Genomic DNA, 57,671 nt, shown 5'->3' with positions numbered 1-57,671 from the left:
TGCGCACCCGTGAAAAACTGGCGTTACTGGAACAGCGTCTGACTGAGCTTGAGAATCGTAGCGTTCAGGCACCAGAAGTGGTTCCGCCGACCGAACCGCAGATGTAAAAAACGCCCCGAATTTGGGGCGTTTTCAATTATTCACAACAGATTATGCCTCGTGGCTTTGAATCTTCTTAATGATGTTCGTCGTCGAACAACCATCTTCAAAATTCAGCACCATCACTTCACCACCGTTGGCCCAGACCTCTTTACTCCCGGCAATATCATCCGGTTTGTAATCGCCACCTTTGACCAACAAATCAGGCAAGATCTCGCCGATCAAGCGTTGTGGCGTGTCTTCTTCAAACAGCACCACCCAGTCCACGGCTTCCAGCGCAGCCAGCACGATCATGCGTTGATCCTGCGGGTTTACCGGGCGAGTTTCGCCTTTAAGGCGTTTGGTGGAGGCGTCGCTGTTAGCGGCCACAATTAAACGGTCGCCAAGCTTACGCGCATTCGCCAGATACGAAACGTGTCCCGCATGGAGAATGTCGAATACGCCATTGGTCATCACGACTTTCTCACCGCGCTTACGGGCGTTTGCAACAGCTACTTTCAACTCAGCTTCGGTCATAACGCCAAAGCCTGAGTCAGCACGGCCACGTACAGCGTTTTCCAGCTCAATTGGCGAAACGGTGGAAGTACCCAGTTTACCAACAACCACGCCTGCCGCCGCATTGGCAAAGTAGCACGCTTCCTCCAGTGAATTACCCGCAGCAAGCGTTGCAGCTAACACACCAATTACCGTATCACCCGCACCAGTCACATCGTAAACTTCCTGTGCCTGAGTAGGCAGATGGAATGGCTCGATACCAGGCTGAAGCAGTGTCATACCGTGTTCGGAACGGGTAATCAGCAATGCGGAAAGATCGTATTCAGCGATAAGCTTCATACCACGTTCCACCAGCTCTTCGTCGTTCTTACACTTGCCAACAACCGCTTCAAATTCTGAGAGGTTTGGCGTCAACAACGTAGCACCGCGATAACGATTGAAGTCCGTGCCTTTCGGATCAATCAGCACTGGCACATTTGCCGCCCGTGCAAGGCTAATCATGTGCTGAACAGTTGCTAATGCACCTTTTGCGTAGTCAGAAAGTACTAACGCGCCAATATGTGGCAGCGCCTGGCTAATACGCTCATGCAAAGGTTCCGGATCAACGCCTTCAAAACCTTCTTCAAAGTCGAGGCGAATCAACTGCTGGTTGCGGGAAAGTACACGTAGTTTGGTGATTGTCGGATGAGTCGGGACCGAAACGAAATCGCACTTAACGTTAACTCCCGCCAGCGTCTGGCTGAGTGCCCGCGCAGCATCGTCGATGCCCGTCAGACCCACCAGGCGAGAATTTGCCCCCAGCGAAGCAATATTCATTGCCACGTTAGCCGCGCCGCCAGGGCGTTCTTCAATATTATCGACTTTCACCACTGGCACCGGAGCTTCCGGGGAGATGCGGCTCGTAGGGCCATACCAGTAGCGATCCAGCATCACATCACCAACTACCATGACGCCTGCACGGCTGTATTCGGGCAGCGTTACTTTCATTCCTGACTCTCCAGAGAGGGATAAAATTTTGTCGCGGATAATATCACAATTAATCTTATACGCGTGTTTGCGGCTCACTCAGCCACGTTTGCCAGCTTTTCAATACCTGCTCGCGCTCTTGGGTAAATGTATCCATTGCCACGTTTCCAGGCAGTTCTTGCAATGCCAGGTGATGAAGTTCATCGCGCAACGTGACATAAGCATGCGTCAGCGCTTTCGCTTCGTCATCACTCATGATGTCGTTTTGCGCCATTAATTCCAGAATGCGCACATTGTCAGACCAACGCGTCAATTTTGGGGCCTGTGGCGCATAACGTAACACCAGATATTGCGTGATAAATTCGATATCGGTGATACCACCTTCATCGGCTTTAATATCAAAGCGTTCACGCGTTTTTCCACCCATGTGTGCGCGCATTTTCTCACGCATTTCACGCACTTCGGTCTGGAGTTTTTCACCTTCACGCGGCACAAATAAAATATTGCGACGAATCGCATCGAACTCCTGCTTAAGCAGCGGATCGCCATAGACAATACGCGCACGTACCAGGGCCTGATGTTCCCAGGTCCAGGCTTCGTTTTGTTGATAATCCGCGAAAGCTTCGGTGGTGGTCACCAGCATTCCAGCTGCTCCAGAAGGACGTAAACGCGCATCGACTTCATATAAAATGCCCGATGACGTTCGGGTACTGAACAAGTGCATGATGCGTTGTGCGAGGCGCAAGTAGAACTGGCGACCGTCGATTTCACGTTCGCCATCTGTCATCACATCCGACGGGCAATCGTGCAGGAAGACGAGATCCAAATCGGAACTGTAGCCCAGTTCCCAGCCGCCGAGTTTGCCATAACCAACGACAGCAAACCCACGTCCTTCACGGCTCTGCAAGTGTTTTGGCTGGCCGTATCGCAAGACCATTTGCGCCCAGGCTTGCTGTACGACCGCATCGATCATCGCTTCGGCAAGCCAGGTCAAATGGTCACTGACTTTCATTACCGGCAATGTGCCTGTAATGTCAGCCGCCGCCACGCGTAACAGCTGCGCTTGTTTAAACTGGCGCAACGCTTCCAGCTGTTGTTCTTCATCATCATCAGGAACGCGCAGCAAATACTGGCGCAGTTCATCACGATAGGCATCGGTGGCGGTCGGTTGGTAAAGGGTATTTGGGTCGAGCAGTTCATCAAGCAACAGCGGATAACGTGCCAGTTGGCTGGCAATCATCGGAGACGCGGCACATAGCGTTATCAGGTGCTTAAGTGCTCCCGGATATTCCGTCAGCAGCTCAAGATAGGTGGTGCGTGTGACAATGCCGAGCAGCAGCGGCGTTAAGCGGGACAATGGTAATGGCGCATCGTTGCGGGAACAGGCCTCGCACAGCAAACGCGGCATCAGTTGATCTAACACCTGGCGGCCACGCGGCCCGATAGTGCGCTTGTCGGTATCCTGGCGGAAATCACTCACCAGACGGAGTACTTCACCACGCGCTTGCGGCGTTAAATGCTCCAGCACAGGTGTATTCGCATCAGCGTCCAGCGCGTCCTGCCACAGCTCACGCCACGCTTGCGCGAGTGTATCTTCACCCGGTTCCGGTTCATCGTCGCCAATGAGCTCGTTAAATACCTGGCGCACAGCATTCATATGTTGTTGCAGCGTTTCTTGCAGTTCATCCCAGCTTTGCGCGTTCATGCCCCATGCCAGGCGAGCACGGTTCAGCTCATCGCCCGGCAGAGTCTGAGTTTGTTCGTCATTGATGCTTTGCAGCAGGTTTTCGAGGCGGCGAAGATATAAATAGGCCTCATTCAATTTGACGGCATCGCCTTCTGGCAGCAGGTGCAAATGCTGAATAGCTTCAAGGGTCGGCAGCAACGATCGTGACTGCAAAGAGGGCTCGCGCCCACCACGAATCAGCTGGAATACCTGGACAATAAACTCGGTTTCACGAATGCCGCCTGCGCCGAGTTTGATGTTATCGGTCAGCCCACGCCGGCGCACTTCGCGGGCGATCATCCCTTTCATATTTCGCAGCGATTGGATCACACTGAAATCGATATAACGGCGGAAGACAAAAGGACGCAGCATGTTGCGTAGCTCCTGGCTCCACACATCGTCGTTATCGCCCATGATACGAGCTTTAACCATCGCGTAGCGTTCCCAGTCACGCCCTTGTTCCTGGTAATAATCTTCTAATGCGGCGTAGCTCACCACCAACGGGCCACTATCCCCGAACGGGCGCAGACGCATATCGACGCGATAAACAAAGCCGTCTTGCGTCGGTTGATCGAGGACTTTGATCAGGCGCTGGCCAAGGCGGGTGAAGAATTGGGCGTTATCCAGTTCACGGCGCCCACCCTGGGTTGAACCGTTTTCCGGCCAGGCAAAAATCAGGTCGATGTCGGATGAGAAATTCAACTCACCACCACCAAGCTTACCCATACCGAGAATCATCAGCGGTTGTGCGACACCCGCCTGGTTACACGGCGTGCCCCACTCGCGGCAGCATGCCGCATAGAGCCAGTCACGGGCGGCGATAATCAACGTTTCTGCAAGCACACTCAGTTGCTGGAGAGAGCTTTCTGTTGGCACCTGCTGCAATGCCTGCGACCAGGCAATTCTCACCATCACGCGACGGCGGAACAGGCGCAGCGCGGTCATCAACGCGGGCTCACTATCAACCCCCTGCAACTCTTGCTGTAGCCAGACCGCGTAGTGCTGCCATTCGTCGGCAAGCGGCGCTGAGTGCTGTAATTCCTCGAGCCATGCGGGATGAGCCGCCATGCTGTCGCAAACAAAATCACTAAACACCAGAACAGCCTGGGCCTCAGGGCTTAGCGTCTGGCGGTCAATCTCTTGTGGCAGACGCGCCAGCGCCGCCTGCAAATGCTGCTGTAATAGTGGCGCTTGCGACATCATGGTCGTGTCCCTTAGAAACGGTGGTTACTACTTACCGCTATGCAGCCAGAAAGGGGCCTGCGAAATAGCTTCATTACGATAATGTTCGATTTCTACCTGCTGACGCGTTGCGATGGCGTGACGCAGCCCTTGCCAGTTATCCAACCACGGTTGCGTTTTCGCATCTTCATAAACGCCAGCCAGCAGACGGATAGAGCCCGTTTCACGCGCCAGGCGCGGCAGTTGGTCAGCATAGCTGTCACCCAACGGGCGCTGGAAAGTTTCCTTCAGTTCTGCGGCGTGGCGCGAAAGATGGGTATCCGCAAAACGCTTAAACGAACCCGCCAGTTTGACGTTAGCTTTTTCGTCGGTGAATTTCTGCCATTGACGCCCTACCAACCACTCGGTCAGCGCCAGTTTGGCCTGGCTACTTTCCGCACTAAAAGCTAGTTCCTGCGCTTTGAGATCGGAAGCCAGCATCGTTTCGTAGGTTGCGGCCAGTTCACGGACTTGCGTGCTCGCCTTGCGTGGAATAATGCCGCCGAACAACGCCAGTGCATAGCGCACAAGGCCAACGGCTTCCAGAACTTGTGCTTTCGCTTTGCCGTTGCCACGCAACCACAGCTCTTCGTGGTATTGCCAGTGGCTAAGCGCCAGTTCCAGTGAACCTTCAAGCCCTTGTTCAACCGTCGCTTTCGGGGGAACGAGTAATACCGTTAACGGCTTAATTTCTCTTTCCATATTTCCGTGCACCAAATGGTATCCGCGCGCGGCTTTGCTCAGGCTACCCTGGCGTAAACCCGGTTGAGCAACCAGCTGCTTTGCTAAAGCTAAAACGTCTGCCGTTTCGCCTTCGAGTAATTCCAGTTCCAGCTCACACAGCGGCTCAGCCAGATCACCCGCTTTCACTTCTCCGAGATCCAGCGCCAGTTCGATACGGCTTTTGCCTTGGGTCACCACCCATTTTTCGCGGGCAAAATCAGTGCTGAAAAGTGGGTTTAACCGGGATTGCAAATCGTCCGGGGAAAGACCTTCAGGCCAGACTTCTTTTGGCAGCAGCGACAGGTCAAGTTCAGCCTTGCTGAGCTCAACATTATATTCCGGGCGCTGGTGCAGCCCGCCAGTGACACGGCCTGCGATTTTCATCGTCATTTCATAGCGACCATTATCGCCACGGATACGTAAGCCCATATCATGACGGCGCAACTGGTTGTCGGCAGTTTCATAATAGATGTTGAGCAACTGGCGGGGTTCACTATGCTGGCTTTCCAGCGAATTTAATGTGTTACGAATAGAATCCAGCTCAGCTGGATTAACAATAAATTTGAGTTCGATTTCCTGAGTCATCGTCTTTTTACTTTTAGTTGGGTTGCACCCGGTATATATACCTAAATAAATAGGATTGCAGGTGAGTGAGTGCAGCCAACACACCTGCAACTTAAGTATGACGGGTATATCCGGCGAACTTAGTCTCTTAATAGTGGTCAGTAGATAATATTTTTCGCCAAATTACCATGAGTGGCGCGCATTTTGACGTGCCATAAGCTGTGAGCAATTGGTCAAATTCACACCAGGATGATTCTCATTCAGGTTTACGGATTGCACCGTCAGACTGATGCCACTACTATCGTTCCACTATTTATGACAATAACGACGAAATCATGCACAAATTCCGCCTAATTTGCCTTACTTTGCTCTCCCTTAGCGTTTCTGTAGTGGCTCATGCCGATGAAAAACGTTATGTATCTGACGAATTGAACACCTGGGTGCGTAGTGGTCCTGGGGATAATTATCGCTTGCTTGGCACCGTAAATGCGGGCGAAGAAGTGACCTTGCTGCAAAGCAACGAAGAAACTAAATATGGCCAGGTGCGCGACAGTAATGGTCGTACCTCCTGGATCCCATTGGCGCAACTGAGCACCAATCCAAGCCTGCGTACGCGTGTGCCGGACCTTGAAAACCAGGTTAAAACGCTGACTGACAAGCTCACAAATATCGATACCACCTGGAATCAACGCACGGCTGAAATGCAGCAGAAAGTCGCGCAAAGCGACAGTGTAATTACCGGTCTTAAAGAAGAAAATCAACAACTTAAAAATCAATTGATTGTCGCGAAGAAGAAAGTTGATGCCGCGAATGTTCAGTTGGATGACAAACAACGCGCCATTATCATGCAGTGGTTTATGTACGGCGGTGGTGTCGCTGGTTTCGGTCTGCTACTCGGCCTGTTGCTGCCTCACATGATCCCAAGCCGCAAGAAGAAAGATCGCTGGATGAACTAATCTGCAACCCTGTATCCTACACTTACGTATTATCGTAATTGGATGCAGGGGCATTAAAGCGTGAAGATTTATCTGGTCGGTGGTGCAGTACGTGATGGGTTGTTGAAATTACCGGTCAAAGATAAAGATTGGGTGGTTGTTGGTGCAACACCGCATGAGATGCTTGATGCGGGTTACCAGCAGGTTGGGAAAGATTTCCCAGTGTTTCTGCACCCTGAATCACGTGAAGAGTATGCACTGGCGCGCACTGAGCGTAAATCAGGCCAGGGATATACAGGTTTTACCTGTTATGCCGCGCCTGATGTCACGCTTGAGCAGGACTTGCTACGCCGCGATTTAACCATCAACGCGATTGCCCAGGACGAACACGGCGAATTTATCGACCCGTATAACGGGCGTGCCGATATCGAAAAACGCCTGCTTCGCCATGTATCGCCAGCTTTCAATGAAGACCCGCTACGCGTTTTACGCGTAGCGCGTTTTGCTGCACGTTATGCCCATCTTAATTTCCAGATTGCCCCGGAAACTCAGGCGTTGATGTCTGCGATGGCGGCGAACGGTGAACTTGAGCACCTCACACCAGAGCGCGTCTGGAAAGAGACTGAAAATGCCCTCACCAGCCGTAACCCGCAGGTTTATTTCGATGTGCTTCGCAAATGCGGCGCACTGAAAGTATTGTTCCCGGAAATCGACGCGCTGTTTGGTGTGCCCGCACCAGAAAAATGGCACCCGGAAATCGACACCGGCATTCACGTTCTGATGACACTGGCGATTGCCGCTCAACTTAGCCCGGACATTGACGTGCGCTTTGCGACACTATGCCACGATCTCGGTAAGGGCTTAACACCAAAAGAGTTCTGGCCTCGTCACCATGGGCATGGCCCAGCAGGGGTTAAACTTGTCGAGCGGTTATGCCAGCGCATGCGTGTACCGAATGAAATTCGCGATCTCGCTAAACTGGTTGCCGAATATCACGATCTGATTCATACGATTTCTATTCTACAACCGAAAACCATCGTCAAATTATTCGATGCCATTGACGCCTGGCGCAAACCGCAGCGCGTTGAACAAGTCGCGCTAACCAGTGAAGCCGATGCTCGAGGGCGAACAGGTTTTGAAGCCAGTGATTACCCTCAAGGCAGGTTGCTGCGTGCGGCATGGGCTGCGGCGCAAAGCGTCAGTAACAAAGAAGTGATTGATGATGGTTTCAGCGGACCAGCGATTCGTGATGAATTAACACGTCGTCGCATTGCCGCCGTGGAAGCATGGAAAAAAGAAGCGGGGTTGGTCACGCCATTACCATCTGCCAGCTGATGGCTATCTGCTACAAACAATAAAGCCACTCAATATGAGTGGCTTTATTGTTATTCAGTGACGAACTTTAGAAGAATACGAAATAAACCACTGCTGCGACCGCAAAGCGATAAATTGCAAACGGGATAAAGGAGATGCGTTTAATAATTTGCAGGAAGGTTTTAATGGCAATCAGCGCAACGATAAATGCGGTAATAAAACCGACGGCAAACATTGGCAAATCAGCAATGCTCAGGAAACCGATGCTCTTATACACATCCAGCACCGTGGCACCCATCATCATCGGCACCGCCAGTAAGAACGAGAACTCAGATGCTGCATAACGGCTAACGCCCATTAACATTCCACCTGAAATTGTCGCACCAGAGCGTGAAAAACCAGGCCATAACGCTAAGCACTGGAAGCAACCGATAGCAAACGCCTGACGATAGGTGATGTCATCGACTCCTTCAGCACGCGGGACTTTTGGTTTTAACAATTCGGCTGCAATCAGAAGTACACCGCCTACTACCAGTGCATACATGACGTTTACCGGATTAAATAACGATTTAATCATGTCATGGAAAACCAGGCCCAGAACAACCGCAGGCACCATTCCCAATAAGATATGAATCAGCGATAAACGCCCAGTCCCAGTTCCTTCATGAGGCTGACGACCGAAATGAATACCGATAAGCCCGAACAAACGACGCCAGAACATCACCACCACGGCTAAGATCGATCCTAGCTGGATAACCACTTCAAATGTTTTCGCGGTGTCACCTTCAAATCCCAGAAGATGGCCGACAATAATCATATGACCGGTAGACGAGACGGGTAAAAACTCCGTTAACCCCTCAACGACACCAAGAATCGCAGCAATAATCAACGAGTGCAGATCGCCCATTAATAAATCCTCTAACCCCTAAAACAAACATTAAAAAAGCGGCGTCTGCCGCGAAAAGATGACAGTTATGACCAGGTTACACGCACTTGGTTTAACAAATATGAATTTATTTATTGGCTTTCAGATTACTGCCACGCTCGATGATGACCCCAACATTCGTCGCCTGTGCAACAGCACCAGGCTTGCTGACTTTTAAACGCACCCAGGGTGAGTTAAAGCGGCTTAACAAAAGCTGTGCAACCTCCTCAGCAACACGTTCTACCAATGCAAAACGGCCGCCAGATACGTGGCTGATTACCGCTTCGCTGACATCCGCATAGCTTAAACAATGAGTTACATCATCACTGCTGGCGGCCAGGCTATTATCCCACGCCATCTCGATATCAAACACCAGCTTCTGGGAGATGGTTTGTTCCCAGTCATAAACACCAATAGTGGTGATTACAGTAAGTTGCTCTATAAATACAATATCCATCACGCCCTGCCCGGTTTTTAGTCACGCCAGATACCACTTCTGGCGAAATATGCGTATTATCCACAGATGCAGAGAATACAACGACACTTTCAAAATGGAACAGCGTTATGAGTGCAATCGCGCCTGGCATGATCCTGCTTGCGTATCTTTGCGGCTCGATTTCTAGCGCCATCCTGGTCTGCCGAATCGCCGGTCTCCCTGACCCGCGAGAGAATGGTTCAGGCAACCCAGGTGCGACCAATGTTTTGCGAATTGGCGGTAAAGGTGCAGCCGTAGCGGTACTCATTTTTGATGTTCTCAAAGGAATGTTACCCGTCTGGGCGGCTTACGCGCTGGGTGTGACACCTTTCTGGCTTGGGCTTATCGCCATCGCTGCCTGTCTTGGCCATATCTGGCCCGTTTTCTTCAATTTCCATGGTGGCAAAGGGGTTGCTACAGCCTTTGGTGCTATTGCCCCTATTGGCTGGGACTTAACCGGCGTGATGGCTGGAACCTGGCTGTTGAGCGTATTACTCAGCGGTTATTCCTCACTAGGTGCCATCATTAGCGCACTGATTGCCCCGTTCTATGTCTGGTGGTTCAAACCGCAGTTCACCTTCCCGGTCGCCATGCTCTCCTGCCTGATTTTAATGCGCCATCACGACAATATTCAGCGTTTATGGCGTGGGCAAGAAACCAAAATCTGGAAGAAACTGCGCAAAAATAAAGACAAAAAAAAGGAGTGATACTTCACTCCTTTTCAAAAACTTAGTTATCTTTAGGCCGCTGGTAACTCCGCCAATGGCCAGCGTGGGCGGACTGTTACACTTAATTCACCCACCGTTCCTGCTTTCAAACGAATCATACCCGCGTAGGCAATCATCGCACCGTTATCGGTACAAAACTCAGGACGAGCGTAAAAGACTTCGCCACGGCGCTTAGTCATCATCTCTGCCATACGTGCACGCAGAGTGCGGTTGGCGCTCACACCACCAGCCATCACAAGACGTTTAAATCCTGTTTGCTCCAGTGCACGTTTGCACTTGATTGCCAGGGTATCAACAACTGCATCTTCAAAAGCACGAGCGATATCGGCACGCGTTTGCGGGTCTGCTTCGTTGCCGCGAATAGTGTTAGCAGCAAATGTTTTCAGACCAGAGAAACTGAAATCAAGACCAGGGCGATCGGTCATCGGGCGTGGGAAAGTAAACCGCCCTTCAGTGCCTTCAGAAGCCATTTTTGACAACATTGGGCCACCAGGATAATCCAGACCCAATAGTTTGGCTGTTTTATCAAAGGCTTCACCTGCGGCGTCGTCAATTGACTCACCCAGAAGCTCATATTGGCCAATGCCTGTCACACTAATCAGCTGCGTATGGCCGCCGGAAACCAGCAGTGCCACAAACGGGAACTCTGGCGGATTGTCTTCCAGCATCGGGGCTAATAAATGCCCTTCCATGTGATGCACCGGCACAGCAGGTACATCCCAGGCGAACGCCAGAGAACGGCCAATTGTTGCACCTACAAGCAGTGCTCCTACAAGCCCTGGTCCGACGGTATAGGCAACACCATCAATATCTTTTGCTGTTAATCCAGCCTCTTTAAGAGCCGCCTGAATCAATGGCACGGTTTTGCGTACATGGTCACGGGAAGCAAGCTCCGGCACCACGCCGCCATAGTCAGCATGCAATTTCACCTGACTATACAATTGATTGGCTAACAAACCCTTTTCATCGTCGTAAATGGCGATGCCGGTTTCATCACAGGATGTTTCTATACCCAGTACACGCATGGCGTTCTCTACCTCAAAGTCTTGCGGCGAAGTTTAAGCCCCTGAGCGCTTATTGTAAAACTTTGCTCACATCCTGGGCGCAGGTGGTGTATAATCCGCACCCCTGGAAGATTCCGGCCTTAAAAGCCAGGTTTCTGGTTGTCCGGTGCTTTACAAAGCAGCAGTAGTTGCAGTAAAATTCCGCACCATTTTGAAATAGCTGACGCCTCAGTCAGCGGCAAACCGAATTTATCAAAGGTGAGAGTTAATGCCGGTAATTAAAGTACGTGAAAACGAGCCATTCGACGTAGCACTGCGTCGCTTCAAGCGTTCTTGTGAGAAAGCAGGTGTTCTGGCGGAAGTTCGTCGTCGCGAGTTTTATGAAAAACCAACGACTGAACGTAAACGCGCTAAAGCTTCTGCTGTGAAACGTCACGCTAAGAAACTGGCTCGCGAAAACGCACGCCGCACTCGTCTGTACTAATATCCTGGAGGTTTACACCTCCGGAACAGACTTGTAGTAGTTGTAAAGGCCGTGCTTCCGAAAGGAATGCGCGGCTTATTTTCGTTCATGAACTGACATACTTCCTGCTCTTTCGCACTGCTGCAATACCGCATGTCTGAAGGAAAGCGAGTACCAAACGGGGCCTATGGCTGGACGAATTCCACGTGTTTTCATCAATGACTTGCTGGCTCGCACCGACATCATCGATCTGATCGATGCCCGTGTTAAGCTCAAAAAGCAGGGCAAGAACTATCATGCGTGCTGTCCGTTCCATAACGAAAAAACCCCCTCTTTCACCGTAAACGGTGAAAAACAGTTTTACCATTGCTTCGGCTGTGGGGCACACGGCAACGCCATCGATTTTTTAATGAACTATGACAAGCTTGAGTTTGTCGAAAGCGTTGAAGAATTATCAGCGATGCACAATCTTGAAGTGCCTTACGAAGTCGGTAGCGGACCAAGCCAGATTGAGCGTCATCAACGGCAAAGTCTTTATCAATTGATGGATGGCCTTAACGCCTTTTATCAGCAATCCCTGACTCAACAATCGGCTGAATCTGCGCGCCAGTATCTGGAACGACGTGGTTTAAGTAACGAAGTTATTCAACACTTCGCCATTGGCTATGCTCCTCCCGGCTGGGATAACGTATTAAAGCGTTTTGGTGGCAATAGCGAAAACCGTCAAGCTCTGACGGATGCAGGCATGTTGGTAACTAACGATCAGGGTCGTAGTTACGATCGTTTCCGCGAAAGGGTGATGTTCCCCATCCGCGACAAACGGGGTCGGGTAATTGGTTTTGGTGGACGTGTGCTGGGCGATGGCCAACCTAAATACCTTAACTCCCCAGAAACCGATATTTTCCATAAAGGCCGCCAGCTCTATGGCCTGTATGAAGCACAGCAAAGCCAGCCTGAACCAGCACGTTTATTGGTTGTGGAAGGCTACATGGATGTGGTGGCATTGGCGCAATACGGCATATCGTACGCCGTTGCTTCATTGGGCACCTCAACCACCGCTGACCATATCCAGTTGTTGTTCCGGGTGACGGATACCGTTGTCTGTTGTTATGACGGGGATCGCGCAGGGCGTGACGCTGCATGGCGTGCTCTGGAAACTGCGCTACCTTATATGACGGATGGACGTCAGTTGCGCTTTATGTTCCTGCCTGACGGTGAAGATCCCGACACGCTGGTGCGTAAAGAAGGAAAAGAAGCATTTGAAGCGCGCATGGAACATGCTCAACCGCTTTCGACGTTTCTTTTTAACAGCCTGATGCCTCAGGTTGATTTGAGTTCACCTGATGGTCGTGCGCGGCTGAGTACTCTTGCATTACCCCTGATTAGTCAGGTACCTGGTGAAACACTACGCATTTATTTGCGTCAAGAACTGGGAAACAAACTGGGCATTCTGGACGATAACCAGCTTGAAAAGCTGATGCCAAAGCTTGCGGAAAGCAGCGCCCCGCGCCCGGCCCCACAGCTAAAACGCACAACCATGCGTATACTGATAGGATTGCTGGTCCAGAATCCGGAGTTGGCCCCGAGTGTGCCACCGCTTAGCGGTCTGGAGCAGGCGAAGTTGCCAGGGTTACAACTCTTTATTGATTTGGTGAATACCTGTCTGGCACAACCTGGTTTAACCACCGGGCAGCTTTTAGAGCTATATCGCGGCACAAATGAAGCTGCCACCCTTGAAAAACTCTCTTCATGGGACGATATAGCAGATAAGGACATTGCAGAAAAAACGTTCAACGATGCACTCGAACATATGTTTGATTCCGTGCTGGAGTTGAGGTTTGAAGAATTGATGGCACGTTCCAGAACAACCGGGCTTACCCCTGCGGAACGTGAGGAAGTCCGTGTGATAACAGAATCACGCGCGAAAAAGTAAATTTTATCGGCTTAAGTGCCGAACATTAATCGGGTCAAACCCGAACGCCGCAAGGATGGGCAGCGGCAATAAAATAAGTCAGCCCTCGTTACGTTATTGTTGGCGGTTTCGCCGACCGACACCAACCCTAATACTGAAGTGTGGATACCGTCTTATGGAGCAAAACCCGCAGTCACAGCTTAAACTTCTTGTTACCAAGGGCAAGGAGCAAGGCTATCTGACCTATGCCGAGGTCAATGACCATCTGCCGGAAGATATCGTCGACTCTGATCAGATCGAAGACATCATCCAAATGATCAATGACATGGGCATTCAGGTGATGGAAGAAGCACCTGACGCCGATGACCTGTTGCTTGCTGAAAATTCAAACAACACAGACGAAGACGCGGAAGAAGCTGCCGCTCAAGTACTGTCCAGCGTAGAATCCGAAATCGGGCGTACTACCGACCCGGTTCGCATGTACATGCGTGAAATGGGTACCGTTGAGCTGTTAACCCGTGAGGGTGAAATCGATATCGCTAAGCGTATCGAAGACGGCATCAACCAGGTGCAGTGCTCCGTTGCCGAATATCCGGAAGCGATCACTTATCTGCTTGAGCAATACGACCGCGTTGAAGCAGAAGAAGCTCGTCTGTCTGATTTGATCACTGGTTTTGTTGACCCGAATGCAGAAGAAGATCTTGCCCCTACCGCCACTCACATTGGTTCTGAGTTAACAACCGAAGAAAACAGTGACAGTGACGATGAGGAAGATGAAGACGACGATGCTGACGATGACAACAGCATCGACCCGGAACTCGCTCGTGAGAAATTCGGTGAGCTGCGTACGCAGTACGAAAGAACTCGCGACACAATCAAAGCGAAGGGCCGTGCTCATGCCGATTCTGCCGCTGAGATTCAACAACTGTCTGAAGTCTTCAAACAGTTCCGCCTGGTACCGAAGCAGTTCGACTACCTGGTAAACAGCATGCGCGTCATGATGGACCGCGTTCGTACTCAAGAACGTCTCATCATGAGATTGTGTGTTGAACAGTGCAAAATGCCGAAGAAAAACTTCATCACACTGTTCACTGGCAACGAAACCAGCGAAACCTGGTTCAACGCAGCCATCGCAATGAACAAGCCATGGTCTGAGAAACTGCATGACGTTGCTGACGACGTGCATCGTAGCTTGCAGAAACTGCAACAAATTGAAGAAGAAACCGGCCTGACCATCGAGCAGGTTAAAGATATCAACCGTCGTATGTCCATCGGTGAAGCGAAAGCTCGTCGTGCGAAGAAAGAGATGGTTGAAGCAAACTTACGTCTGGTTATCTCGATCGCTAAGAAATATACCAACCGTGGTCTGCAATTCCTCGACTTGATCCAGGAAGGCAACATCGGCCTGATGAAAGCAGTTGATAAGTTTGAATACCGCCGCGGTTATAAGTTCTCTACTTATGCAACATGGTGGATTCGTCAGGCTATCACGCGTTCTATCGCTGACCAGGCACGTACCATCCGTATTCCGGTGCATATGATTGAGACAATCAACAAACTCAACCGTATTTCACGCCAGATGCTGCAAGAGATGGGCCGTGAGCCGACGCCGGAAGAATTGGCAGAACGTATGCTGATGCCGGAAGACAAAATCCGTAAAGTGCTGAAAATCGCTAAAGAGCCTATCTCCATGGAAACGCCAATCGGCGACGATGAAGATTCGCATCTGGGTGATTTCATCGAGGATACCACCCTCGAGCTGCCACTGGACTCTGCAACGTCTGAGAGCCTGCGTAACGCAACTCACGACGTTCTGGCAGGCCTGACAGCACGTGAAGCGAAAGTTCTGCGTATGCGTTTCGGTATCGACATGAATACCGACCACACGCTGGAAGAAGTGGGTAAACAGTTCGACGTTACCCGTGAACGTATCCGTCAGATTGAAGCGAAGGCCCTGCGCAAACTGCGCCACCCGAGCCGTTCTGAAGTACTGCGTAGCTTCCTGGACGATTAATCTTATCGCCCTTCTAAAAGCCCTCTTCGTGAGGGCTTTTTTATGCCCGTAAGAATGTCATTCCAGTCAGTCTTCGTGTCCGTGTTGCCCTATGAAGTACCAGAAGTGAAAAGCATAAGAGTTTGATTAGGCTTTGATTATAAAAGCAGCAGATGTCACGCAATCACTGGATTGATGCTGCAAGTTACATTATAATCCTGCGCCACGGCCCCTTAGCTCAGTGGTTAGAGCAGGCGACTCATAATCGCTTGGTCGCTGGTTCAAGCCCAGCAGGGGCCACCAAACATATCAAGGACTTAGATAGGAAATTATCTAGGTCCTTTTTGTTTTCTGACGTAATGGGTGACGTAATGGGTGACGTAACCTCATTGTACCTGCCGCGAAAAATGTAGGTGAGGATGAGCTTGACAAAAATCTCCAGTTACACGGATTAAAAACCAGCCCTATAAACCCAAATAAAAAACCTTTTCTTTCTGCAGCCCAAACCACTCCCTTCATTGATGTACTCACTAACATTATGGAACCCATAAGCTGGAACATTCCCTTTCCTTGATAAAACACCGTACAACTCGGCTGACAAGCGTGACAAAATGTAACCTTATGCAAACTACATGATGAGATGTACATGGGATTACTCGACAGAATTCAAAAACAAGCAGCCGAATCAGCCAGTATCCAACAAGGATTCATTAGCTTAAAAAACATCCTGATTTATTTGAAAAATATGAATCCACAGGTAGGTTTTAAAAGCCTTGCTGAAAGCCTTGAAGCTGAATACTTGGACCTTGTCGAAAAGCCCAGACTACATTTTTTTGCTGATGGGCATCTAAAGCTTGTAGAGCTAAACGACAGTACACTTGAGCTAAACACAACTAAGAATGTGCGCTGTGAGCCTGTCGGTCAGGGCATGTATAACACCCTCCACCATGTTTTACAGATGGTAGAGAAAGATAGTCTTAATGCAGAAGAACTAGAAGAATATGGCTTTCTCAATTTCGAAATTTCAACTGCATTTGGCATTCAGTTCCCGACAGATCAGTGTAATGAAATTGACTATCTCAAAGCACTAGCAGAAAAAGACGCGCGGATATATGAACTAGAAGAAATACTAAAACAGCTGGAACCTCACAAAAATGCTGAGCGCCATGCAACAAAGCGAGAAGACGTACTATCTGCAGAAATTAGTCTACTTAATCATCCTGAATTCTATGTTCGTCAAGGGGATATGACTAAAAACGAATGGAAGAAACGTTGTAAATTAATACAGGATCATCTGCCGGGAGCACGCGCCCTTGCAGATCTCCTGTCATCTAAATGTGGATTATTCTGGCCGGGTTTCGATAATCCTCCACTCGGTGATGATGCAGTTTATCGTCTTAACCTTACAGCAATCAAACGTGTCGATAACGCAAAGTAGTCTACGTAGAGTACTCGGGTAGTCTGCAAGACTATCTCTTAAAGATATGTTTTTATCACCTCGTTTTAAAATTAGCTAAACGAGGTTATTCCTTTGAAAAATAAACCAACCATGACTGCAAAAGTCATCACACTTAATCAGCCTCAGCGCTTAATTCGTATCGGCGAAATGCTGCAACTGCTTACCTGTAGTCGCACAACACTTTATCGTTGGGTAAGGGATGGCAGTTTTCCCTCCCCTCTCATGCGTGGTGGCAGAACGCTCGGTTGGCCAGCCAATTACTATGAACGCTGGCTCGAGCAACATGACCATTAATTGCGTTTGCCAAGGGCTGGATTATCCAGCCCTTTTTATTCATTAATGAAACAAGCTGGAACGCAAAAGATCATTCCCTCTCATTCTGCTACTCAGTGAACCATGAAAAAAGCCGATAATAATCAATCGTTAAAATCCCTTCCATCCAAGGAAAGTAGCCAGGTATTTAATAATATTACGAATACGCAGTGGACTTCCAATGAGTGCAAGTCAAAAGGGACGTATACTTTCAAGGACGTCGTATGGCCTGTCCAACCGGCAGAACATGATCAAGAACTAACACTCATGAAGAAGATTTTCGAAGCTGTAGAAAAAGTATCAGCAATGTCTCGCTTTCTTGCTGTCCGGTATGATCTACATATACCAGCCTACAGTGCCGATAACCATGTGATTGATTGTTTTCATAAACTACTTTTCAGTCAGCTAAGCCAGGTTTACCCCAAATCCTTTATTAGCTACTTATGGGTGCGAGAACAGGGTCAGGGTCAGGCTCAACATTACCATTACCTGCTAATGCTCGATGGTAACTACATTCGTTATCCCCACAAATTAAACGCTATCGTTCAGTCCTGCTGGGAACAAGCTGCTGGTGGCCGAACCTGGTGCCCTAAAAACGGTTATTACTTTGTGACTGAGAATGATGTGGATACCTATGCAAAGCTCATGCTACGGGTCAGCTACCTTGGAAAACGCCGCACAAAAGAAGCTATCGGAAAAGGGATAAAGCGCATTGGCAGCGGTTTTCGTAAACCCAAACCATCCAAAATCAGAAAAAAAGTGGCCGTAAAACAGTCTGTTGTTATTTCCACCAGCATTTCTAATACAAAACCACAGAGTATGGAGACCTGTGCAGAGCATTACAGCGGTATACTGGATAAATATTTCGCAAATGAACCCTTACGCTTTCTGAAGCACTCACATGCCGAGCTATACCACCAGGAGCCATGGTGGAAAATCAATACACCCAGGTGGCCCGCTCATCGTAAACAGTATCTTTTTGAAGCTCTGATTACCGGTATCAGTCTTTCAGGGTATGCCCGCAAATATAGCCTTTCCCCCGCAAGAACTTACGCCAATCTCCGCCAAGTGGGTGGACAAAGCCTGAAGAGTATTCACTGGGCATGGCACCGCCTCCGCTATCAGCAAAGTGGTAACTCTCTTATCGATTACATTAACAAGAACAAGCTAAATCAGAAGACCGCCGCAAAGCAGCTAAGACGTAAACAAATGAGTGCTCACTGGAGTCGACACTTTGATAACTACTATCAGAACTATTGGCCTGAAGGCTGGACAGTAGCTGATTACTGTCGCAAGGAGGGTCTGGTCCACAGTACTACCAGGCACTATTTGGTGGACTTCCCTTTCATTGGTCTGATCAATCCATTCGTCCTAAAGCCCTGGTTGTAAATTTGCCCCCTAAAAAGCTACCTTTAACTTATACAACACATGACGAGATTAAGTTAAAAAATTTATTTATCAATAGCTTAACTTAGGGTGTTAAGTGAAAACAAAAAAAATAATAACAATTAAACTAATTAAATCAATAAATTAAATTCGTGATCAAATTTTTGATCACAATTAACCGATGCTGAGTTCGGGTTTCATGTGATTTCTTCAGGTAGTTTTTTGTAGCGATAAAAATAGCTGATCATTTTTCTGATCAGAAATGGCATGCTGATTGTTTAATTCATGAGTTTAGCCTTTTCAACCGGACTATGTGATTTAACCTGCTCCCCGTTGATTATCCCTCGATGTTAGTAATGTTTTCATAAGTGACAAGAGGACACGCCCATAAAAAAGTGTCCTTACGACGAACAGATCATCAGTATTCGCCACGAAGATGAAGTCGTGGTTTCAGCCAGTGAACTTTACCGTGAGCACACCACCTTCTACACATGGCGTAAAAAGTTTGGCGATATGGAAGTGTGAGAAGTTAAGCACCTTAAAACTCTCGACGAAGAAAATGCTCGCCTGAAGAAGCTACTTGCCGAAGCCATGCGTGATAAGGAGACGCTTCAAGTAAATCTGGGCCGAAAGTACTGACGACAGACCAAAGCGGGAAGCAGTGATAGAAATATGTGACGCGACGACTCTGTCGTGACATCGTGCCTGCAGTCTGGCTGGTTTGTCGTTATCAACATGCCGTTATGAGACGCAGCATCCGGCAGTTGATGCACGTTTATCCGAACGCATCACTAAACTGCCACTTGAACGAAGACGTTTTGGCTACCACCGCATATGGTAGCTTCTCAGGCGGGTACACCGGCTTATCATCTGTAGAATCTGGTGCACTCCATTACTAACTGAGGGTGCATCTAATTCTGGGCCAGCTCAGTGAAGCATGCTTTGTACAACACATCCACATCGAGCAAATACACATTCTCAGCTCCCATTGGGAATGACAAAGAAGGCATGCAATGGGCTAAACAACTAATTTTTTGATTGTTCAGAAGAAGACGCCCAAGTTTAAGTGTCTACACAAGGACAACTATTTAACTGGACAATCATACTCTCTCAGACTCAAATGTACTTTCATTAATAATGATGAATTCTATTTTTAACAATGTGGGAAAACATGAGTTTTGAAATAAATATGGTAGTTATGTCACCGAACTCTTATTTTTGCTCTGGTGTGAAATCAATCATAAAAGCGCAAAAAGTCCAATTCAGGAAGATTAATCTCTTACCTGATTGCAAATCTTTGCGCGAGCTTCGGCAACGACTACATGAGTATGATATCCAGATTGTAATCACCGAAGTATGCGGTATCAATGAAACACTTGCAGATTGGTTTCATTTCTCTTACTGGTTTACAGAGAGAAAATTTGATACATCGTTAACCCTAGTATGTGGGCGAAAACTGCATCACCTCTGTAAATTGCATCACACTTTTACTAATCTTGTTAGCCCACAGCTAAGCCCAGAAGATCTCTGTAACTTGTTAAAACCTTTTTCCTCTTCAGGAAAAAGGTTTCAAGACTCAATACCACAGAAAACAAATAACATTAACCTATCGTCGAATGAAGCCGAGGTTGTTCAGCTTTTTTGGCAGGGTATGACGGGAAAAGAGATGGCATCTTACTTGGGTACCAGTGTTGGTAGTGTAAGCGCTTCTAAGAGAAGAGCTATGGACAAACTAGGGGTGAGTAATAACGTGTCGCTGATGAAATTGGGAGCCTGGGGGCATAGTGATAGAAATTTGCAACTAAGTGTATTATGTGATCAGAGGTTTCCTTCAGAAATGAGGAGAACTGGCGTAAACGAACCTGAGGGATTAGTATCACGTCCTGAACGTCAATTACTAGGTGCGTCATTATTTGCAATCTATTCTCGAACAACCACAAAATAATTAATTTAACAATCACTGAGATAAATAAAATCAGTGAAAAAACCCAGTCCTCAATACAAATCAATCAGTCAGTCAGTCAGTCAGTCAGTCAGTCAGTCAGTCAGTCAGTCAGCTAACAGGGTACAAACGGAATAATCTGAAAGGCCAACTCATCTTAAAAAAATGCACTTTAAAGTAAAAGACTCTAGAAATTAAAAAAATTGGAGATTTATTTAACCATGCAATACCCAATCGCCTTTGAAGATAATGACACCATGCATTCAATAATATTTCTCAATATACCTACTGCAACACCTGTCTCGGCTCAAACCAGAGAAGAGGCATTATGCAAGGCTCAAAATGAGTTAATTAGGATATTTGATATGTATTTTAAGAAAAAAATCATCATTCCTGAAACATCATCAGTAGGGGAGAGTTTTATTAGCATCCCAGCCAGCATGACAGCAAAAATTATTTTGCTAAATGCTCTTATTCGTACTAACACAACAAATACAAGATTGGCAAAAATGATGAATATTCGGCCTCAGGAAGTACAGCGACTCGTGTCCCTTAAGCATCCAACAAAAATTGATACCATTGAAAAAGCACTGAAGGCATTAGGATACAATCTATCATTAAGTGCAAATATATAATGAAGCATTCTTAATTAACTAGTTATACTTTAAGGTCAATCTAAAATTATTACGATACTTTTCAATTTACAAATACTAGAATTGAAGATGAAAGCAACTTGTTTAAGAGCATCGTTCTCATCAGAGGTTTTTCCACATCAAAAAAAATCGTTCACCTCTAATCTAGCTGTTCTTCTTTACCGCTCAGCCAACCTCAACAAATTTAAGCACTTCAAATTATATACACCCCACAACTGTTGATGATTATAATTATGCCTATTAATAGACACTTCATGATGAGCTATTCACTTGAAATATCTCTCGCTGTATACATCTCAGTGTATTCGACAAATTCCCCTCAGAAGCAATAGTAACAAGTATGATTTAATGTAACCTATGAAAAGTTATTTGAGAAATCGGCCATAGTTATCGATAACTAGACCGACGAAATCTTGAAATGCTCTTTAAATAATTTAATGGTTGAGATTACCAACGCCACTTCACTTTCACGCCAGCGCTTCTCTGCGAATCTAGTGTTTCGCCATCGCTGTAACTGCCATAAACCGTAAACTGTAGCGCAGGTACCGGAGATACCGTCACACCTGCGGCTAATTCGCTGATATTGTCACTATTCCCCTTAGCAAATGTTTGTTGGTTAATGGTCATTTTTGCATTATCGCGTTTATTTTTAATATAGCTGGCTGATATCCACGGACGTGTTTTCACCTGGGACAGCGTAAGTGGGTAATCAATCTTTACTCCCGCCTGGTATTGCTGAGCTAATTCATTTCCAGAATGTACTTTCGCATCATCAACGGAGTATTGCTCTGCCTTATTCCTAAATAAAGTTGTGAAAAATGAAGGCTGGATATTCAAACCCGCCACACTGAATTTCTGTCCGACACCTACGGCATAAGTCTGCATATTACTGCTATGGCTGTTTTTAGCATCTACGGTGAGGTCGCTACTGTAGTGGCCGTAGCTGGCGGAAACAGCAATAAACGTTTCTGTCGGGAAAATAAGTTTGCTGTAAACCGTGCCAGCATTGACAACACTATCACTGCTTGCTTCGCCATCAAAATTGCCGTTACTTTTCGTTTGCGTGAATACCCCTCCTACTAATAAAGAGCTTTGTTGCATATCCACACGCATATCACCGCCGACCTGAGTATTAACCAAATTTTGATACCACAGTCTGGTATCTACATTGTTATGTCTCTGGCGGCTGGCATCTGCATTTATCCACATACCGTTATGATTTGCATCAAGACTTTCCAGGTAATCATGAACGGCATGCTGCTGGCTACTTTGCATTGCGAAGCGAGATTCATCCTCCGATAAAATGGCGTTAGTTCGACGGCTAATCCAGTTTTTTTGTTTTATTACCACCTCTGGTTTATCACTCTTAGCATCAGTTACAGGGTTAAATGGCTTATCATGTACAACGAATGTAGGTGCTGAAACAGGTGTTGGGCCAGAAGCAGGCATCGGAGCAGTAACAAGCGCCGGGCCAGAAGCAGGCATCGGAGCAGTAACAAGCGCCGGGCCATAAGCAGGCAACGGAGCAATGACAGGTGCCGGGCCAGAAGCAGATGCTGGATCAGAAGCCGGGGTGCTTTCATCATTGACAACCGGGGCAGCTTTCGTCTGTTGCATAAGGAGTCTGTTATACAAATAGTACCCGTTGCTGCTCTCACTTTTACCAGAGAGCAAATAGCGATATTCCCCCGCATCCACAAAACCATTTGTCAGCGAGACATCGAAATGCTTTAACTCATGGTTTGTTTTAATCACGGTTAACTGGCTGACGGGTTTATTTATTCCATCTGTCACGCCCAAATTATTAACGTCCAGTTTCAAACTACCGCTGGCTTTATTATTTAAGGTCAAACTGTCACCCTCACCTTTATAAAGGTCGACATTCATACCCACTGTTCCGGACGATAATAATAAATTTGTAATCTCCAGGCTGTGATACTGCCCTTTTCCTCCATTAAGATTGATATGTGAACCTTTTTCCTGAATTAAATTACCCATGGCACTATCACCCAGTAAGTTCCATTCGGAACGCGGCCCAGCCAGTACCGTTGATGAACCTCCGCCATTAATCGCCCCGTTTAATATAGCATTGCCGATAACAGCACGGGCGTTATCGGCAAGTGTCAGATCGCCATTTACGCGTGATGCTGGCTTATTACTGTCAGGAATAGCCTGAGCACAGGAGATAGAGTCAAAAACGGTACACTGTTTCGTCCATGCAGCATCATATTTTGTAGTATCAAAATGGGAGGTAAAGTCTGAAGCATCTGAGTACCCCAATGAAATAAGACTGTCTTCTGCCGCATTAATATTGCCGTTAAGCGTGGCGAATGACCCAATCTGCAATACGGCAAACTTGCTGACATCGATGCTTTTAGCCACGTCAAAAATTTCTGGTTGCCATTGATAAAGCGAACCATCAGCATGCATCGAAGGAAAACCGGACAATAATAGTGTACCTGTATTAATGGCAATTTTGCCATTAAGCAGAGAACCGCCCGCAAGATTATAGAGGGAATTCGCATTATGTAGATTAAACATAATGCTCAATTTTCCATTAGGCAAAGTGGTTTGATCTTCGCCTAATTTGCCTAAGAAGACGTCATCACCTGAATTGCCCGTGATAGTTATTACGCTATTTTTATTAAGATTATGGTTGACCAATTGGGCACCGCTATCAACATTATGGATATGCGTAAAAGCTAAATCATTGCCATTGAGATCCAACCGCCCGCCACGAAAACCGAAGTAAATATTATCCGGATTGACCTGTTTATTATCCGTGAGTACCACCGTTGGACGACCGCTAACGATGTCCAGCACAGAAAATGCCTGAACATTCCCGCTAGTATCAGGTCGTTGCGCCAGGATGGCGGTACCTTCACCAATACTCAGTTCCCCGGGGTTTACGCCCGTGGCATTGACATACAAGGTACCTGTACCCAGTTTATGCAGACTATCACCCGCTACACCATTCACCTGCCAAGTGAGTTGATGATTCTTATTAATAATGACACCGCCGCCCATCCAGGTCTGGTTTGTCGCGGGTTTGAGGGTGTAATCGTTGTTAAATGTCAGGACACCTGCCCCCATATTGACGTCCTGATTAAGGATAATCGTGCCGCCCGCACCGCCAAATGTCAGGTTTTTCCCGGCATTCAAACCAGAAGGGGCAACCTCGCTTGATACTCCATTAGTCCAGGCAAGGCCAAATACCGCGCCCAATGCTGCGGCTGAAGGATCCATTCCATGCCATACCCAGTGGCTATTGTTCTGCACCAACTGGGTGGCGTTCCACTGAATCGGCGTAGCGTTGTCCGTGTCGACAACATCAGGGTCAATATCGTTCTGGTAGGCTTGCGCGAGAGTGGCGTCACTCACCATAGACCAGTTGTCATAACGCACGCCTGAAGAGACGTAATGACCAAAAAGTGAACCGACATAAAGCCACTGTTTGAGAAGATTATCCCAGGCGATAATAGGCGAGCCACTGTCACCCGGCTGCTGGAGTGTGGTTAATGGCGAGTCTGACGGATAAGCGAAGAGATCTGGTTGCTGCATTCCTGCATAGTTTCGGTCCAGGTACCCGGCTTCATAAAAAGTCCCACCAGTCGGATAAATATGAGGTGATGCAACGAGTTTCTGAGTTCCATCTGCAGACCTGATGTACTGCGTTCCCGTTCCTGCCCGGTAAAAGACGGTATAGCGATTATGATCGCTCATCTGGGCATAAGTGCCCGTTCGTATTGTCATCGGCATCGCTTCGGTGACAATTTTATTTAACCGCGGCAAAGCGAAATCTTCAGTATCGGATAGCGGGTTATGGGCAACCTGCAGGTAGGTATATTGATGATTATCAGGGTTTTTAGTGTGATATCCAAAGGTGGCATTGTTATAGCCCCCTGTATGAGCGGCTGACGCAAGGTAGCCAGGAGCAATGAGTGTACCTACACCCCGGATCATTAAACCCGACCAGTCAGGCATCGGCGCTCTATCCAGTGCACCAACAAAATGACCACTTTTGTCATAAATGGGAATGGAGATATTACCTGGCTGAAATTGTGCCCGGTTTTCTGCAAAATCCCGGTAATAGAGATAATCAATATCATCCCTGACTATACTGGCGAAAACTGGCAAGCAGAGTACCGAGTTAATGAATAACGCAAGTGAGGATTTATGAAACATCTTGCCCGTCAGATGTAAGAATTTTTCATGTAAGCACAATTTCATTATTATTCCTATGCTAAACATTAGAAAGTACTGATCATTACTGTCAATACCGTCAATTTAATTAGCAAACCATAAATAATACCGCATAAATATTTTATAATTACATAACAATAGAAAATCATTACCAATCCGCGATTTATATTTCTCTCGTAACAATCATATTACTTTAGTTGTTTAGTTACTTCCCCACCTTTATCAATATAAGCATGAATTTTACATACATAGCCAAGCCATAAATATGGCCACTGAATAACAATTTTTAATAGAAATTATTTAGCGCAAGCATAAACCCTGCTTATGAAATCACTTTCACAACCTAATAAAAATACACACCCCTGCATGAAAATTAATTCTATGCAGGGGTGTACTTCTAACTATAACTCAAATTATTGAACTGTTAGTGCTCCATTGACAAGCTTAATTGTTACATCTGGATAACCAGTTGCCTTGAATGTACGAGGCAAATCCAACAGACTGAAACTAATGTGAATCCCATTATTAAGACTTGCCATATCATATGTATTGGCCGACTTGCCCGGAACCGTCGTATAAATATTCTGTGTAAACGAACCACCTATTCTTGTCCGCATATCCAGAACGTTTGTATTTGCATGCATATAGAAGTCCATTACCCCCCCAGCAAATGGAACAGAGAATTTAGTCAAGGTTATGTCGTGGGTACCGGCCGGGGTTTTGTCCGTACCGCTTACGCTGACCGTGATATGGGCCACACCGGCAGTCGTGCCGCTGAAGGTTGCCGTGTACAGACCTTTATTGAGGCCATTCATTTCGGTGACACGGCTGATGGTGGTATCTGCCACGCCGGTTACCGCGAAGGTCACCGCGGTCAGACCGCTGACCTTCGCTTTCGCACTGTTTCTCGCCGTGAAAGTCACAGTGACCGTTTCCCTACCGTCAGCCGCAATAGTGCTGAACGGACTGAAGTTTAAGGCAGAGTCCGCCGCACTCACGCTGGCCGCCAGTTGTGCCGGGGTGGCACTCAGGGTGACGTCGTGGGTACCGGCCGGGGTTTTRTCCGTACCGCTTACGCTGACCGTGACATGGGCCACACCGGCAGTCGTGCCGCTGAGGGTTGCCGTGTACACGCCGTTGCTTTCGGTCACGTGGCTGATGGTGGTGCCTGCCACGCCGGTTTCCGCGAAGGTTACCGCGGTCAGACCTTTCACTGCCTGCTTCTGGGCATTCTTCGCCGTGAAGCTCAGGGTCGCCGTGGCCGTACCGTCAGCCGCAATGGTGGCCGGGGTGATGGTAAAGGCAGAGTCCGCCGCACTCACGCTGGCCGCCAGTTGTGCCGGGGTGGCACTCAGGGTGACGTCGTGGGTACCGGCCGGGGTTTTGTCCGTACCGCTTACGCTGACCGTGACATGGGCCACACCGGCAGTCGTGCCGCTGAGGGTTGCCGTGTACACGCCGTTGCTTTCGGTCACGTGGCTGATGGTGGTGCCTGCCACGCCGGTTTCCGCGAAGGTTACCGCGGTCAGACCTTTCACTGCCTGCTTCTGGGCATTCTTCGCCGTGAAGCTCAGGGTCGCCGTGGCCGTACCGTCAGCCGCAATGGAGGCCGGGGTGATGGTAAAGGCAGAGTCCGCCGCACTCACGCTGGCCGCCAGTTGGCTTTGTGCAGTACTGATAGCTAAGGTCGCAGATGATTTTACTTCCGGACCGGTTGCAGGAGTTCCGGTAACTGAGGTAGGTACTACACCGAATTGGATTGTATGCGTTTCATCCGCTGGAGTCAGAACATATGTTGCCGTTGTTGCTCCGGAGATGATGTTGCCATCACGATACCAGGCAAATGTAGTTTTCTTCGCGTCCTCCTTATCACCATCTTTGTCAGTAAAAGCATAGTGTCCAGCCAGTTTTTCACCCACTACAGGTGTACCGGTGATAGCAACTTGTGTTGCAACCGGAGCGGAACCAACGACAGGGATAAAGTCTACCCCCACAGTTTCAGTGATAGGATTGCCTTTCAGTCCGATTTGGAAATCATGATGCCCAGGTGTCGTCTGCCCTGGTAAATCAATGATAACATTACCATTACTGTCCGTCTTTTCTTTGACTTCCTTACCATCAATAATCATTGTGATGGTCGAATTTGACAGTGGCTTGTTTGAATGATCGAGCACAGGCACAGTGACATGCACAATATGTCCGTCAGCCAATGGATTTACAGGTACATTTGTTATGTGACCTGCACTGACCTGAGTTGAAACCGGAGCCAGCTCAACGTTTTTGGAAGGGAAACTTATGCCACTGATGTGCGGTGTAATATGAACAGTACCAGCTTGGGTACCAGCAGTTAAAGTTACGGTATATACCCCAGCAGTTTCTGTCTCCTGGACTTTACTTAGAGTGACGCCACCATTTGCCAATGCAGCAGGCATATCAGCCATAGCGGAAGAGACGATTGTTCCAGTAAGCAAATCCCATGCCCGTCCTCCAAGGGTTGGAGCCATACGCATTGCTGTGGTCAATGGTGAAAAACTCAGCGGCAATGTTATTGTCGGAGCAAGGCCTGATATCAGATTTCCTTTGGCATCGCGTACGGTCAGCGTCATCACAACCTTTGACTTCCCATCTGCTATGGTTGTGTTGTTGCTCAGCACCACGCTGCTGCGATTTATATCAATGCCTATTCCTTCCACAACAACATCACTAGATGCAGTGCGTGAAGCATTACCTTTCTTATCCCAGGCAGTAGCATGCACTGTGTAATGATTACCCACAGCCTTCCATGCTGGAAGTTGAACAACCCAACTTTGCGGGCCTGTGGCAATGATTTTTCCTCCAGCTGCTTCCAACTCAGGAGCCAACCAATCAATATGGTCAACACCATATTTTGCAGTGATCTGTGTATTGATCGGGATTTGGCTGCCAGCTTGCCCTCTGATTTCAACTGGCAGGGCCAGCTTCACTACATCCTGCTTCCGGTAATCCAGCACAATGTTGTTATTACGTTCAACAAGGTCTGTGCGGCTACCGGCGAGTGAACGAGCAAAGGCTACATTTTCTGGTGAAATTTGGTCAGCCCAGGATTGTCCCAGTGTATAGGTGAATAGTGCATTAAACTGCAGGTCATCGTGACTGCCACTTTTACGATAATCGCTCCCCAAGGTAACCAGCGGTATCGGTGTGTAATTCAGTCCCAGCGTCAGTGCTTTTGGGTTTTTCTGGCGAGTATCTTTGCTGAGCAATGCAACATCATTTCCTTGATATTGCTCATACTTCACTTTTGCACCTAATTGTGGCAATGAGGGCAAATACGCATTGGCAATGATATCGAAACCATTTGCTGGGCGTTCATCATAGTCGCTAAAATCTCGGGACTGATGCCAGTCCGTCATGCCGAAGTAACTGTTGGCGGACAGCTTCAGGTTATCAGTCCACGCTTCGCCCCCGATACCCACACGGCGGTTATGTCCCGTAATGTCATTATCCAAGAAAGTATTGACGCCATACATCCAATGATCATGGAATACACGGACACCTACGCCTGTATTCAGAGTGGTTCGCTGATCTTTGTGTCTTGCGCCCAGTTGGGTGAACAGCATGGTTTGCTGGTTGTCATAAAGAGGGTGTAAAACATCAACTGCACTTTCACTTAATGCGAAATGGTTATCTACACCTAACTGAACTCGGGCTGTACCAAACTGGCTGAGCCATTGCTGTAAAGCGGAGCTGCTCGCAGATCCTGCCTGAGAGCGAGCTTGTGACAACGCATATTGTTCGGCACGCTGATGCTTCAGTGAAGATGCGAGTCCTGTAGCATTGCCCGCCATCCACTGAGTAACTTCATTCTTATCCTGCTTTGTTACAGAGCGGGAAGTTTCATTTTTTTTGCCGATTCCAACCGGAATATCAAGTTCATCCCCGGCAGAAAGTTGGTTAAATGGCTTGCTGAAAACTCGAAATTGGTTGAGCTTTTTGAGCTGTAAAACAGTCAGATGTTCTCTGTCCGCAACAGTCTTTACCGTTTCTCCTTTTTGTAACGAGTAAGGACGAGTCTCGACATTATCCTGATTGGTAGTGATTTTTTTTTCTGCTGATACGGCCATCAAGGGCGTGAAAGCGCTTGCCAGAGGGAATAATGTCTGTATAGCAATATTCACCCACACAAAACGCCTCAATGAGGGTCGTAATAATTCTGTTGTTTTATTAGAAACAGCAGCTTTAGTTTTATTTTTCATAAAGCCTTCATCAATAATTCGCATTTAAAAGATAATTCCAAAAAACATAGGAAGATCTGCACTCTCTACCTAGCGCACATGATGAATTTAAAATCTGGTTAGTGCGATTACAAATAGTGTCCACGCATGGACTGATACATCAATTATTTAAATTTAAATCCTCGAAAATCAAATCAGCTAAAATCACACAAATTAAAACATTAAAAAAACAACCCCTTAACATACGCATTAAATATAGTGTCAACAGTTCAAATAAGTCCTATTTTTAATAAAAATCCATGTTGTTAGCTTATTTTTTAACAAACCAAGAAATATCCAATAATGGACAAAACAATACTAAACCTGCTTGGTGTGATTGTTTTTTATTCTTTTTTTTGAATCCCTTCAGGTTAAATTATAATTAAATCAACTTGGCCACCAACATAATCTGTTGATTTTCTTCATAAAAAAAATCAACACCCACAGAAATAGTAGAGTATCTGCATCCTTAGAATTTTTTTTCATTAACATTTTTCAAAACAAAAACGAAACAAATAAGCAAAAAAAACACACATCGAGATCGAATGCAGCGATCAATAGCGCAAAAAGCGATTGGTTTTAACTATTAATTGGTGTTGCCCTGATCGATTTAAACGATTATATTAAATAAAAAAGACTCATGTAGAATTATGACAATGCATTTTTTAATCATCATCCATTACATAAAAAACCGAATTCCTTAAGTGCAAGCAAACGCAACTACTAAGTGGTAACGATTTTTATTCATATGTATTTTCACTACAAAAATGATATTAATTCCCATAAAACTTGATACCCCCTTGAACCGAAATGAGATATCAAATGAGCCTGCTTATATTCAGTAATGTTTTTTTTATAACTACAGGTTACATTTTATCATTTAAGTGCATGAGGATAAGAAAACGCGTTTTTCAGAAAAATGAAACAGAAAAAGAATTATGGAATCATCTGGTGCTTATTCAGACTATCCTTGATTCTCAACCAAACATGGTCACCCTACTTGATAAAGTTCATCAACTAATTCTATGTAATAAAGCCTATAAAGAAACACTCACTGTGGATTTTTTGTTGCCGCTAGAAAGCCGATTTAAAGAGCAATGTTTTGCTGAACCTTTGTGGGTCTGGGAGCATGGTAGAGATATATCCGGGTCTCATATATATACAGATGCATGTGAAAACGTGCAAAAAAATGCCTCGTATACTCGCCGTATATGCCTCGATTCTGAGGGAAAGAAACTGGGGCAGTTACTGGTCCTTACTGATGTCACATTAATCAAGACTGCTGGGCAGCTTACCCGAGAGATGGAAAACCGGTTAACTTATTTAACTAATAGCCTGCCTAGTATAGTTTTACAGTATTTATGTTTAGGACCGGAAGATGAGTGTTTTCTGAACACATCAAAGGGAATTGAAGCGATTATCCGGGTAATGCTTCAAGAGCTGGTAGAAGCTGATGATAGGGAAAACCGATTGTTTGGATTTATAGAAGAGCCACGTTTGCAATTTATCCTTGATATCGCTGAAAATTACCGCAACCTGAAGCCGGTTGATGTTGAAGTGACCATACCGGTGAAAGATGCCCTACATTATTTACAAATACGTAGAAATTTTGTGGTAGAAAATGACTGTTCACGCCTCCTAAATGGAATGGTCCAACATACCACCAGCCTTAAACCCCAACAGTTTAAACTGCAATTAGCCCTTCAGTCTGCGAAAAAAGCGATTCAGACGCACAGCCATTTTTTTACACCTATTAGCCATAAATTTCGTACTCCCATTTCCGGTATTCATGGAGTGTTGGAGCTGCTGCAAATGAGTGAGTTGAGCGAATATCAACGCTATATGGTTCACAATGTCGCTCAATCAAGCAACACGTTGCTTTACCTAGTTAATGACATACTCAATATTTCTAAAATCGATACTGGAGAATTGCAACTGCAGTTTCAATCCTGCCCGTTACAATCCACTGTCTGTGATCTGATTCGTAGCCATGCAGCGACAGCCGTCAGTAAAAAACTGTTAGTGAATATTGACTGGGACACTGCGATCTCTGACAAGGCGGTCATTGATCCTTTAAGGGTTGGGCAGATTATATCTAATTTGCTAAACAACATAGTAAAGTTCATTCATCAGAGGTCAATTGCTATCAGTGCAACTTTGCAGCAAAAAGAATATCTGGCAATCATGGTTTCAGACACTGGCATTTGCATTTCTCGTGATAACCAACATCAACTGTTTAAGCCTTTCGAGCAAATAAATTCTGATATTAACCGGCGCTATAGCGGAATTGGTCTTGGGTTGACTATCTACAATCAATTAGTCAGAAAAATGGAGGCGGCCATCATAGTTGAAAGTGAATCGAGCACACAAAAGTACAACATCTCAAAGAATTCGAGAGCTCTATTTGTTGATGAAAGCAAAGCTCAAACAATGGCTAAAGAGCATCTAAAAATCAGCCAAGATGATTATCAGAAATTGACTGAAACACCAGTCGACGATAATACCAACAAAATGACCGATATTGTACATCGTCTGAAAGGAATGGTCAGAATGATTAACCATGCCCAATCTGCTTCTGAGGAAATACTACAAACACTTATGCAGTCGATTAGGAATGAGATTGACAGCTATTATCAGCAAGCAAGGTCTTAGAGTGATGAATAACTATCCTAAACAACGTATTGTGATCGCCGAGGATAATGTATTCCAACGTGGAATACTGAGAAATCAACTAGCGAATCTTGGTTATATGGATGTTTTAGATGCCGCGTCAGGGATTGAAGCGTTGACTCTATGCCATCAAAACAAAATTGATCTTCTGATTTGCGATTTGAGAATGCCTGGTATGGATGGTATGGCCTTACTTAGGCATCTTTCTACTATGCCATTCCGTGGCTCAGTTATTATTTGCAGTGCACTGGAACAACCAGTAATCGACAGCGTACTACTAATGGGGCAGGCCTTCGGTCTCCAGATACTTGGCTCGATCCGTAAACCCGTTAGTGCAACACGAATACAGGCTTTGTTGACCAAACAACATTATTATTCAATTCAGGTAAAGAATTGTAATAACTCAATAGTTACACTTGACGATTTGTGCCAAGCCCTTGATAAAGGAACCATTAAACCATGGTATCAACCAAAAGTTAGCTTTAAAAATGGAGAGTTTCTGGGTACAGAAGCACTTGCTCGTTGGTTCCATCCTGAAAAGGGATTTGTACCACCTTCCGAGTTTATCTCCCTTGCGGAACAGAATGGGCTAATAGATAAGTTAACAGACTCCATATTTTCTCAATCAATTCAAAAAGCACATTTGTGGGCAAAAAGTGGGCTATCAATTAACCTCTCGATAAATTTATCGGCTCAGTCATTGCCAAATACCCATCTGTTTGACTCCCTGCTTGAATACTGTAGGCAGTGGGGAGTAAATCCGAAAATGGTTACTATTGAAATTACAGAAGGCACATTTATTGGCGATATTGGCCGTGCATTGGAGAGTGCAACTCGTATGCGAATGAATGGATTCGGTTTGTCTATTGATGACTTTGGTACGGGTTTTGCCTCAATCCAACAACTAACTACATTGCCATTTACTGAACTAAAACTAGATCGCTCTTTTATATCTCGATGTTATGAGGATAAATCCAGCATGGCTATAGTTCAATACAGTCTAAATCTTGCAAAACAATTGGGTTTAAAGTCAGTAGCAGAAGGGGTGGAAGATGAAAAGACGTGGCAGATACTTGCCACTCTTGGCTGTGATATATGTCAAGGTTTTTTTTCTGCCCGTCCTATGCCTGAAAATGAATTAAGTAACTGGTATCGAAAATGGAGACACCAAGTATATGACATGAAATTATTTGAACATCTTTAGTAGGAATAATCTTTGTTGCCGATGATGTATATTCCGTATGATTAGTACAAGGGCCTTGCGAGTCATTGAAACAATAACCACATTGCAAATCCTATGAAAATATAATGCAAATAACTTATTCCCTGAAAAAAACAATTTCAACTATGAGCATTAATACATAGTCATTATTAACAAGACATAGCATCAATATATTAAAAAAACAAACCTACCTTCATTAAAATAGAGGTAGCTAATTAATTCCAAAAAACATCATAACCTCGGGAAGCATTACTTTCACCACTTTAGTCACACTATAAGCATTGATATTACATCACCAAATATTGCATTTTAATTACTGTAACAACCATCAATTCCACATTACTGAGAAAAGCTATTTTTGATGTGAAAACGCTTGTATCCAAATTAATAAATAAGAGGTAGTTATGAAAAGCTCAGATATCCATGATTCTATACTTATTATTGGTAAGGCTATTGAATTATCAAAGGAGTCATATGAAGAAAATCATAAGAGGAATCAACGAATAGAATTATTAAATAACAATACTATCTGTTACCTTAAAAAAGGGAGGGTCTTAGTTTATCGCAATGATAATAACCTAGTAACTCTTTCACTTAATGCACCACTCATAATGGGGCTTACTCAAATGCATAATGATATCAAGTATCATTATTTACGCTGTGAAACCAACTGCCAGATGTATATGATAAAAAATCATTCTGCAACAGAGTTGTTCAATCATAAAAACCTCTGGAAACATGCCTTTGATATACTTACCTGGCATCTTGATCTTTATTTTCATCGAGATCTAATGATGATTCACCCTAACATTAGAAATATTATTAATGAACATCTCAAACATATCTGGTCAATGCCCCCAGAAGTTCGGTCACAAACCTCTGTTTATTCCTTCATTATTTCTCGCAACCATATATCACGCAGTGCGGTTCATAAGGTGATACAAGAAATGACTGATGTAGGTAAAGTTAGAATAGAAAAGGGAAAACTGGTTTTTTACAAAGAAGTTGGACCGTAAATATTAAGCACTTATAAATTTGCATGCTGAATTGAACACGGTAATTTTCATACAGAATACTATATTGTGCACGTTTAGTTTTTTATGAACTGAGGCTCGAAGGTGTTTTCACAATCACGAGGCGTCCTCAGTTCAAACGCCATAGTCGCAAAGTATATTTGAGCACTGTTTCCACGGAAAGCTTACTCAACATATGAGAAAATTAATTGAGACCGACTTTAGTTTTAAGACTTTTAGCCAATTCGAAGGCAAGAGTCCTAACTTTCTTTTATTCAATAATTTACCTATCTCAATTACTAAAATAAAAATATCATCAAGAAGAAATTACAAAGTTTCATTTACAGTCCCAATTTTTATTTTCAGAACAGAACTGACCACCACAGTTTCTATGTACTCAGCCATTAATATAGTGTAGGTTACAATACTCACATTTTCTAATGTACGTATTACACTTCAATCTTTTTTATTTAAGTTAAAATTCGCTCCAGAACCATTTCAAAGCCAAAATTTTATGCATACAAATCAGAAATAATATGAAAAATGAAATCGTTTTATATCAAGTAACTCAAGCTAAAATCTACCGCTCTGTTGCCAGCTCAACAGCCATTGAAACCGGCAAACCCGTACAGGAAATTGAGCGGCAGCTTAAACAAAATCGAATACTGGCGAAGAGCGTCGGTCTCGCCAGCAAATCCAGCGATCCGATTTAATCAGCCTTTATCTCTGCCCAAATAGATTCACCACATTATTTTCTTGATGTTGCTGGTGGTTGTTCACTCGCGCTTCCCACAGTTCAAGAGCCTTACGCTTCTCAATCAGGTAATCATAACGGTCGTAGTGCTTAGAACTTACGTCCTGTAAAGCATGGTTTTGAATGCGGTCACGAAGGTCTTTAGCGATACCCGCTTCCCCCATCAGAGTCTTACAAGTACGACGAATATCACGAGCAATAAATGACGGGCTCAAGGAAAAGTGTTCCCTGTAATAGATAATGGCTTGCGCGAAGCTATCTGTGCGTAGATGCTGTTCAGGTTTGATACGCTGCGGGAAGATGTAAGGGCTCTGGCTAAGATTCTCAGCTTTCAACTTTTCGAGTATCTCAATGGCTGACCCTGTCAAAGGCACCAGATGGTCCCTTTTATTCTTCGACACATCCGCCACTATCAGTAAGGTCTTCTCTTCCCAGTTAACCGCATCCCAACGGCTAGAAACCAGTTCATGTGGCCGCTGCCCGCCAGTGTAAACACACAAGTTAAGTAATTGACTGATCAAAGGGCCTACTTTTGGTGCTTTCGGGAAATCCCCCAATAATTGCTGCAACTCATCTAATTTCAGCCAGTTTGTCCCGGCTTTTTCCGCTGCTGACTGTTTGGGTATGATGCTTACCGGGTTCATCAGGAGACCAAACATAACGTTCTGCTGGTGGTTTGCCGGATCGTTATCAGCCTTCAATCCATAATTAAATGCGGCCATCAGATAAGAGCGAACTCGGTTTGCTTCAACTGATGCACCACGCTTGATAATGGTCGCCAGAATTTGTTTGATATGAGCAGGGGTGACTTCGCGCGCTTTGGTGACTTTGGGTATAAATGGGTAGGTTTCTTTTTCCAGCCTGTACAGGACCTGTTGCCAGGTGCGTTTACCGTCTTCACGCATTTTGGTTGTGTATCCCAAAATGAGTTGCTCAATGCTGCCTTTTAGTTGGTCTTCACGTTGTTGTTGCTCTGCAGTAAAAAGTTGCTCCGCGATTTCAGCTTTAGGAGCTTTTCCTTCTTTAAGAAGACCTGCATGCTCTTTAGATTGTTGCCTTGCCTGCGCGAGTGTCAACTCAGGGAAACGCCCCAGCAGAATGAACTGCCGTTTGCTCTGCCAAAAATAGCGATAGTAGAAAACTCGCTGGCCCGATGGTTCGACTTTCACCCCTAAACGCCCAGCCCCACGCTCACCACTTTTGTCCCAGACGTAGTAAGCAGTTGTTTTCGGCTTTAAGCCACTAATCATCGAGACAGTTAAATTATCAGACATAGCGTTTTCTGTTCTTCCTTCGTTACGTCACCCAGCTGATTCTGGGTGATGTATTGGGTGACGTAAGGATAATACTGAAGGAAAAAAAACAGAACAATATGAAACAACAATTATAAAGTAAATTACTGTTATTTATGATTATTAAATCAAAATGCAAAAAGATGCAAAATTATGAAACATAGTTTCCATATGACTCATAATCGCTTGGTCGCTGGTTCAAGTCCAGCAGGGGCCACCAAACATATCAAGGACCTGGATAAGAACTTATCCAGGTCCTTTTTGTTTTCTGAAGTTATCTCTTGATGACCGATTCGATTCAGAGCATAAGCTAAACAATTTTGTTTTAAAGGTTGTTTTGAACATTTCACATTCTCCAGCCATCCATCATTTCAACGATACATCCCTCAGATAAACCCAACACTTAACAAAGCATTTCCACAATGCCAGTCCTCACCAGAACCTCTCTTTTACCTCCTTCAAAATTGCTCTTAGCTCCATAAATTTTTATAAATAAACGATACCTATTCTGTTTTTAAAACAGTGATAATTTTTTGTAGTAACGCATCATTAATATTTCGCTTATGAATATGTATAACGTTTGGGATCTTTTTATATGGGATAAAGTCACAATGAACTTCTTTAATTGGTAACACATGTTGAAGTAGCTCGAAGTAAGTTCGTGGTATAAATATTATTAGATCATGTAAAAGTGCAGTGAAAATCATGTTCATCGGGGATTCGCTCTTAGCAATTGGTTTAATATCCCTGACCTGTGTTATTTGATTAATATCACTTAATAAGATGGTACCGTAATGGCGTGTACTATATGCAATAAAGGGTTCATTTGCATACTGTTCCATGCTTAAGCTATCACCTATCGTTTTATGGTCCTTTCGGCAAACTAGCATTAAATCCCACTCGAAAAGTCTCGTGGAAAGTATGTTCTTATCTCCATCAAACTGCACCCCAATATCTAAATCAACCTCACCATTCCTTAACTTAGCAACACGTTCATCTGAACTCGCAGATGAATATCGAAAATCCAAAATACACTCGTTAGGCACAATACCACAGCGTATAAGCCTGTCTGTTATCCAGGCCTCTGTAAAAGCATCGGCGCGAATATATATTTCACGGACATCAGCATCAACATCGTTAACAATATTCAGAGCGTCATTAATGTCATCATTTATGATTTTAAATCGTTCGTAAATATTTAGAGCTAATGCTGTAGGAGTTACTCCATGCAAAGCGCGTACGAAAAGAGGGTCATTGTAATGTTCACGCAATTTTCTGACCGCATAGCTTACCGCTGAAGGTGCAACATCTAATACTTCAGCTGCATTCACCATACTGTTGGTGTCTATGATTGCCACCAAAAAGCGGATCAAGTTGTAATCAAATTTACCAGTTCGTAATGAAGTCATTTTGTTCGTGACTCAATGAGAAGATACGTGAGTATAGTTCAGTGAAATTTTGTATGAATACTTTCCTATTGATTCATTTTTCATATGAGTAAATGCGTGTTTCAATACACCCATAGCGAAATCAATCACTGCACCTGATACCTGATGCTCTTTTCCGTAACCCGAGGTAGTTCAGCACTTAAATAGGTAAAAGACACTTTAACTGAAACAATTAGTTAACATTGATTAAAAACCAAAAAAGAAGCAGCTAAAAAGCTGACGCAGCACTCAATAAAAAATGAATTTATATTTAATTTTTCCTATGTAAATCACTAGATTGCACGATGATCAGCGTTTTACCCTGGCATTGCATCTAAATATGAAATTTTGTGTTAACCCGTAAAATTTAATTTAGACAGGCAAAAATATCGAGAACACAAACGTTATAAGCATTAAAACCCAAGTAACGATAAGGGCATGAGATTTGGCTCCTGATTTAACCAAAAATAAACATATATTCCAGGATGTTTCCATCTGATTACTGTTTTTTTCACTTTATATAGACTGCGTACAGCTTCATATGAAGCATATAAATGAATACTGAGAGAGTAAGGGCATTTTAAATGTTTACATCTACTTTTGGTTTTTTAATAAACGATAATATTCAGGTTGATATCCATCATCGCAGGATTATCAAGCTGGACATGGATGATGCTCGTAAGGCTTATGCACTAAATGTATGTGTCATAGCCATTAAAGATCTGCATATGATGCTACTTGCATACTTACTTAATAATGCATGTGAAAAACCCGTAAATCGTGATGATATTTTCAAAAACGTCTGGGATGACCGAAATTTTAAATCGTCGAGCCAAATATTATGGTCCACATTGAAGGAGTTGAAAACTGATCTCATGATGGTTGGACTAGATCCTGACTTTATAAAAAGTGATAGAGGCGCTTTTTATAGTATTAATGCACATAAAGTACAGGCGCTTTATATAAAAAACCAACATTGAAACATTACCTTTCAACAACTTATTAATAAATAGATTGGTTTTATATTCCTTTGGTTAGCCTAAGGAAATTCCAGTGATATTGTTTTTTGATGAAAAAATATAAGCACAAATAACTTATATTTCATCTCATTCAAAATTAAATGTTCACCTTTATAGCAAGGACTCAATCCTGGCGGGGATAACTATTGCCCCAAAAACGTACCGGTGCAATTGCCATATTTAATGAGTATTACGAAATGAAAAAATCTTTCTTATTACACCAAATACGGAAATACATAGGGCTATTTAAAGAAAATATACCTTGCGTACGCCCAGCTATTTTATGCTCGATTATTATTGCCACCAGCTATTTAATTCTGCCGGTAATGGCCAATGGAGCATCAGCCTCTATTACACAAAATATAAGCCCCCCCGCGACTCATCAAACACGAGTTGCTTTGTTTAATCAGGCAATTGCTGATGACTTATCTGGCCACAACCAGGCGGCTCGCAAAGTCTATGACGACCTGACGGGCTCCGATATGTCCGCAGATATAGCGGTTCCCTCAGCTATCAACCTGGTCGCACTGGGCAAGTTTGATGCTGCGGAAAAAGCCTTTGATGGCCTGGCAGCCAGTGCCGATGCTCGCGTTAGCGATTATGCCCATTTGTGGCAGTTGTGGCTTAGCGCCCGTACTCATGCTGGTAAACCGGCATCCCTTAAAAAAGAGCTCGCCATGTTGACTTCCGGTATGGACGCCAGTTCACCAAGTCAGCAGGCGCTTATTCGTCTTTATTCAGGCAAGGGCAGCACCGAGGCGGTATTTGCCGCAATAGCCGCCATGCCGGGTACCGACGAACTCCAACGGCGTGATGCGCTAACTGAAGCCACCTTCTTCACCGGCGGCTACCTGCAATACGTCGCCCGCAATAACAAAGCCGCGCTTGGACTTTATGAGCGCGAGCAAAACCAACTGAACAGTACCTCTCTGGAACGTCCTTTGATTATCAAAGCCGCAGCCAGCCTGCAGGCCGCGAAACACTAACCGTTATCCTGGCACGGAGCCGGGAAGGAAACTTTATGAACAAGATTTATCGTCTGGTATGGAATTCTGCGCAAAAAGCCTGGGTTGTTGCCGGGGAATTTGCAGGGGCAAAAGGCAAGGGAGCCAGTTCCTTGCGTATAGCGAAACGTGTAAGTGGATTGACCGGCGCAGTTGCTGCGACTTTGTTGTCTTTCCCTGCTGAAGCATGGGTTGCCGGTACAGGCACCAGTAGTGCCGCATTGGATAATAACAATGCGGCCAACACATCAATAAACGGTGGCGTCGCCACAGGTAACAGCTCCACAGCTATCGGTCCGACTGCGTCAGCAAGTGGCTCTAGCGCAACAGCCATAGGTCAGTCCGCAACGGCCTCTGCGATAGATAGCATCGCACTGGGTCATTCGGCCAGTGCAACTATTGTTAACGGCATCGCCATTGGTCAGGGCGCAAAAGCCAGCGGTGGTAACGGGGCGATGGCCGTGGGTTCTCTGTCAGCCGCCTCTTCTGATGGCGCGATCGCTTTTGGTTCCAATTCTGTAGCATCGGATACTAACGCCACCGCGATTGGTCGTAGCTCTGTTGCGAATGGCTACAGTGCGGTGGCGATCGGTGATATGGCAAAAGCAACCCCTGATCACAGCACAGCGATTGGTGGCGGTTCATTAGTTACGGGTTTGGAAGGCACATCCATTGGTTGGTATGCCAATACAGCTGGCGCTCAAGCGCAGGCACTGGGCTACTATGCCAATGCGAAAGGTGCTAATTCTACAGCTATTGGTCCTAACGCAAGCTCGGCCGGTGATTACTCGCTGGCCCTGGGCTCAACGGCCTCAGCAGCAGGTAGCTACGGTATTGCTATCGGTAGCAACGCCGTTAATCACGATACAGGTGTTTTTAGCTTTGAAAGTCTGGGAGGGCCTGGAGCCGACCTTACCAACAAAGCAACATCTGCTATTTCTCTGGGGACATCCTCTTATAGCAGCCGCGGTGGTATTGCTATTGGTGACCATGCAACCGTGCCGGACAGCGACGCTAATGTCCAGGGGGGCGTTGCGCTGGGTAGCTATGCCACAGCGGGTGGTGCGGCCACAGCCATCGGCGTAGGCACAACGGCTGCACAAAATGCGGTGGCTGTTGGCGCGGTTTCCGCTGCATCGGGCCTGGGGGCAACTGCTTTTGGTACCTCTGCGAACGCGCAAAAGACAGACAGCCTGGCGATCGGCCATTGGTCTAACTCTACCTCCGACTATGGTGTAGCCGTAGGCTCCACCGCAGTGGCAGACAGCGCCGACAGTGTTGCTTTGGGTCATAGTGCCCGTGCGTTGTCTACCGCCCCAGGAAGTGTTGCGCTGGGCGCAGGTACGACTGCCGACCGCGCGGGCATGGCTGGTGGCAAAGAACTGTTCAGCAATACTGCGGTTGCATCTACTAAAGGCGCCGTATCTGTGGGTGACGTGGGTTCAGAACGCCAGATCACCAACGTTGCCGGTGGTACGCAGGCCACTGACGCCGTCAACGTACGCCAACTTCAGGCTGTCTCTGACAGTAGCGTGCATTACGACACCAACCCGGATGGCACGGTTAATTACAACAATGTCACGATGGGCGGTACCACGTATAACAGCACCACCCACACTGGTGGGACTAAAATCACCAACGTGGCAGACGGTTCTAACCCAAGCGACGCGGTTAACTTCTCGCAGCTGACCACCACTAACAACAACATCAACAATATCTACGCCACCGGCACTAAGTACTTCCACGCCAACTCTACCGGGACAGATTCGTCTGCAACCGGTAAGGACGCGGTGGCGATTGGAATGGGTTCTGTAGCCAGCAGCACGTCATCTATTGCTATGGGGCAAGGTGCTCAGGCAACAAATACCAGTCCACTTGACAGTGCGGATAGCGCAATTGCCATTGGTAATGGCGCCAACGTGAACTCCACAAATGCCATCGCGCTAGGTAATAAGGCATTGGTCGGGTTCCTCGACACCGGTTCGATTGCAATAGGGAGTTCATCTACAGCTCATGGCGTGAACTCAATTGCGATGGGTGATCACTCAAGCACCATATCAGATGATGCACTTGCTATCGGTGCCAATTCCAAAACGTATAACCAGAGCGTGGCGATAGGGAGTGGTGCGAAAGCGGGCACTGTCACCACCACCGGGGCTGTTGCTGTGGGTTATAATGCAGTCGCTTCTGGGTTGTCCACCTCTTCCATCGGTCGTAATTCGCAAGCGACCGCTAATTATGGCGTAGCACTAGGTGCTGGTGCGATCGCTGATCGTTCCGGTATGAATGGCGCGAAAGAGCTGTTCAGCAAAACCACCGTGGCTTCAACTCAGGGTGCTGTATCCGTAGGTTCAGCGGGTATGGAACGTCAGATCACCAATGTCGCAGGCGGTACGCAAGCCACGGATGCTGTCAACGTGCGTCAGTTGCAGTCTGTTTCAGACAGCAGCGTGCATTACGACATTAACCCGGATGGCACGGTTAATTACAACAACGTCACGCTGGGCGGCGATACCTACAGCAGCAGCACGCATACTGGCGGCACCAAAATCACCAATGTGGCGGACGGTTCTGCCCCAAGCGACGCGGTTAACTTCTCGCAGCTGACCACCACTAATAACAACATCAACAATATCTACGCCACAGGTACTAAGTACTTCCACGCCAACTCAACCGGTGTGGATTCTAAAGCGCTGGGCGTGGACGCTATTGCCGTGGGGGTAAATGCGGTTGCGGATGCCAATTCGACCAATGCCATTGCCATGGGTAATGGCGCGTCGGCAACGGCAGCAGGTAACAGTGTCGTGATCGGCAATAATTCTTCGGCCAGCTACTCGGCAAATCCAATCAATGCTCGGCAGGTAGTCATTGGGGACTCTGCGAATGCAACGGGTGTGGCGGGGATTGCAATTGGCGGAAATGCTTCTGTGACAGGTGATTCAGGAGTTGGTGTGGGGGCTGCTTCAATTGTTTCCGGAGTTGCATCAACGGCGGTAGGCAACCGATCTCAGGCTTCGGGTTTTACTTCCGTTGCTCTGGGTAACTCTTCACAGGCGACTGCCGATAACAGTGTTGCACTTGGGTTCGCTTCGACCACGACCGCTAATCTTGGGCAGGCTGCCTATGTGCCTAAAGGCGCTAATGCCGCAGATATGAAAGGGAGTGCCACCGGGGAAGTATCGATTGGTTCAGACGGGAACGAGCGCCGGATTACTAATCTGGCGGCCGGTGCTGCGCTGACAGATGCAGTCAACGTCTCACAACTGAAATCTCTCGCTGATGAGTCCGTGCAGTATGACAAAAACGGCGACGGCACGATCAACTACAACAGCATGACGCTGGGTGGCACGACCTACAACAACAGCACGCATACCGGCGGCACAAAAATCACCAATGTGGCGGACGGTTCTGCCCCAAGCGATGCGGTGAACTTCTCACAGCTGACGAATACCAATAACAGCATCAACAATATTTACACCACCGGCACTAAGTACTTCCACGCTAACTCAACCGGCACAGACTCTGTTGCTTCAGGTATTGATGCAATTGCGATTGGTATGAATGCGGTTGCAGATGTGGCACGTAGTGTGGCACTGGGTGATGGCGCGAAAACGCAAGCGGCTGTAGGTACTACAGGTACAACATTACTGGGTACGGATTATGCGTTTGCTGGCATAACTCCGGTAGGCACCGTCAGTATTGGTGATAAAGGTTCTGAGCGTACTTTGACTAACCTGGCAGCAGGCAGCCTGAGCGCAACCAGCACCGACGGTGTGAACGGTTCACAGTTGTTCGCCACCAACACGGCGCTCAGTACGATCACCGGCGATGTCACTAATTTGGATGCGGGCTCCGTCAAATACGACAAATTTGTTGATGGCACAGTTAACTACAACAACATCACACTGGGTGGCGATACCTACGACAACAGCACGCACACGGGTGGAACGAAGATCACCAATGTGGCTGATGGTTCAGCACCAAGCGATGCAGTTAACTTCTCTCAGCTGACCGAGACCAATAACACCATCAACAATATGTACGAGACGGGGACCAAGTACTTCCACGCCAACTCTACCGGTGCAGACTCTATTGCCTCAGGTACGGATGCTGTGGCAATCGGTATGGGTGCAGTAGCTGATGTGGCCCGCAGCATTGCCCTGGGGGATGGCGCGAAAACACAAGCCGCGGTTGCAACTTCCGGCGCGACGATTGCTGGCACAGATTATGCGTTTGCAGGCAGTGCACCTGTTGGCACCGTAAGCATAGGTAAAGCTGGTGAAGAACGCACCCTGACTAACATGGCTGCGGGTCGCCTGAGTGCAGATAGCACCGACGGTGTAAACGGTTCTCAACTCTTTGCTACGAATACGGCGGTTGATGCTCTGGATGCGGGAGCCGTGAAGTATGACCGTAACGGTGACGGCACTGTTAATTACAACAGCGTTACCATGGGTGGTAATACCTACAACAGTATTACCAAAACGGGTGGCACCAGGATAACCAACGTCGCTCGTGGTGAGAATGATAGCGATGCGGTGAATATGTCTCAGCTTAACGAGACGAACACCACGGTGAATTATATTGACAACACGCTTAGCCACATTACCGGGAATACCACCACAACTTACACCACGTTGAATGGTGAGGGGATTCGCTATGTGCGTACCAATGAAGATGGACTGCTGGAAAGCGATTCTTCTGCTGAAGGCCAGGGCAGTACGGCTGTAGGTTATAACGCCCTTTCAACCGGTGATAATAGTCTGGCAGTCGGTCGTGAAGCTCAGGCAATAAATGCAAATGATGTTGCGCTGGGCTCAGGCTCTATTACTGATATCGCTGTTGGTACCAGCGGCGCGAAGATTGGGGATGTGGATTACTTGTTTGCTGGTTCCACCCCAACAAGCACCGTCAGCGTGGGTAGCCGTGGTCATGAACGCACCATCACTAACGTGGCAGCAGGCCGTCTGAGTTCAGACAGCACCGATGCAATCAACGGCTCGCAATTATTTGCCACTAACTCGGCCATTAATACGCTCGATAAAGGCTCCGTTAAGTACGATATCCATGACGACGGTACGGTGAACTACAACAGCATTTCTCTGGGTGGTGACACCTATAACAGCGTTACCAGGACTGGCGGTACACGGATTAAAAACGTGGCTTACGGTATCGACGCTGGTGATGCAGTTAACGTTCAGCAACTGACAGATGCGACCACCAACATTTATACCAATGGCGTTAAGTACTTCCATGCCAACTCCGGGAAAGCGGACTCCGTGGCGAGCGGCGCTGATTCTGTTGCTGTTGGGCCAAATGCGCAGTCTATGGGCAACAGCTCTATCGCGATGGGCGATGAAGCGAAATCCATCGGCAACGGCAGTATGGCGATGGGGGCCGGAGCAGTGGCAAACAATGCGGGTGATATCGCATTGGGCGCAGGATCAACAACGTCTGCGGCAGTCGCCACAACGGGCACAACTATTCGTGGTAACGATTATGCATTTGCAGGCACCGCACCGACCAGCACCCTGAGCGTGGGTAGCGAAGGTAACGAGCGGACCATCACTAATGTCGCTGCTGGCCGCATTGCCGCAGACAGCACCGACGCGGTGAACGGTTCCGAACTGTATGCCACCAACCAGGCTATCGAAAACATTGGCAGCAATGTCAAAAACATCGATAAAGGGTCAGTGAAGTACATTACCAATGTTGACGGCACCATAAGCTACAACAATGTTGTGTTGGGCGGTGACACCTACGACAACTCCACCCATACAGGCGGCACAACGATCTCCAACGTTGCCGATGGCGTGGCGCCAAGCGATGCCGTGAACAAGCACCAACTTGATGTTGTGAATCAGACCGTGACCAACATCTCCAACGGTACAGACGGCATGTTCCAGGTGAACAACACCAGTAATAATCCGAAACCAAGACCAACGGGTAAGGACTCTGTCGCTGGTGGTGCAGGCGCGTTAGCCAGTGGGGATAACAGTGTGGCAATCGGAACCAACTCCCATGCAACACATAACAATGCGATTGCACTGGGCAATAATTCGGTAACCGATCGTGATAACAGTGTCTCCGTAGGCTTTGCTGGTGGCGAGCGTCAAATCACTAACGTGGCAGCAGGTACTAAAGGGACTGATGCCGTCAACCTGAGCCAGTTAAAAGATGGCGTAAATAGCGCTAACCAGTACACCAACAACAAGTTTAACGACCTGAAAAACATTGTTGATGACAACAAAGACAAGCTGAGCGCAGGTATTGCCGGAGCAATGGCGATGGCTAGTTTGCCACAACCTTACCAACCAGGCGCAAGCATGGTCAGCATGGGCGGGGGTACTTACCAGGGCGAAGCAGCTGTTGCTTTGGGTGTTTCCACCATCTCTGACAACGGTAAGTGGGTAACCAAACTCTCCGGTACGTCGACAAGCCAGGGTGATCTGGGTGCTGCCGTCGGTGTGGGTTATCAGTGGTAAACCTGTTTAATTAATAAAATAAATTCCCCGGCGAGAATGCCGGGGAATCATCGCCAAAATTAATATGAGATAAAAAATGAAATACGCTAAATATGCAAAACTGGCTCTTATTGTCAGTGGTGTTGTATTACTTTCTGCCTGTACGCGCTCTGTAAGCAATGTAGATTCACAAGGTAAAACAAATAGCCCTATATTCCCTGACGCATCTCATGCAGTAAGAAGCGAAGGTAGTTTCGTAAACCTTGATAACTTAAAGCAAATGCGACCGGGCCTGAGCAAGGCTGAAGTTTACGAGCTTATTGGCACCCCACATTTTGATGAAGGTGTATTTCGTGTGAAAGAGTGGGATTATATTTTCCATTTCACAAAGCCTGATAACTCGGTATTAACTTGCCAGTATAAGGTTTTATTTGATTCCAACATGAAGGCGCAAAGCTTCTTCTTTTCACCTGACGACTGTTTGTCAAAGTTGAATAAACCTGTGGTAAAAGTCGTGACAAATACAATGCATAAAGAACTAAGTGCGGAAGGCTTATTTTCTTTTGGCAGCCCTGAACTAAGTGCTTCGGGCGTTTCCCAAGTTAATGACCTGGCTGCAGATCTCAAGGCAGAAGATTTAAATGGTAAACATGTCTTGATATCCGGTTATACCGACCGTATCGGCAACTCAGTAAAAAATATGCAACTGTCTCTGGCCCGAGCTGAGTCTGTTAAGAAAATGCTAACTGAGAAAGGTATCCCAGCTTCAATTATCGAAACACAAGGTCTGGGTGATTCTGCTCCTCGTGTTATTTGCCCGGGTAAGAAATCACCAACTGTTATTGAATGTCTGGCACCTAACCGTCGCATGACTATTGATGTAGTTGCTATTCGTACAGGTAAATAAGGTCATCAGTGTGAAAAATCTAATCAAGACCGCCGCAGGCGGTCTTTTATTCCTGACAAGTTGTCATGTGTTTGCGGCAGCATCGGATCTGAATGTTAAATCCATCAATGTTCCTGCATATAATCTCATTGTTGACGCATTAAATAATATGAATGCTGCCAACGGAAAGCGTGATGATTTTATTATGAAGCAAATCTGCGACTTAGCGCGCGGTGATAAAACGCAGGAGGACGTAAATGAGTTATTGGCGAGGAGTAATATTGATGTTCGTACTATTCCACTACAGGGCTCTTTAAACTCGCTATTGGTAAATGGTAACCAGCCTGCACAGGCTTATGCATGCGCAACTTATGTTGCTACAACACTTTCTCAACCGACTGATAATTCATATTTTTATGATAAAAATAAGAATGCGAAAGGTGTTATTGAAACAACACTGAACCCAGCAAAATTTGCCAGTGATATGCGCATTAAAATGTCGATGGCACAGGCGACAGCACAGTTATATGCAGTCATCGCAGGCAATCTACCCAGTGAGAGTAATTCAACCTGGGATGATTACCAGCGTAGCGTGGTGAGAACTGTTTATAACTATGCTCCGGAGTATTTGAGACTAGTGAAAGTTCTGTATACCACTGATACAGCAAAATACAGCCCGGGAACTATCACTAAAACTACGGTCAGCGTGGCTGATAACCAGGGCAGAGAATTGCAAATTACACCGACAGGACCAGTACTTGTGTCACGAGGAGTGGTCTGGCTAGGCAATGGAAAGATATTGGGAAAAGAATATTTTTCACCTGTAAAGATCATTGCTTCAACAGCACCAGCAACCCCAGTAGAAACAGAAAAAGCGCCACCACAGGAAAAGAAAACAACAAAAAGAAAATAAATATATAAAACCAGTAACACACCTGACTTAAAAAATTGACATGGCTATTAAATGGATGCCCGCTAATTGCCTGTGGTTTATAAATTGTATATAGAGGGAGCCTATGAAAATATATGTTTTGACGGAGAATAATTATTTATATAATGGTATCGCACACACTCTTGCGTCGAGAACTGACTGCCAATGTGTAAAACTCAGCATTCAAAACAAAAGTAATTACATTGTGTCCCGATTGAGTAAGCCCGGGGATATTTTTATCGTCGCATCAGAATATTCAAACATGAATTTTTCGATGTTAATGGAACTCAATCTAAGTAATGCTTCAGTTATAATTGTAAAGAATAATTTCGGTTGGAAGATAAGTAGTATATTTAGATTTTCAACTATTGCTCGAAATTTTCATATGTTTGATTTATTGCAGGCGATAAATTTAATCAAGCCAGTGAGCAATAAGGATGTACTGCTCCCGCGGATAACTGCGTCAGAAAAAGAAGTGCTAATGTTAACAATGAATGGAGGGCGGGTTGATTTTATTAGCTCAAGGTTAAATATTGCTGTAAAAACAGCTTATGCTCATCAACGCAGTGTATTCAAAAAGCTTGGAATTCGAAAGATCCAGGATATAACAAAGCTTCCATACAATTACATTAACTATATTGTCCATACCAATTAAAGAAATTTTGATTACGCGGAATAGTAGATGTCGCAATTCGTAAAGCAGTAGCACCGCTGGCTACTGCTGTTTTTCATGCCTGTTTGTAACAACCCACGTTCGCGAACAGAACCTGTCGCCGGAAGATGGCAGACTTGATACCATCTTTAACAATCTCTGAGCGGGCGTGGATGAATTATCTCGCTTACTACCGCTGGTACTTACTATAAATACTGATAAGGGTTCAACGAAAATGGCGAATCAAACATCTACAACGCCCACTACTCCAGTATTGTCAAAAGCACCTTTTAGCCCGGCGAGTCTGCAATTCCTGAACAAGCTCGCGCAAAACAACTCCCGGGACTGGTTTAAAGAACACCAGGATGAATACGAAAATAGTGTGCGCACCCCTGCCCTGCGGTTTATCGAGCAAATGCAGCCCGGTATTCTTGCCATTTCATCGAAGCTCACTGCCGTGCCGAAAAAAGTCGGCGGCAGTCTTATGCGCCCACAGCGAGATAGCCGTTTCAGCAAAGATAAAACGCCCTACAAAACCAATGTCGGAATTCAGTTCCGTCATTTCCAGGGCAAAGACGTTCATGCACCAGGACTCTATCTCCATATCGCCCCTGAAGGTTGCTTTATTGCCGCCGGAATTTGGCACCCCGAATCAAAAGCCCTGAGTGCTATTCGCCAATGCATTGATGAGAACCCCAACGCATATCAAAAGGCGTTACAGGCGCTACAAAGCCAGGGGTTTATCATGGATGGCGATAGCTTAAGTCGCCCGCCAAAAGGCTACGATAAGACTCACCCATTATTAGCTGAATTAAAACGCAAAGATTTTATCGCGGTGAAAAATATCGATTTTGAGGAGCTGTGCAAGCCTGATGCCATCAATTTTTGCACCGAGCAGTTCCAGCATTGCGCTCAATTGATGGCTTATCTGTGCTTTGCCCTGGAACTTGATTTCTAGAACATCTCGGGAAAGTTGCCAAAACGTTAAATGCATCACACTTACAGTGCTACACTACGCGGCTTTATTGGAAGTAGCGGCGGGTAGATAAATGAGTGAGCATATTGAAAGGATGAACGAGCCGAAGGCCGTATCCAGGCCTAACTGGTCAGCGGTATTTGCAGTGGCGTTTTGCGTAGCCTGCCTGATTACCGTGGAGTTCTTGCCAGTAAGCTTGCTGACGCCAATGGCGCAAGATCTGGGAATCTCAGAAGGTGTTGCCGGACAATCCGTTACCGTCACGGCTTTTGTGGCAATGTTCGCAAGCCTGTTTGTGACCAGCATTATTCGCTCAACCGACAGACGCTATGTAGTCATCCTTTTCTCTGTGCTGCTTACGCTTTCCTGCCTGCTGGTTTCCTTTGCTGAAAACTTCACCATGTTGCTGATTGGGCGCGCCTGTCTGGGGATTGCGCTCGGCGGCTTCTGGGCAATGTCGGCCTCTTTAACCATGCGGTTGGTTCCAGCTCGTACAGTGCCAAAAGCACTCTCGGTTATCTTCGGAGCTGTCTCTATCGCACTGGTTATCGCCGCCCCGCTTGGTAGCTTCTTAGGCGGCATTATTGGCTGGCGTAATGTCTTTAATGGCGCGGCATTAATGGGTGTGGCTTGTATTATATGGGTGTGGAAAGCTTTGCCACCGCTGCCAGGTGAATCAACGCAGCATAAGCAAAACATGTTTGGCCTGCTTAAACGCCCAGGAGTACTGGCCGGCATGACAGCAATATTTATGACATTTGCAGGGCAGTTTGCCTTCTTCACTTATATTCGCCCGGTATATATGACGCTTGCAGGCTTTGATGTCGACGGCCTGACGCTGGTGCTGTTGAGTTTTGGCATTGCGAGTTTTGTCGGCACATCGCTTTCTGCGGTTTTCCTCAAGCGTTCACTCAAGTTGTCTCTCACCTGTGCGCCGCTGATTCTGGCGCTGAGCGCTTTGGTTCTGGTGTTATGGGGAAGCGATAAAATCGTCGCATCAGCAGTTGCCATTATCTGGGGCTTTGCCTTTGCTCTGATCCCCGTCGGCTGGTCTACGTGGATCACCCGCTCACTAGCGGATCAAGCTGAGAAGGCGGGCTCTATTCAAGTTGCGGTGATCCAGTTAGCAAATACCTGTGGCGCCGCAATTGGCGGGTTGGCTCTGGATAATCTCGGCATAATTTCGCCGCTGGTGTTGTCAGGGAGTTTGATGTTGCTCACCGCTTTGCTGGTAGCCGCAAAAGTACGAGCTAAGTAATTGTGTCGGGTGGCGCCTTGCTACCCGGCGGGCAACTCATTGAATCATTGGGTGGGTAAGCGCCAGCTCCACCCACCAACATCTCATCACCCTCGCCAGAAAGGCTTGTCTCCCAAAATCGTTGCACGATGCATGATGCGACGAGCGGGGAGATAATCAGCATTCGCATAATGCTGCGTAACACGGTTATCCCAGATAGCGATGTCGTTTTCCTGCCAGCGCCAGCGAACCTGGAACTCCGGCTTCGTAATATGGGCAAACAGGAAGGCAAGCAGCGCATCGCTCTCTTTTTGTGAGAGGTCAACAATCCGCGTGGTGAAACCCTCGTTAACAAACAGCGCCTGCTTGCCGCTTACCGGATGGGTACGAACCACTGGATGCAACAACGGTGGATTCTTAACGACCGCCTCGCGCCAGCGCTGATGCTCTTCCTCACTACGGAGATGTTTATATTCCGGGAATGATTTGCGGAAATCGTGTTCCGCCTTCAGCCCTGAGAGCAAGCGCTTGAACGGTTCTGAAAGTGCCTCGAATGCTGCAATTCCACTGGTCCATAATGTATCACCGCCGAATTCCGGAAGCTGTTTTGCTGCCAATATTGCACCGGCTGGCGGCGTTTCGATAAAGGTCACATCGGTGTGCCAGTTATCGTTATCAGGCGGGTTATCGTTGTGCGTATCCAGCACAATAATCTCCTCTACGCCTTCCGCATGTGGATAAACCGGGTGGATGTGCAGATCGCCAAACCGCTGTGCCAACGCGCGCTGCTGTGCAGGAGTAATCGACTGGTCACGCAGGAACAAAACCTGATGGCGGATCAGCGCGTGGTAAAGCTGCTCGAACTGGTTGTCGGTCAATCCCCGACTCAGCGTCACGCCACTAACCTGTGCACCAATGTACGGCCCCAACGGCAAAACATTCACTTTTTCACTCATTGCCCTTCTCCATGCCATGGGGTTAAGCGGCGCTGTAAGGCACGCAAACCCAGCTCTAAACAAAATGCGATAACCGCAATTACGCCGATACCCGCAAGTACGACATCGGTTGCCAGAAACTCACCGGCTGACTGCACCATAAAGCCCAACCCGCGCGTGGCGGCGATAAGCTCTGCTGCAACCAGTGTTGACCAACCTACGCCAAGCCCAATGCGGAATCCGGTCAGGATTTCCGGCAATGCTCCGGGCAAAATCACATGCCAGACTATCTGAGCGCGTGACGCTCCCAACGCCTTCGCAGCACGAATGCGCACCTGTTTTGCGCTGCGCACTCCCGCCATGGTCGACATCGCAACTGGGGCGAAAATCGCCAGGTAAATCAGTAAGATCTTCGAGGTCTCCCCAATTCCAAACCAAATCACCATTAGCGGTAAATAAGCCAGCGGTGGTACCGGGCGATAAAGCTCAATCAGTGGATCAAGAATACCGCGTACCGTCGGGCTTAGCCCCATAGCAATGCCAACCGGAATACCAATGAGTACTGCGGCTAACAGCGCGGTGAGTATCCTCAACAAACTGGCAGCGAGGTGCTGCCAGAGTGTGGCATCCATAAATCCCTGCGGCCCGGCGATGCTAATCAGCTTCATCAATACCTGGCCTGGCGGTGGTAAAAACAGCGGGCTTATCCACTGCTGCGCCGCCACCCACCACCACAGCAAAATGATGCTCGTGATCGTCGTGAGGCTTAACGTAATCTGGCGCGAGAATGGCCAGCGCAACGCCAGCCGTTTACGGCGAGCTTTATCCTGAATAACGATGCTCATAGGAAGCCCTCACGTTGCTCAAACACTCGGCTCAATACATATTCACGTTTCGCGATAAATTCCGGGTCGGATTTAATACTGCGGCACGGCTCGCCTGCGGTGAAGCGGCGGCCAAAATCGAGCGGAAGACGTTCCAGCACGCGCCCAGGCCCTGGAGAAAGCAGCACCAACTCAGTTGCCAGAAACACGGCTTCTTCAATGTCATGCGTAATCAACAACACCTGGCGGCGGCTTTCATGCCAAAGTTTGAGCAGCAAGGTTTGCATTTGCTCGCGGGTGAAGGCATCAAGTGCACCAAAAGGCTCATCGAGCAGTAAAAGTTGCGGGCGAGTTGCCAGTGCGCGCGCAATTCCCACACGCTGGCGCTGCCCGCCGGAGAGCTGCCAGATGGCGCGTTTTGCTTTATCTTCGAGCCCCACTTTGCGCAACATATCGAGCGCGATGTCTTCACGTTCCTGCTTTGGTTTCCCGGCGAGTTGTAAGCCAAACGAGACGTTATCCAGTACCGAACGCCACGGCAGCAGCCCTTCATTCTGAAACACCACGCCGCGCTCAGCGCCCGGCCCTGTGACCTGTTTGCCCGCAAGGGTGATGCTGCCGGAGTGATAAGGAACAAAGCCAGCTATCAGGTTCAGCAACGTGGTTTTCCCGCAGCCGGATGGGCCGAGAACCACCAGTAACTCGCCCTCATCCACGGTCAGATTAATATCGTTAAGAACTGTTTTACCGTCATAATCTGCGCTTAAATGCGAAACCTGTAACATGGCTAACTCCTTACTGCGCCAGCGTTTTCACGAAGCGGTCGGTGACAAACTGGCTGTAATCCGTTTCCACGGACGGGACTTTCCCTTGCGCTTTAAGGAACTGGGCTGTATCAACAATCGCTTTGTTTACTGGGCCGCTAAGCTGCTCAGTTTGTTGGTTAGCGGTGAGGTAGGTATTACCCTTCACCAGCACCGGAACATCGCTTTCAGGTACACCACTCAGACGTGACAGCTTGCTCAGGTTATCCGGCTGTTTTAGCCAAACGTCCGGGTTGTCGATATAGCTTTTCTGCGCAGCGAGAGCGCTTTTAGCAAAGGCTTCCACCACTTCAGGATGCTGTTGGGCGAAATCTTTACGCACTACCCAAACATCCAGCGTTGGCGCGCCCCATTTGCCCACTTGTGCGGAGTCGGTCAACACCGTCCCATCTTTCTCCAGCTCGTTGACCGCAGGTGCCCAAACATAAGCGCCGTCAATGTCGCCGCGCTGCCAGGCCGCAATAATCGCCGGAGGCTGAAGGTTAAGAATTTCTACCTGACCGGGCTTAATTCCCCAATGTTTCAGAGCCGCCAGCAGGCTGTAATGCGTAGTGGAGATAAACGGTACGGCAATGCGCTTGCCGATGAGATCTTTCGGACTTGAGATACCTTTCTTCACAACCAACGCTTCGGAGTTACCCAATTGCGAAGCGAGCAAGAAGACTTCGATAGGCACATTCTGGCTTGCCGCCACAGCCAGCGGGCTGGAACCGATATTGCCAATTTGCACATCACCCGACGCCAGCGCTCGGACCACACTCGCACCGCTGTCGAATTTGCGCCATTCAACTTTTGCACCGCTGTCTTTGGCAAAAGTGTTGTCTGCCTGCGCGACCTTGGCTGGTTCCGCAGAAGTTTGGTACGCGACGGTCACATCTACCGCGAATACTGGCGTTGCAATAAGAGCAAGTGTTGCCAGCCAGAGAGAATGTCGTTTTGCCATGGGGAGTGCTCCTGTATCGATGATGGGAGCAGTATTTCCAATGGAGGTGATTAGATAAAAGAATTAAAAATTATCGCTAATGCTTTTATGTTTTTAGATCAAATGTAGGGAAGGATAGTCAGGAGATGGGAATAGGATCGGGGCCCAGAAAGAAGAAATGGGCCCGAAGGGCCCATGCCGATTAGTGTTCCAACTCAAGAGTCGCTTGCTGGCAATAATACTCATAACGCCCTAGAAACCAGGCCTTTTGCTCCATATCCATATTGCCGGTCACGGCTCGAATATCGACAGCTTGCCCAAGTGCATGCATACGAGCAAAACTACTCGCCAGAAAATCGAAATTCTTCACTGCCTGTAACTCTTTATTCATCAGCATATTCCTGTGGTTAGCTTATTTCTAATGAAGGGCCATATGCTTTATCTGAATTCAGTATCCGCCTGTTATTGATTGTTTTATGAGCTATCAGTGCTGGTTTTTGGAAAGTAGCAGGTTGAGAATCGAAGGCTTGAAGTAACTCACAAAATGGGCGACCTGGAAGCTATGGGAGAAAAATGAAAATATTGAAAAGCGGCATCAGGAATGTGATAGCCAGTGAAAAAGTAACGGTATGCGAACCACTAAATATCTACGAATGCACCCTGCACGATGACGTCTTTGTGGGCCCTTTCGTGGAAATTCAAAGACATTGTGTTATTGGCGCAGGAACCCGGATCCAGTCACATTCATTTCTTTGCGAGAAAGTCACAACCGGCAAAAACTGCTTTATTGGCCACAATGTGACGTTTGCCAACGATCTTTTCCGTTCCGGCAAACTCAATCCAGATCCCGAAAGCTGGATCAGTATTCATCTTGGCGACAACGTGATCGTGGGCAGTGGAAGTACGATCCTGACAGAATTTATCTGTAGCGGTACGGTGATAGGTGCTGGAAGTGTGGTCACGAAGGATATTCTTAAGCCGGGGATTTATGCAGGCAACCCGGCTCGGTTGTTGCGGGAGATTTAGGGCCGGGCTTTACCATGTTATGGCGACCAGACAACTGCTACGCTCTGGACTTAAACCCAGAGCGTAACAGTTCATCAACCAAGAATTGCCGCTTCGATAGTAGCAACATCTATTTTCTTCATCGACATCATCGCTCCAAACGCACGCCTGGCGGTGTCTCCACCCGTAGCAAGGGCTTCAGTCAGTACGCGAGGGGTAATTTGCCAGCTAACACCCCATTTATCCTTGCACCAGCCGCAGTCGCTTTCCTGGCCGCCGTTGCTGACAATTGCGTTCCAGTAGCGGTCCGTTTCAGCCTGATCGTCGGTGGCGATCTGAAAGGAAAAAGCTTCACTATGTTTGAAATGCGGCCCGCCGTTGAGGCCGATGCATGAAACACCCGCGACGACAAATTCGACAACTATTGAGTCGCCAGCCTTGCCATCTGGATAGTCTCCAGGGGCAGGAATGACGGCACCAACGCTGCTGTCTGGAAAGGTTGCAGCATAAAAATGAGCAGCGTCTTCCGCATCATGATCAAACCAAAGACAGATAGTATTTTTAGCCATGAGTTAACCCGCTTGTCGTGTTTCTCAGTTCCGATAACCGTACCCGCAATGCCCTATCGGCATTGCATCTTTTATCTTTTACCAACAATAAGTATGTACCGGATCTGCTCCATGCGAGTATCAGAGGTGTGATCTGTGGTCTGTATCGCTTAACGGATGTAAGGTTTACATGCGGGGATAGTAAATCAGTGGAATTTAGCAATTTAAAATAGTGGATTAAACTGCATGGCATCGTATTCTGCAGAGGATTATGTCGAGGAAATGAGAGTGGTTTTCGTAAATTGCAGACAGCAAAAAGCCCTGTACATCAGTACAGGGCTTTTACTCGTCTCATCCTGATACTCGCCCCTCCGGGGCCGGCGCAGGCGCCGTTCAACATTGTTCCCGACAATGTTGTCACTCTCACAACGCAAAAAGGCCACCTGTTAAGGTGGCCTTTCTGACTATTTGGAGCCTGGCAGTTCCCTACTCTCGCATGGGGAGACCCCACACTACCATCGGCGCTACGGCGTTTCACTTCTGAGTTCGGCATGGGGTCAGGTGGGACCACCGCGCTACTGCCGCCAGGCATATTCTGTATCGTTAACCGTTACGTTATTCACGTAACCATCAACTAAAATCTCGGTTCAAGCTGAAAATCAATCTCTGGTCTCTCAACCAAAACACCTTCGGTGTTGTAAGGTTAAGCCTCACGGTTCATTAGTACTGGTTAGCTCAACGTATCGCTACGCTTACACACCCAGCCTATCAACGTCGTAGTCTTCAACGTTCCTTCAGGACCCTTAAAGGGTCAGGGAGAACTCATCTCGGGGCAAGTTTCGCGCTTAGATGCTTTCAGCGCTTATCTTTTCCGCATTTAGCTACCGGGCAATGCCATTGGCATGACAACCCGAACACCAGTGATGCGTCCACTCCGGTCCTCTCGTACTAGGAGCAGCCCCCCTCAATTCTCCAGCGCCCACGGCAGATAGGGACCGAACTGTCTCACGACGTTCTAAACCCAGCTCGCGTACCACTTTAAATGGCGAACAGCCATACCCTTGGGACCTACTTCAGCCCCAGGATGTGATGAGCCGACATCGAGGTGCCAAACACCGCCGTCGATATGAACTCTTGGGCGGTATCAGCCTGTTATCCCCGGAGTACCTTTTATCCGTTGAGCGATGGCCCTTCCATTCAGAACCACCGGATCACTAAGACCTGCTTTCGCACCTGCTCGAGCCGTCACTCTCGCAGTCAAGCTAGCTTATGCCTTTGCACTAACCTCACGATGTCCGACCGTGATTAGCTAACC

Annotated in this window: 41 protein-coding genes, 1 tRNA gene, 2 rRNA genes and 1 pseudogene (1 of these 45 running past the window's edge); 27 read left to right on the top strand and 18 right to left on the bottom strand. The window is 47.0% G+C overall.

Annotated elements, in window-relative coordinates; translation table 11 throughout:
* A protein-coding gene (ubiK, locus tag IX31_RS18020) for a ubiquinone biosynthesis accessory factor UbiK (RefSeq protein ID WP_034460823.1) crosses the window boundary here: on the top strand, positions 1 to 107 show its 3' end. 178 nt of this gene lie to the left of the window's left edge; 107 of the gene's 285 nt are visible here — the last part of the coding sequence; the start codon falls outside the window, past its left edge; the stop codon is at positions 105 to 107.
* A 43-nt stretch (positions 108 to 150) separates the two neighbouring features.
* On the opposite strand, the gene hldE is transcribed toward ubiK, so the two are convergent.
* Genes hldE through IX31_RS18005 form a run of 3 tightly spaced genes read right to left on the bottom strand, consistent with a single transcriptional unit; the run spans position 151 to position 5,815 of the window.
* The gene (gene hldE, locus IX31_RS18015; RefSeq protein ID WP_034460822.1) at positions 151 to 1,581 is read right to left on the bottom strand and encodes a bifunctional D-glycero-beta-D-manno-heptose-7-phosphate kinase/D-glycero-beta-D-manno-heptose 1-phosphate adenylyltransferase HldE; all 1,431 of its coding nucleotides are present in this window, start codon (positions 1,579 to 1,581) and stop codon (positions 151 to 153) included.
* Between the two features lie 55 nt (positions 1,582 to 1,636).
* Positions 1,637 to 4,486, bottom strand: coding sequence for a bifunctional [glutamate--ammonia ligase]-adenylyl-L-tyrosine phosphorylase/[glutamate--ammonia-ligase] adenylyltransferase (glnE, locus tag IX31_RS18010; RefSeq protein WP_034461049.1), 2,850 nt, complete (start codon positions 4,484 to 4,486; stop codon positions 1,637 to 1,639).
* A 30-nt stretch (positions 4,487 to 4,516) separates the two neighbouring features.
* On the bottom strand, positions 4,517 to 5,815 hold the full coding sequence (locus IX31_RS18005) for a CYTH domain-containing protein (protein ID WP_034460821.1): 1,299 nt from the start codon (positions 5,813 to 5,815) through the stop codon (positions 4,517 to 4,519).
* A gap of 314 nt (positions 5,816 to 6,129) precedes the next feature.
* Here IX31_RS18005 and IX31_RS18000 point away from each other — a divergent pair, with 314 nt between their 5' ends.
* Positions 6,130 to 6,750 (top strand): TIGR04211 family SH3 domain-containing protein, encoded by a 621-nt coding sequence (locus IX31_RS18000; RefSeq protein WP_064516062.1) that lies wholly within the window; start codon positions 6,130 to 6,132, stop codon positions 6,748 to 6,750.
* Between the two features lie 60 nt (positions 6,751 to 6,810).
* A complete protein-coding gene (locus IX31_RS17995; protein WP_034460819.1) occupies positions 6,811 to 8,064 on the top strand; it encodes a multifunctional CCA addition/repair protein in 1,254 nt (417 codons plus the stop codon).
* 67 nt (positions 8,065 to 8,131) lie between these two features.
* On the opposite strand, the gene bacA is transcribed toward IX31_RS17995, so the two are convergent.
* A complete protein-coding gene (bacA, locus tag IX31_RS17990) occupies positions 8,132 to 8,950 on the bottom strand; it encodes an undecaprenyl-diphosphate phosphatase (RefSeq protein ID WP_034460818.1) in 819 nt (272 codons plus the stop codon).
* A gap of 106 nt (positions 8,951 to 9,056) precedes the next feature.
* A complete protein-coding gene (folB, locus tag IX31_RS17985) occupies positions 9,057 to 9,425 on the bottom strand; it encodes a bifunctional dihydroneopterin aldolase/7,8-dihydroneopterin epimerase (protein WP_034460817.1) in 369 nt (122 codons plus the stop codon).
* 107 nt (positions 9,426 to 9,532) lie between these two features.
* Between folB and plsY the strand changes: the two genes are divergently transcribed.
* Positions 9,533 to 10,150: a glycerol-3-phosphate 1-O-acyltransferase PlsY gene (gene plsY / locus IX31_RS17980; protein ID WP_034460816.1), complete on the top strand. Its 618-nt coding sequence runs from the start codon at positions 9,533 to 9,535 to the stop codon at positions 10,148 to 10,150.
* A 32-nt stretch (positions 10,151 to 10,182) separates the two neighbouring features.
* Here the strand turns inward: plsY and tsaD are convergent, their stop codons facing one another.
* Positions 10,183 to 11,196 (bottom strand): tRNA (adenosine(37)-N6)-threonylcarbamoyltransferase complex transferase subunit TsaD, encoded by a 1,014-nt coding sequence (gene tsaD, locus IX31_RS17975; protein ID WP_034460815.1) that lies wholly within the window; start codon positions 11,194 to 11,196, stop codon positions 10,183 to 10,185.
* 247 nt (positions 11,197 to 11,443) lie between these two features.
* On the opposite strand from tsaD, the gene rpsU reads away from it, so the two are divergent.
* From rpsU to IX31_RS17930, 10 genes and pseudogenes are all read left to right on the top strand, one after another.
* Entirely contained in the window at positions 11,444 to 11,659 is a 216-nt protein-coding gene (gene rpsU / locus IX31_RS17970; RefSeq protein ID WP_001144069.1) for a 30S ribosomal protein S21, read from the top strand.
* 166 nt (positions 11,660 to 11,825) lie between these two features.
* Positions 11,826 to 13,571: a DNA primase gene (dnaG, locus tag IX31_RS17965; RefSeq protein WP_034460814.1), complete on the top strand. Its 1,746-nt coding sequence runs from the start codon at positions 11,826 to 11,828 to the stop codon at positions 13,569 to 13,571.
* 154 nt (positions 13,572 to 13,725) lie between these two features.
* Positions 13,726 to 15,564, top strand: coding sequence for an RNA polymerase sigma factor RpoD (gene rpoD, locus IX31_RS17960; RefSeq protein WP_034460813.1), 1,839 nt, complete (start codon positions 13,726 to 13,728; stop codon positions 15,562 to 15,564).
* Positions 15,565 to 15,770: 206 nt separating this feature from the next.
* Positions 15,771 to 15,846 (top strand) — tRNA-Ile (locus tag IX31_RS17955).
* Between the two features lie 343 nt (positions 15,847 to 16,189).
* Entirely contained in the window at positions 16,190 to 16,981 is a 792-nt protein-coding gene (locus IX31_RS17950) for a hypothetical protein (protein WP_034460812.1), read from the top strand.
* A gap of 93 nt (positions 16,982 to 17,074) precedes the next feature.
* Positions 17,075 to 17,296: a helix-turn-helix transcriptional regulator gene (locus IX31_RS17945; protein WP_034460810.1), complete on the top strand. Its 222-nt coding sequence runs from the start codon at positions 17,075 to 17,077 to the stop codon at positions 17,294 to 17,296.
* Positions 17,297 to 17,398: 102 nt separating this feature from the next.
* Entirely contained in the window at positions 17,399 to 18,703 is a 1,305-nt protein-coding gene (locus IX31_RS22100) for a YagK/YfjJ domain-containing protein (protein WP_051880760.1), read from the top strand.
* Positions 18,704 to 19,087: 384 nt separating this feature from the next.
* Positions 19,088 to 19,538 (top strand): annotated as a pseudogene (locus IX31_RS23295) (transposase); the annotation flags it as partial.
* Positions 19,539 to 19,871: 333 nt separating this feature from the next.
* Positions 19,872 to 20,645 carry a helix-turn-helix transcriptional regulator gene (locus IX31_RS17935; protein ID WP_034460808.1) on the top strand — a complete coding sequence of 258 codons (774 nt, stop codon included), beginning with the start codon at positions 19,872 to 19,874 and terminating at the stop codon, positions 20,643 to 20,645.
* A 218-nt stretch (positions 20,646 to 20,863) separates the two neighbouring features.
* Positions 20,864 to 21,277 carry a hypothetical protein gene (locus IX31_RS17930; RefSeq protein ID WP_034460806.1) on the top strand — a complete coding sequence of 138 codons (414 nt, stop codon included), beginning with the start codon at positions 20,864 to 20,866 and terminating at the stop codon, positions 21,275 to 21,277.
* 465 nt (positions 21,278 to 21,742) lie between these two features.
* Here the strand turns inward: IX31_RS17930 and IX31_RS22095 are convergent, their stop codons facing one another.
* Both IX31_RS22095 and IX31_RS22090 read right to left on the bottom strand, forming a co-directional pair.
* Entirely contained in the window at positions 21,743 to 25,525 is a 3,783-nt protein-coding gene (locus tag IX31_RS22095; RefSeq protein WP_051880757.1) for a S6 family peptidase, read from the bottom strand.
* A gap of 386 nt (positions 25,526 to 25,911) precedes the next feature.
* Positions 25,912 to 29,733 (bottom strand): inverse autotransporter beta domain-containing protein, encoded by a 3,822-nt coding sequence (locus IX31_RS22090; RefSeq protein ID WP_198528578.1) that lies wholly within the window; start codon positions 29,731 to 29,733, stop codon positions 25,912 to 25,914.
* An 840-nt stretch (positions 29,734 to 30,573) separates the two neighbouring features.
* Here IX31_RS22090 and IX31_RS17915 point away from each other — a divergent pair.
* The 4 genes from IX31_RS17915 (at position 30,574) to IX31_RS23515 (ending at position 35,369) form a co-directional block, all read left to right on the top strand.
* The gene (locus IX31_RS17915; protein WP_051880754.1) at positions 30,574 to 32,403 is read left to right on the top strand and encodes an ATP-binding protein; all 1,830 of its coding nucleotides are present in this window, start codon (positions 30,574 to 30,576) and stop codon (positions 32,401 to 32,403) included.
* Positions 32,372 to 33,625 (top strand): EAL domain-containing response regulator, encoded by a 1,254-nt coding sequence (locus tag IX31_RS17910; RefSeq protein WP_198528577.1) that lies wholly within the window; start codon positions 32,372 to 32,374, stop codon positions 33,623 to 33,625. The genes IX31_RS17915 and IX31_RS17910 overlap by 32 nt, the downstream gene beginning before the upstream one ends.
* 422 nt (positions 33,626 to 34,047) lie before the next feature.
* On the top strand, positions 34,048 to 34,659 hold the full coding sequence (locus IX31_RS22635; RefSeq protein WP_034460804.1) for a helix-turn-helix domain-containing protein: 612 nt from the start codon (positions 34,048 to 34,050) through the stop codon (positions 34,657 to 34,659).
* Between the two features lie 533 nt (positions 34,660 to 35,192).
* Complete coding sequence (locus IX31_RS23515; protein WP_198528576.1) at positions 35,193 to 35,369, top strand: hypothetical protein; 177 nt, start codon at positions 35,193 to 35,195, stop codon at positions 35,367 to 35,369.
* Positions 35,370 to 35,376: 7 nt separating this feature from the next.
* On the opposite strand, the gene IX31_RS17900 is transcribed toward IX31_RS23515, so the two are convergent.
* Positions 35,377 to 36,684: a tyrosine-type recombinase/integrase gene (locus IX31_RS17900; protein ID WP_034460802.1), complete on the bottom strand. Its 1,308-nt coding sequence runs from the start codon at positions 36,682 to 36,684 to the stop codon at positions 35,377 to 35,379.
* A 521-nt stretch (positions 36,685 to 37,205) separates the two neighbouring features.
* Positions 37,206 to 38,111 (bottom strand): LysR family transcriptional regulator, encoded by a 906-nt coding sequence (locus IX31_RS17895; RefSeq protein ID WP_034460801.1) that lies wholly within the window; start codon positions 38,109 to 38,111, stop codon positions 37,206 to 37,208.
* Positions 38,112 to 38,713: 602 nt separating this feature from the next.
* Here IX31_RS17895 and IX31_RS17890 point away from each other — a divergent pair.
* From IX31_RS17890 to nepI, 8 genes are all read left to right on the top strand, one after another.
* Positions 38,714 to 39,109, top strand: a complete 396-nt coding sequence (locus IX31_RS17890; RefSeq protein WP_034460800.1) for a winged helix-turn-helix domain-containing protein — start codon at positions 38,714 to 38,716, stop codon at positions 39,107 to 39,109.
* A 437-nt stretch (positions 39,110 to 39,546) separates the two neighbouring features.
* The gene (locus IX31_RS17885; RefSeq protein WP_034460798.1) at positions 39,547 to 40,134 is read left to right on the top strand and encodes a hypothetical protein; all 588 of its coding nucleotides are present in this window, start codon (positions 39,547 to 39,549) and stop codon (positions 40,132 to 40,134) included.
* Between the two features lie 35 nt (positions 40,135 to 40,169).
* Positions 40,170 to 46,637 carry a YadA-like family protein gene (locus tag IX31_RS23290; protein ID WP_034460796.1) on the top strand — a complete coding sequence of 2,156 codons (6,468 nt, stop codon included), beginning with the start codon at positions 40,170 to 40,172 and terminating at the stop codon, positions 46,635 to 46,637.
* A 76-nt stretch (positions 46,638 to 46,713) separates the two neighbouring features.
* Positions 46,714 to 47,523, top strand: coding sequence for an OmpA family protein (locus IX31_RS17875; RefSeq protein ID WP_034460795.1), 810 nt, complete (start codon positions 46,714 to 46,716; stop codon positions 47,521 to 47,523).
* A 10-nt stretch (positions 47,524 to 47,533) separates the two neighbouring features.
* Positions 47,534 to 48,415: a hypothetical protein gene (locus tag IX31_RS17870; protein ID WP_157837386.1), complete on the top strand. Its 882-nt coding sequence runs from the start codon at positions 47,534 to 47,536 to the stop codon at positions 48,413 to 48,415.
* Positions 48,416 to 48,707: 292 nt separating this feature from the next.
* The gene (locus tag IX31_RS17865; protein ID WP_157837385.1) at positions 48,708 to 49,088 is read left to right on the top strand and encodes a helix-turn-helix transcriptional regulator; all 381 of its coding nucleotides are present in this window, start codon (positions 48,708 to 48,710) and stop codon (positions 49,086 to 49,088) included.
* Positions 49,089 to 49,320: 232 nt separating this feature from the next.
* On the top strand, positions 49,321 to 50,043 hold the full coding sequence (locus IX31_RS17860) for a DUF2461 domain-containing protein (RefSeq protein WP_034460792.1): 723 nt from the start codon (positions 49,321 to 49,323) through the stop codon (positions 50,041 to 50,043).
* 91 nt (positions 50,044 to 50,134) lie between these two features.
* Positions 50,135 to 51,319 carry a purine ribonucleoside efflux pump NepI gene (gene nepI / locus IX31_RS17855; protein ID WP_034460791.1) on the top strand — a complete coding sequence of 395 codons (1,185 nt, stop codon included), beginning with the start codon at positions 50,135 to 50,137 and terminating at the stop codon, positions 51,317 to 51,319.
* Between the two features lie 86 nt (positions 51,320 to 51,405).
* On the opposite strand, the gene tauD is transcribed toward nepI, so the two are convergent.
* From tauD to IX31_RS17830, 5 genes are all read right to left on the bottom strand, one after another.
* A complete protein-coding gene (gene tauD, locus IX31_RS17850; protein WP_034460790.1) occupies positions 51,406 to 52,254 on the bottom strand; it encodes a taurine dioxygenase in 849 nt (282 codons plus the stop codon).
* Positions 52,251 to 53,078 carry a taurine ABC transporter permease TauC gene (tauC, locus tag IX31_RS17845; protein WP_034460789.1) on the bottom strand — a complete coding sequence of 276 codons (828 nt, stop codon included), beginning with the start codon at positions 53,076 to 53,078 and terminating at the stop codon, positions 52,251 to 52,253. The genes tauD and tauC overlap by 4 nt, the downstream gene beginning before the upstream one ends.
* Positions 53,075 to 53,842, bottom strand: a complete 768-nt coding sequence (tauB, locus tag IX31_RS17840) for a taurine ABC transporter ATP-binding subunit (RefSeq protein ID WP_034460788.1) — start codon at positions 53,840 to 53,842, stop codon at positions 53,075 to 53,077. The genes tauC and tauB overlap by 4 nt, the downstream gene beginning before the upstream one ends.
* Before the next feature lie 10 nt (positions 53,843 to 53,852).
* Entirely contained in the window at positions 53,853 to 54,824 is a 972-nt protein-coding gene (gene tauA, locus IX31_RS17835; protein WP_034460787.1) for a taurine ABC transporter substrate-binding protein, read from the bottom strand.
* A 181-nt stretch (positions 54,825 to 55,005) separates the two neighbouring features.
* Positions 55,006 to 55,194 (bottom strand): hypothetical protein, encoded by a 189-nt coding sequence (locus IX31_RS17830; protein ID WP_034460786.1) that lies wholly within the window; start codon positions 55,192 to 55,194, stop codon positions 55,006 to 55,008.
* A 182-nt stretch (positions 55,195 to 55,376) separates the two neighbouring features.
* On the opposite strand from IX31_RS17830, the gene IX31_RS17825 reads away from it, so the two are divergent.
* Positions 55,377 to 55,829, top strand: a complete 453-nt coding sequence (locus IX31_RS17825; RefSeq protein ID WP_034460785.1) for an acyltransferase — start codon at positions 55,377 to 55,379, stop codon at positions 55,827 to 55,829.
* A gap of 74 nt (positions 55,830 to 55,903) precedes the next feature.
* Here the strand turns inward: IX31_RS17825 and IX31_RS17820 are convergent, their stop codons facing one another.
* The 3 genes from IX31_RS17820 to IX31_RS17810 all read right to left on the bottom strand — a co-directional run.
* Complete coding sequence (locus tag IX31_RS17820; RefSeq protein ID WP_034460784.1) at positions 55,904 to 56,377, bottom strand: VOC family protein; 474 nt, start codon at positions 56,375 to 56,377, stop codon at positions 55,904 to 55,906.
* A gap of 452 nt (positions 56,378 to 56,829) precedes the next feature.
* Positions 56,830 to 56,945 (bottom strand): 5S ribosomal RNA (gene rrf / locus IX31_RS17815).
* Between the two features lie 110 nt (positions 56,946 to 57,055).
* Positions 57,056 to 57,671: ribosomal RNA gene (locus IX31_RS17810) — 23S ribosomal RNA — on the bottom strand; the annotation flags it as partial.

The sequence above is a fragment of the Buttiauxella noackiae genome (genome assembly GCF_000737905.1).
GTDB lineage: Bacteria > Pseudomonadota > Gammaproteobacteria > Enterobacterales > Enterobacteriaceae > Buttiauxella > Buttiauxella noackiae.
This window is presented reverse-complemented; position numbering and strand designations above follow the sequence as displayed.

Bases quoted from the DNA above. Each gene is read 5' to 3' on its own strand.
- tauA (WP_034460787.1), bottom strand. From the start codon at position 54,824: ATGGCAAAACGACATTCTCTCTGGCTGGCAACACTTGCTCTTATTGCA.
- rpoD (WP_034460813.1), top strand. From the start codon at position 13,726: ATGGAGCAAAACCCGCAGTCACAGCTTAAACTTCTTGTTACCAAGGGC.
- IX31_RS22100 (WP_051880760.1), top strand. From the start codon at position 17,399: ATGAAAAAAGCCGATAATAATCAATCGTTAAAATCCCTTCCATCCAAG.
- IX31_RS17875 (WP_034460795.1), top strand. From the start codon at position 46,714: ATGAAATACGCTAAATATGCAAAACTGGCTCTTATTGTCAGTGGTGTT.
- IX31_RS17915 (WP_051880754.1), top strand. From the start codon at position 30,574: ATGAGCCTGCTTATATTCAGTAATGTTTTTTTTATAACTACAGGTTAC.
- IX31_RS23515 (WP_198528576.1), top strand. From the start codon at position 35,193: ATGAAAAATGAAATCGTTTTATATCAAGTAACTCAAGCTAAAATCTAC.
- tauB (WP_034460788.1), bottom strand. From the start codon at position 53,842: ATGTTACAGGTTTCGCATTTAAGCGCAGATTATGACGGTAAAACAGTT.
- hldE (WP_034460822.1), bottom strand. From the start codon at position 1,581: ATGAAAGTAACGCTGCCCGAATACAGCCGTGCAGGCGTCATGGTAGTT.
- folB (WP_034460817.1), bottom strand. From the start codon at position 9,425: ATGGATATTGTATTTATAGAGCAACTTACTGTAATCACCACTATTGGT.
- plsY (WP_034460816.1), top strand. From the start codon at position 9,533: ATGAGTGCAATCGCGCCTGGCATGATCCTGCTTGCGTATCTTTGCGGC.
- IX31_RS22095 (WP_051880757.1), bottom strand. From the start codon at position 25,525: ATGAAATTGTGCTTACATGAAAAATTCTTACATCTGACGGGCAAGATG.
- IX31_RS18000 (WP_064516062.1), top strand. From the start codon at position 6,130: ATGCACAAATTCCGCCTAATTTGCCTTACTTTGCTCTCCCTTAGCGTT.
- rpsU (WP_001144069.1), top strand. From the start codon at position 11,444: ATGCCGGTAATTAAAGTACGTGAAAACGAGCCATTCGACGTAGCACTG.
- IX31_RS17830 (WP_034460786.1), bottom strand. From the start codon at position 55,194: ATGAATAAAGAGTTACAGGCAGTGAAGAATTTCGATTTTCTGGCGAGT.
- IX31_RS22635 (WP_034460804.1), top strand. From the start codon at position 34,048: ATGAAAAGCTCAGATATCCATGATTCTATACTTATTATTGGTAAGGCT.
- dnaG (WP_034460814.1), top strand. From the start codon at position 11,826: ATGGCTGGACGAATTCCACGTGTTTTCATCAATGACTTGCTGGCTCGC.
- bacA (WP_034460818.1), bottom strand. From the start codon at position 8,950: ATGGGCGATCTGCACTCGTTGATTATTGCTGCGATTCTTGGTGTCGTT.
- IX31_RS17900 (WP_034460802.1), bottom strand. From the start codon at position 36,684: ATGTCTGATAATTTAACTGTCTCGATGATTAGTGGCTTAAAGCCGAAA.
- IX31_RS17890 (WP_034460800.1), top strand. From the start codon at position 38,714: ATGTTTACATCTACTTTTGGTTTTTTAATAAACGATAATATTCAGGTT.
- tauD (WP_034460790.1), bottom strand. From the start codon at position 52,254: ATGAGTGAAAAAGTGAATGTTTTGCCGTTGGGGCCGTACATTGGTGCA.
- IX31_RS17820 (WP_034460784.1), bottom strand. From the start codon at position 56,377: ATGGCTAAAAATACTATCTGTCTTTGGTTTGATCATGATGCGGAAGAC.
- IX31_RS18005 (WP_034460821.1), bottom strand. From the start codon at position 5,815: ATGACTCAGGAAATCGAACTCAAATTTATTGTTAATCCAGCTGAGCTG.
- IX31_RS23290 (WP_034460796.1), top strand. From the start codon at position 40,170: ATGAACAAGATTTATCGTCTGGTATGGAATTCTGCGCAAAAAGCCTGG.
- glnE (WP_034461049.1), bottom strand. From the start codon at position 4,486: ATGTCGCAAGCGCCACTATTACAGCAGCATTTGCAGGCGGCGCTGGCG.
- IX31_RS17930 (WP_034460806.1), top strand. From the start codon at position 20,864: ATGCAATACCCAATCGCCTTTGAAGATAATGACACCATGCATTCAATA.
- tauC (WP_034460789.1), bottom strand. From the start codon at position 53,078: ATGAGCATCGTTATTCAGGATAAAGCTCGCCGTAAACGGCTGGCGTTG.
- IX31_RS17950 (WP_034460812.1), top strand. From the start codon at position 16,190: ATGGGATTACTCGACAGAATTCAAAAACAAGCAGCCGAATCAGCCAGT.
- IX31_RS17825 (WP_034460785.1), top strand. From the start codon at position 55,377: ATGAAAATATTGAAAAGCGGCATCAGGAATGTGATAGCCAGTGAAAAA.
- tsaD (WP_034460815.1), bottom strand. From the start codon at position 11,196: ATGCGTGTACTGGGTATAGAAACATCCTGTGATGAAACCGGCATCGCC.
- IX31_RS17935 (WP_034460808.1), top strand. From the start codon at position 19,872: ATGAGTTTTGAAATAAATATGGTAGTTATGTCACCGAACTCTTATTTT.
- IX31_RS17895 (WP_034460801.1), bottom strand. From the start codon at position 38,111: ATGACTTCATTACGAACTGGTAAATTTGATTACAACTTGATCCGCTTT.
- nepI (WP_034460791.1), top strand. From the start codon at position 50,135: ATGAGTGAGCATATTGAAAGGATGAACGAGCCGAAGGCCGTATCCAGG.
- IX31_RS17860 (WP_034460792.1), top strand. From the start codon at position 49,321: ATGGCGAATCAAACATCTACAACGCCCACTACTCCAGTATTGTCAAAA.
- IX31_RS17865 (WP_157837385.1), top strand. From the start codon at position 48,708: ATGTTAATGGAACTCAATCTAAGTAATGCTTCAGTTATAATTGTAAAG.